The organism is Nonomuraea sp. NPDC049400 (assembly GCF_044466425.1).
In the GTDB taxonomy this organism is placed as follows: domain Bacteria; phylum Actinomycetota; class Actinomycetes; order Streptosporangiales; family Streptosporangiaceae; genus Nonomuraea.
This window is the reverse complement of record NZ_JBITMP010000032.1, coordinates 1-56,533: the sequence shown is the minus strand read 5'-3', so window position 1 is coordinate 56,533 and position 56,533 is coordinate 1. Positions and strand designations below refer to the sequence as shown.

Genomic DNA, 56,533 nt, shown 5'->3' with positions numbered 1-56,533 from the left:
GCCAGCAGGTCCTCCACCCCCTTGTCCTCCGCCATGTGTACGGCCTCCTCGACGAAGTCGGCGAGCCGCTCGATGCCCTCGTCGGCCAGCCGGTTGTCCTCGTCCAGGTATTCCGTGAGCCGCAGCCCCTCCTTGTGGGAGTAGGCCGGCATGGGCCGGGCGCCCCTGTGGGCGTCGACGACCAGTAAATGGACGGTGTTCGAGCCGATGTCCAGCACGCCGAGTCGCATGGGAAAACGCTACCGGTCTGCGGCTTTGACAGCGAAGCGGAGTCCACGGTGTCCGGGTGGGCGTGGTGGGGCTCGGCGGGACCGGGCGGTGTGGTCGGTGTCAGCGGGCGGGGCGGCCGGCTGGGGCGGCCGGGTGATCGTGGACAGGGCTCAGGGGCTACCCTTCCTTGGTGTTGTGACATGTTTGGGGGATCCTTGAGCGCTTGCTGTGGCCCGAGCAGAGACGGTGCCGCCGCGGAGCCGTACCGGCAGCCTGCCGGGGTCGACGTGCGGCGGGCGGTGCCGCGCGGGATGGTGCGCATACCGGGCGGGACGTTCCTCATGGGCGGCGACGACCCGGACGGGCGGCCCGAGGACGGCGAGGGGCCGGTGCGGGAGGTGCGGCTGGAGCCGTTCATGATCGATCCGGCGTGCGTGACGAATGCCCAGTTCGCCACGTTCGTCAAGGAGACCGGATATGTCACGGAGGCGGAGCGGATCGGCTGGTCGTTCGTGTTCCGCCAGTTCGCCGCGCGCGGGGTGATGGACGCCACCGTGCCGGGCGCGCCCTGGTGGGTGGGGGTCGAGGGCGCCACGTGGCGCTCGCCGGAGGGTCCGGAGTCGTCGGCAGGCGACCGGCAGAACCATCCCGTCGTGCACGTGTCCTGGAACGACGCCACCGCGTACGCCACGTGGGCGGGCAAGCGGCTGCCCACGGAGGCGGAGTGGGAGATGGCGGCCCGCGGCGGCCTGGAGCGCAAGCGCTACCCGTGGGGCGACGAGCTGGCGCCCAAGGGGCGGCAGCGGTGCAACATCTGGCAGGGCGCCTTCCCGGCCGCGCCGAGCAAGGGGACGGTGCCGGTGAAATCGTTCCAGCCCAACGGGTACGGCCTCTACAACGTCTCCGGCAACGTGTGGGAGTGGACGGCCGACTGGTGGGGCACGGAGTGGGAGCCGTTCGCCGACAACCCGGCCGGTCCCGCCAAGGGCACGGCGAAGGTGATCCGCGGCGGCTCGTACATGTGCCACGACTCCTACTGCAACCGCTACCGCGTGGCCGCGCGCACCTCCAACACGCCTGACTCCGCCACCGGGCACACGGGTTTCCGCTGTGCGGCCCTAGTCTGATCGCATGTCACGAACCCTGCGACTGTTGATCACCGGCGGCGGCACCGGTGGTCACACCTATCCGGCTCTGACCACGCTGGCGGCCGTTCAGCGACGTCAGGTGCCGCACGACGTGCTCTGGGTGGGCACGGCCAACGGCCTGGAGGCGCGGATCACGGCCGAGCACGGCATCCCGTTCAAGGCGATCACGACGGGAAAGCTGCGGCGCCGCCCGAATCTCAAGGAGCTGGGCACCAACATCGCCGACGTGTTCCGCATCCCGATCGGGGTGCTGCAGGCGGTGGGGCACGCGGCCCGCTACCTGCCCGATGTGGTGCTGTCGACCGGAGGGTACGTGGCGGTGCCCATCGGGGTGGCGGCCAAGCTGATCCGCCGCCCTTTGGTGATGCACGAGCAGACGACCGTGGTCGGCCTGGCCAACCGGATCCTGGCCAGGCTGGCGACCAGGATCGCGCTGTCGCACGAGTCGTCGCTGGAATACTTGCCGGCCTCCGCGCGCTCGAAGGCCGTGGTGACGGGCAACCCGATCAGGCCGGAGCTGCTGCAGGGCAACAGGGCGGCGGCGTATGACCTGTTCGGGCTGACGTTCGAGGTGCCGCTGATCTACGTGACGGGCGGCGCGCAGGGCAGCAAGCAGATCAACACCTTGATCGCGGAGGTTCTCCCGCGACTGCTGGCGCACGCGCAGATCGTGCACCAGTGCGGGCCCGCGTGGATCGACCAGATGCGGGCCGTGGAGCTGCCTGCCGACCTGGCCGAGCGCTACCATCCGGTGCCCTATGTCGGCGGGGAGCTGGCCGACCTGTTCGCCGCGGCCGACGTGGTGATCGCCCGCAGCGGGGCCGGGACGGTGTCCGAGCTGACGGCCGTCGGCAAGCCCGCCGTGCTCATTCCGCTGATCCCGACCGGTGGTGACGAGCAGCGCAAGAACGCCGCGTACCTGGCCTCGGCGGGGGCGGCGCGGGCCCTGCTGGAGCCGCGTCCGTCTGCCGAGCAGCTGCTGTCCGAGCTGATGCCGCTGCTCGCCGACCCGGAGCTGCGCCAGACGATGGGCCAGGCGGCGGCCAAGCTGGGCCGCGTGGACGCGGCCGACGCGCTGTGCGACCTCCTTCTGGAGACCGCCCGCCCCGCCTGACGCGCCCTGGGCTTCGCGCGGCGCTCATCGGAATCTTCACGTGTGTGCGCGGATTGCGGTCGCACGAGAGGAGCAATGAAGGGGTGTTTGGGTAGTTATACTGGAGTATCTCCCTAAATATCCAGATTCCTCCCGGGTTGGCGCGGCAGACGCGCGCCAGGACCCGGGCTCCGCAGGATCGTGCTCAACCCTGAAGGAGACCTTGGTGACGAGGTGAAGGGCAGGGGGTGGGGATGGGCGAACGGCGTGCGCCAGGTCTGCGGATCAGGGGGGCGGACCACGTTTCCGAGAAGCGGGGACGGCTCCTGGCGCTGGCCGGTGACGATCTGCGTGGCATCGAGCTCCTGCGGTTCGCGATCCAGCAGGCAGTCGCCGAACTGGCCGGCCTGGGCGGGATGGTGCACCTTGGCAGCCCCGGCTTCGGCGGCGGACTGCGCCTGGCGGTGACCAGCGGGCTCCCTCCGGCCTTCACCCAGGCGTGGGAGCGCGTCGACGGCAACGGCCCGCTCGCCCCGGCGCGCGCCTTCCGGGAAGGTGCGTTCGTACAGGCCTCTCTGGCGAGCATCGGCCACGGGATGCCCGAACATGGCGCGATGGCCAACGGGCCGCCCGACGGGGCCGAAGCCGGATCCTGGCCGGTCGGCACGGCGATCGCGGCCGTCCCGCTGCTCGGCCGCGGCGGACCGGTCGGGGCACTGTCGGTCGTGACGGTCTCCTCGCGCAAGCCGTCGGCGGGGCAACGGGCCTTTCTCGACACCCTGGGCCGGTGGGCCGGCGAGCGTCTGGGCAGGTCCACGGCACCGCCGCCCGATCCGGCTCTCACGGAGTGGGAGGAACAGCCCACAGGCCCGCAGGACCTGCAGGCGGTCGGCACGTGGGACTGGGACATCCGGACCGGTGACATCGTCTGGAACGACGCGATGCCCACGGTGCTCGGTCTCGATCCGGACACCGTCGACGGCCGGATCGACACCTGGATGGGCACCATCCACCCCGACGATCTGCCCTGGGTGCTGTCCGACATGGATGAGGCGATCTACACCGGGAGGATGCACAGCACCGAGTACCGGGTGTGCCGCCAGGACGGGACGATCGGCTGGGTACGGGTCCGCGGCCAACTGGTGCTCGACGACAACGGCGAACCGGCACGCATGGTCGGCACTCTGTGGGACGTCTCCAGAACCCATGACGTCCTCGAGACGATCATCGCGCCGCAGACGCGTAACGCCGAGAGCGCTTCCGCGGAGCGGGCCTCCCATATCAGGCGGCTGGCCGGTGCGCTGGCCGAGGCGGTCACCGTACGCGACGTCGTGGCCGCCTCCGCCGATCACATCCTGCCGTCGTTCGGCGCCTCGGGGCTGATGCTCTCCTTCCTGGAGGGCGACCACCTGCGGCCGGTCGGGTTCACCGGGTACCCCAAGGAGTTCATCGACCGGATAGCCCGCATGCCGGCCTCCTGGGGGCTCCCGATGACAGGGGTCCTCCGGGAGCGCACCCCGATGTTCATCAGCTCGTCCGAGGAGTACATCGAGCGCTACCCCGCGACGGCCGACATCCCGGCGGCGGGCGGCAAGCAGGCGTGGGCCATCCTCCCGCTGGTCGCCTCGGGACGCCCGGTGGGCAGCTGCGTCGTCTCCTTCACCGACCGGCACCAGTTCACCGGCGTGGAGCGCAACCTGCTCACCACGCTCAGCGGGCTGATCGCCCAGGCCATGGAACGCGCGCGCCTGTACGACAGGGAGCACACGCGGGCCCGGGAGCTGCAGCGCGAGCTGCTCCCCCGCGAGCTGCCCACTCTGCCCGCGGTCACGCCCGCGGCGCGCTATCTTCCCGCGAGCAAGGACATGGAGGTCGGCGGCGACTGGTACGACATCATCTCGCTGTCGGCGGACCGGGTCGCCATCGTCATCGGCGACGTCATGGGGCACGGCGTGGCCGAGGCGGTCACCATGGCCCGCCTGCGCACCGCGGTGCGCACCCTGGCCGACCTGGAGCTGTCCCCCGACGAGCTGCTCTCCCACCTCAACGACCTGGTCAGCGAGCTCGGCGACGACTTCTACGCCACCTGCCTTTACCTGGTCTACGACGCCACCAACCGCTCCTGCGCCCTGGCCCGCGCCGGCCATCCCCCGCCCGCCGTGGTCCACCCCGACCGCACCGTCCACTTCCCCGACGCCGACCCCAACTCTCCCCTCGGCGCCGCCACCCCGCCCTTCGACACCGTGGAGATGGAACTGCCCGAAGGCAGCCTGCTGGTGCTCTACACCGACGGACTGGTCGAATCCTCCACCATGGACATCGACCAGGGCATGGCCGAGCTCGCCAGGGCGCTGCGCGGCACGATCTCCGGAGCTGTGGCCGGACACCGGGATCACGCCGCCCAGCCGGACGCGACGGGGCTCCACTGCGCCGAATGCCTCGAATCCCTGTGCGACCACCTCACCGCCACCCTGCTGCCCAGCAGGCAGCGGACGACCGACGACGCCGCGCTGCTGGTCGTCCGCACCCACGCGCTGCCGAGCGAGGACATGGCCTGCTGGCCGCTGCCCGATCACCCCCGGGCCGCGGGCGAGGCCCGCGAGCACGTCCGCGCCCAGTTGCGCGCGTGGGACCTGGACGACCTGTCGATGACCACCGAGCTGCTGGCCAGTGAACTGGTCGGCAACGTCGTCCGCCACGCCAAGGGCCCCATCCACCTGCGCCTCCTGCGCAGCAACGTGCTCACCTGCGAAGTCTCCGACGGCAGCCCCACCACACCCCGCATCCGCCGCGCCGCCGACACCGACGAGGGCGGGCGCGGGCTGCAGTTGGTCGCCGCGATCTCCCGTCGCTGGGGCACCCGCTTCACCGCCAACGGCAAATGCATCTGGACCGAACAGCCCTTGATGCCCGAATCAACCACCCTGCTCCCCGAGCAGGTCGGCCTGGATCTGTACGACCTGCTGGACGACGAGTGAGGCGCTACGAAGGGTCGAGGTGGCGGAAGGCCTCGTGGGCGGAGTGGACGCTGCGCCTCAGCGCCTGCTCGAGCCGGTCCGCGTCCTCCGCCAGGCGCTGCAGCTCCGGCACCGCGAACCCGTCGGCCCCCGTCTCTGCCACCAGCTCCTCGTACTGGTGCACCCGTCCCCGCAGCTCCTCGATCTGGTGATGCGCCAGGTAGGCCCGCTCGGCGTCGGCCACGTTGGAGGCGTAACGTTCCAGCGCCTCCACGCGGGCCAGCACGGCCTCCTCGCTGCAGTCGAGCGCCCGCGCGAGGGGCTCGGCCACGGCCTCCACCTCGGGCGTGACCCCCTTCGACACGGTCTCCCTGTGCTTGGCACGCAGCGCGGAGAGCTTGGCCAGCAGCCGGGCGATCTCCCACTCCTGCGCGGGCAGCATCACGGCGTTGCGTACGTCGTCGAGCAGGCCCTCGGCGTTGACCCGGGACTCGGTGACGGCGGCGATGGCGCGCTGGGCGCGGGCGAGCAGGCGGGCGGAGGACTCGTCGAGGTCGTCGGTGAGCACGTAGCGCCCCTCGTACCAGCGCAGCTGCTCGTAGACCTCGCGCTCGTACTCCTCCTGCTCGTCCCCCGGCAGGTCGGCGCGGACGAACAGCGCGATGATCATGGGGATCCCGAGCAGCACGAACAACATTCCGATGCCTCGGCCCAGCAATCCGACGGCGGCCAGCCCTCCGACGAACACCACCGGTCCGATGACCGCCATCATGCGGTAGTGCTTGCTCGACATGGCCCGCTTCGGCTCGGGGGCCCAGCCCTGGCGCATCTTGGCCAGCACCTGGCGGCTCTCCCTGAGCAACTGCGCGTCGTCCGGCGGCACCCCGGGGTCAATCACCACATCCGCCACGAATCCGGATCCTAAGGGAAGTCACCCCCTAAGGTGGCGAAAAGCTTCATGCGCGGAGCTGACGCTGTCGCGTAGCGCCTGCTCCAGGCGATCGGCGTCGTCGGACAGTTTGCTCAGCTCGGGCACGGCCGACCCGTCGGCGCCCGACTCGGCGAGGAGCTCCTCGTAGCGGGGCAGCTTGGCGCTGAGGCGCTCGATCTGGTGGCGGGCGCGGTAGGCGCGTTCGGCGTCGGCGACGTGGCCGGCGTAGCGTTCCAGCGCCTCGACGCGGGCCAGCACCGCCTGCTGGCTGCTGTCGAGCGCCTGGGCGAGTGGTTCGGCCACGGCGGCGACCTCGGGGGTGACGCCTTCAGAGACGACCTCCTGGTGCTCGGCCCGCAGCTCCGACAGCTTGGCCAGGAGCCGGGCGATCTCCCATTCCTGGGCGGGCAGCATCACGGCGTTGCGCACGCCGTCGAGCAGGCCCTCCGCGTTGACGCGGGAGTGCATGACCTGGTCGATGGCCGTCTGGGCGCGGGTCATGAGGGTCCTGGCGGGCTCGTCGAGCTGCTCGCGGAGGACGTAGCGGCCCTCGTGCCTGCGTGAGCCGTCGTAGACGTCGCGCTCCAGCGCGTGCGTGCGCTCCACCTCGGCGTCGGGCATGGGCCTGAGCAGGACGCTGACGATCAGGAGGGCCGCGCCCGTCATGATCACGACGAAGGGGGTGTAGCGTTCGGCGACGAAGAGGGCCAGGCCGTAGACGGCCGCCACCGCGGCCGTCACAGTGACGGCGAGCCGGGTCACGAGGCCGGCGAGGGGGCGGTGGCGTCTGTGCGCGGGCACCCAGCCGGCGTGGATGCGCACGAGGAGCTTGCGGTTGTCACGTAAGAGGGCCGCGACATCGTCGGGCACCGCCGGATCGACTATCACCTTCGCATGACGTCCGGGCACGTTTTCGATCCTATGAGCCGTTCTGTCCAAGCGTCAGCCTTCGAGATAGCGGAACGCCTCGTGGGCGGACTGGACGCTGCGCCGTAACGTGCGTTCCAGCACGTCGGCGTCCTCGGCCAGCCGCTCGATCTCGGGCACGGCGAGCGAGTCGGCGCCCGACTCCGCCAGCAGTTCCTCGTAGCGCGGCAGCCGGGCGCGCAGTTCCTCGATCTGGCTGCGGGCGTGGTAGGCGCGCTCGGCGTCGGCGACGTGGGCGGCGTAACGTTCCAGCGCCTCCACCCGGGCGACCACGGCGGCCTCGCTGTTGACCAGCGCGCGCTCGAGCGGCTCGATCACCGCGGCGACCTCGGGCGCGATGCCCCTGGCCAGCAGCTCCCGGTGCTCCAGGCGCAGCGCCGAGAGCTTGGCGAGCAGGCGGGCGATCTCCCACTCCTGCGCCGGCAGCATCAGGGCGTTGCGGGCGTCGTCGAGCAGGCCCTCGGCGTTGACGTGGGAGCGCAGCACGGACCCGATGGCGCGCTGCGCCCTGACCAGGACAGTCCTGGCCTCCTGGTCGAAGTCCTCCGGGAGCAGGTAGCGGCCGTCGTACCAGCGGGCCCGCTCGTACACGCCGCGCTCGTGCGGCCGATTGTCCTCCGGCGCCTCGCTCATGGAGGCGATCTTGACGAGGACGATGAAGACGTACGTGCCGAGCAGCACGAAACCGGCCGGCCTGATCGGCGAGGCGAGCAGGACGGCCATGAGGGCGATCACGACGGGGGTGGTGGCCAGGAGCAGCGCGCTGGAGGGGCTTTTGCGCTTCGGCGGCGGCACCTCGGCGGGAGGCACCCATCCGGCTCTGAGTCTGGACAGCAGCGGGGCGTTGGCACGCAGCAGTCCGGCAACTTCCGGAGGTACTCCGGGATCGACGACCACACCCACGCTCTGTCCTGGCACCCTGGCGCCCCCAACGCTCGCGATGTTCGGATATTACGTAACAATCCGCCGACATGTCAGCCTCGGAAAGGTCATGCCGAGGAACCACGGAGCGCGCTCAGGCGGCACTTTCACGACGGCAGGCCCGTCAACCAGGCCCGTCACAATGGCCTCCACCAGCACCGCAGCGGCCGCCGCCGCCCCTTGGACGCGCGAGGCGCGCTCGCCGGCGCGCAACATGATCGTAGCCACCGGGATAACCGGGCTAGCGACGAAGCCGGTGAACGCTCAGCGCCGCCGCCACGCAGGCGACCGGGATCGCGGGCAGGACGTACCGGTGGTCGAAGTCGAGTGCCGCCACCGGCGCGACGAGCAGGAACATCGCGAACGACCACGGCAGCAGCACCGGGCGGCGGCGCGCCACCGCCCCCACCCCGCCCGCCAGCAGCAGAGCGCCGAAGAGCGTGCCGTGCAGGAACCACGGGTACGGGTAGGCGGCCAGGACCGAGGCGAAGGGCTCGACGGAGCGCATGCCCCGGATGTCCGGGTCGTACGCGTTGCGCACCTGGTCGATGAGGGCGTGGCCCGAAGGGAGCGGCCACGCGCCGCGCGGGAAGGTCGTGGACGGGGCCATTCGCTTCGGGTGGGCGACGGGCTCCCAGGTGAAGGCGAGCGAGGTGTCGCGAACGACCTCGCCCAGGTAGTCCAGGGGCTGGGCGGCGATGGCCTTGAGCGCGAACGACCTGGCCAGGTCGTTGTGGGCGAACCGGTCGCCGGGCAGGCGGTTGAGCGACGCCCGGGGATCCCAGACGTACTCGGAGGCGGCGTCCAGGACTGTGCCGTTCGGGCAGAGCGCGGCCTCCTCCGGGGGCGGCTTGATGATCGAGCAGTCGGCGAAGGTCATGGTACGGGCCCACAGGGCGACGCCGTCGGAGCCGCTCAGCGCGAACCTGCCGTGGTGCTGGGCGTACCAGCCGGCGTAGGCGAGCAGCGGCAGCGTGCCCGCCACCGCCAGAGCCAGGGCCTGCCGCCACCACCTGCGCCGCGACAGCAGGTAGAGGGCGGCCAGGCCGATCAGCGGCACGGTGGCGGTGCGGGTAAGGCCGGCGAGCGCGAGCAGCACCCCCGCCAGGGCGGCCGCCCGCGTGGACGGCTCGTCCCGCCGCATCAGCAGGAGCAGCGCGGCCATGAGGAGGAAGACGACCTGCGAGTCCGACAGCACGGCGTGCTCCAGGCGGACGAACGCCGGGTCGAACAGCACCGGCGCCGCCGCCAGCGCCGCGCCCCAGCCCGGCAGCGACCGGCGGCGCAGCAGCAGATAGATCATCAAGCCGGTGGCCAGCCCCATCGCGTGCTGCACCCCCGCGACCAGCTCCACGCTGTGGAAGGGCCGCAGCGCCCACAGGAACCACGAATAGCCCGCAGGATGGAACGCACCCTGCGGCCTCATGTGCACGGCCGTGTCCAGGTAGGTGAACGAGTCGTACCAGTACAGCCGCGCCGTGTCGTACCCCAGCATGACCAGCACGCGCAGCGTGGCGGCGAGCACGAGCACGCAGCCGAACAACCCATGGGCGCGCACGAAATCCCCGAGATCCCGGAAGGAGCCGGGCGGATCCCGGCTTCAGGGCGGCCAGTCCAGCGCGCTACCTATAACCTGAGCGTCACCAATTCTGGTTATGCGCGCGTTATGCCGATCGGAGCAGACTGGCGGCATTTAAGATCTTTTTTGGGGGCGCAGTGCGCGTTTTGGTCGCCGAGGACGAGCGGATGCTCGCCGACTCGATCGCCGAGGGGTTACGCGGGGAGGCACTGGCCGTCGACGTCGCCTATGACGGGGACGCGGCGCTCGAACGGCTCGGGGTGCACGACTACGACGTGCTGATCCTCGACCGGGACCTGCCGCTGGTGCACGGGGACGAGGTGTGCCGGACCGTGGTCGAACGGGGCTGGCTGGTGCGGGTGCTCATGCTGACCGCCGCGGGCGACGTGCGGTCCCGGGTGGCCGGGCTCTCGCTGGGTGCCGACGACTACCTGCCCAAGCCGTTCGCGTTCGAGGAGCTGGTGGCCCGGGTGCACGCGCTCGGGCGGCGGGCCAGGCGGGCCGACCCGCCGATGCTGGAGCGGGCGGGGGTGCGGCTGGACTGGGCGCACCGGCAGGTGTTCAGGGAGGGCAGGTACGTGCCGCTCGCCCGCAAGGAGTTCGGCCTGCTGGCCGAGCTGCTGCGGGCCCAGGGCGCGGTGGTCTCGGCGGAGACGCTGCTGGAGAAGGTGTGGGACGAGCACATCGACCCGTTCACGAACACGGTGCGCACGACGATGATGAAGCTGCGCAAGAAGCTCGGCGAGCCGCAGGTCATCGAGACCGTGCCGGGATCGGGGTACCGCATCCCATGAGCATGCGCCTGCGGTTCGCGCTGGCCTGCGCGGGCGTCTTCTTCGTGATCGCCGGGACCGCCATGGTCTCCGTCTACTTCGTTGTCCGAACAAGCCTGCAATATCGGGCGAGCGTGTTCACCCCCGACTCGATCACCCTGCCGCACGATCGATGGGGCTGGCTGTCGAGCCGGCGTTTCGAGGACGGATACGAGCTCGCCCGGAGCTTCGCACTCAAGGCACACCTCACCTACCAGGACAGTGTCCTCGGCAACCTGCGTAACGCCGGTTTGCTGGCCGTGCTCGGCGGCACGGGGCTCGCGTTCGGGGTCGGCTGGCGGACGGCAGGCATGGTGCTCCGCCCGCTCAGGGACGTCACCGGCACCGCCCGCCGCATCGCCCAGAACCACGACCTGAGCGAGCGCATCGGGTACAAGGGCTCGCGCGACGAGATCAAGGAGCTGACCGACAGCTACGACCTGATGCTCGGCCGCCTCGCGCGCTCGTTCGACGGGCAGCGCCGCTTCGTCGCCAACGCCTCGCACGAGCTGCGCACCCCGCTCACCATCAACAGGACGCTCGTGGACGTGGCCGTGCGGCGGCCGGACGCGACCGACGACGTCAAGCGGCTCGGCGAGTCGCTGCTGCTGGTCAACGCCCGCCACGAGCGCCTCATCGACGGACTGCTGGCATTGACCGAGGGCGAGCAGGCGGTGCTGGACCGGCGGCCGTTCGACCTGACGGACGTGGCCGAGCACGTGCTGGACCAGGCGGCGGCCGAGGCCGCCGAACGGGAGGTGACCATGCACCGGCTGCTCGACCCCGCTCCGACGGCGGGCGAGGCCGTGCTGGTGGAGCGGCTGGTGCAGAACCTGGTGGAGAACGCCATCAGGCACAACCACCCGAAGGGCGAGGTGTGGGTGACGACCCGGCGGCGGGCCGATCGGGTCGAGCTGGTCGTGGCCAACACGGGGCTGCAGGTGCCGCCGTACGAGATCGAGACGATCTTCGAGCCGTTCCGGCGGCTGCACGGCGACCGGCTGCGGTCCGACCGCGGTAGCGGTCTGGGGCTGTCGATCGTACGGGTGATCACCGAGGCGCACGACGGCACGGTCACGGCCACGCCCAGGGACGAGGGCGGGCTGACGATCACCGTCGAGCTGCCCGTCCACTCCGGGACCGCCTGACCGGTCAGTCCGGGCCCCGGATCTCACAGAGCGCCGGCCCGGTCAGTCCAGGCCCTGGATCTCCCAGAGCGCCGTCTCCGGGATGCCCGCTTTGACGAGCTGCTCCCACGTGCCGATCCGGTCGGCCGGGTCGGCGAGCATGGCCCGCAGGAGCGGCCGCAGTTCCGCGTGGTCGGCTCCGTCCTCCGCCCACATCGCCCCGAGCGCCCGGTGCATGGCGGGCGAGCGCACGGCCACCGTCCGCACCAGCTCGTCCAGGATCGCCAGGCGGTCCCGGTACGGCAGGAAGCGGCCCTCCCCCAGGGAGCGCACCAGCAGGTCGAGCAGCCGCCGGTGGCGGGGCGTGTGGCCGGTGGCGACCGCGACGACGACGTCGCCCATGCCGCCGCTCTCCGCCGCCCCGAGCACGACGTCCTCCTTGCCGTCCTCGACCACGCGCTGTGCCGACAGGGCGGTGACCAGCCCGGTCCAGCCTTCCTGCCCGAGCTGCCCCTTCCACAGGTGGCTGAGCGAGGACCACTGCTCCAGGTGGTCGGGGCCGGACAGGATCGACGAGACGCGGACCGGCTCCTCCGACGCGCAGACGATCAGCAGGGTCAGGTTGGCGGAGTAGGCGGCCAGGCGGCGGGTCAGCGTGTGGCGTACCGGCCTGAACCCGGTGAAGTGGCGGCGCGGCCGCTCGTGCAGCGACCGGCGCAGCAGCCCGGCCAGCAGCTCCACGCAGCGTGCACGGACGGCGGAGGGAACCTCGTCCAGCAGCTCCATGGTGAACCCGACGGTCGCCCCACGCTCGGCCAGGCATGAGTGGGACGTGACCGCGTACAGCAGGTCGTCGTCCACGGCCTGGACCAGCGCGAGCGGCTCGTCCCCGGCCAGGCGGCGCCTCCTGTCGAGGTCGCGCAGCGCGTACATGGCCAGCCAGGCCACCAGGAACTCCGCGAACGTGGCGTGCAGGAAGGCGTAACCGTTCCTGGGGCCGTTCCTGCGTACGAAGAAGAACCGCTCGGTGGCCTTGCGCGCCCAGTCGATCCGGCCCTCCTCGTCCGGCTCGTCCTCGCCGCCCTGGCACAGGGCGGGCAGGTCCCGCTCGAGCGCCTCATCGGTGATGACCTGGCGGCCGCGGGCGAGCATGGAAAGCGCGACCGCGCCGAGCAGGACCAGCTCCTGGTCGATGGCCACCCGCCGGACGCCGCCGGTCTCGCGTTCGGTGTAGTCCCGCAGCAGCACCTCGTACAGGCGGGCGCGGCCGAGCGGGCCGTGGTCGTGCTGCAGCGCGTTGCCGCCCGCGTCGTAGAGGGCGAGCAGCAGCAGGAGCAGCGGCTGCCTGGCCATCTCGCCGTGGACCAGCGCCGCTTCGGCGGGCAGGGGCTTCAGGTCGCGGCGGGCGAGCCGGGCGCGGTTGGCCTGGTCCCAGATCTTCAGCCACTGCCGCACCTGGTCGTCGTCGAACGGCTGGAGCTGCAGCCCCAGCAGCCCCTCTGGGAGCCTGATCCGGTCGGCGACCACGGTGCGGCTGGTCACGATCACGGCCACCGGGCGGCCCTGCTCCGCCTCCCTGTCCTGGAACTCCTGCACCTGTTCGAGGTAGTCGTAGCGGTTGACGCCGCCCTGCACCAGCTCGTCGAAGCCGTCGAGGAGGATCACCGGCATGGCCCCGTCCGCGGCCGCCACCAGGTCGGCGTACGCCACCTCCTCCCCCAGCACGGTCGCGAGGGCCTGCTCGATCTGCTCGGTGACGCCCGCCCGCGCGGCCCAGTTGGTGTCTGGGCTGCCCAGCTCCACCCTGATGGGCAGGAACTCCGACCTGGCCAGCCGCGCGGCGAGCACCTCGGTCAGCTTGGTCTTGCCCGAGCCCGGCTCGCCCAGCACGAGCAGCGGCGCCTGGGTGGCGCGCAGCGAGGTCAGGTGGCCGACCAGGAACGCCTCGGTGTCGGTGAGCAGCCGCCGGTCGTCCCACCAGCTCAGCAGCGCGGGCGCGGCCTCGCGGGTCAGCTCGGCGACCCGGAAGCGGGGGCTGAGGTAGCCCTCGCCGAGCAGCGGGAGCGAGACGTCCTCGGGGAGCTTGCCGGCCGGCAGCAGCGGCCGGTCGAGCAGGTTGGCGGCCATCCTGGCCAGGTGGATCATGGGGCGGTCGCCGACCCGCGGCGGGGCCAGCTCGGCCAGCAGCCAGGCCACCCGCGACAGCGCCGTGGCGGGCGGCGGCTGCTCCGTGACGAGGCTGCGCACCCCGAACTCGTGGCTGTCGAGCGCCAGCGACCGGTAGTCCTCGTCGTAGATGCGCAGCGCGTGCGCGGGCGGGCCCTCGGCGAGCATGCGGGGCAGCAGGAGCTGGTCGTCGACCGGCAGCTCGTCCCAGACGGCCAGGCCGCCCACGTATCCGGCCATGGCCTCGGACATGCGCAGGTAGGCACGTTCCACGGCCAGCCGGGTCTCGGCGTACGGCACGTGCGGCTCGGGCGTGGGCAGCCGCTCCAGCAGCAGGCTCGCCACCAGCCTGGCGAACCGCTCGGGCGTCGGCACCCCATGGGAGATCTTGTCGCCGCGGTCCAGCTTGTCGAGCGTGAACGGCAGCTTCGCCTCGCCGAGCGCCTCGAAGTACGCGGAGACGACGATCACTGCGTGCGCGGCGGCCAGCCGCTGCGTGCGGGTGAACCGGTCGACGCCGCTCTTCAGCTCGGGCATGCGGCGTACGACGTCCTTGCCGTACAGGACGACGCTGTTGCGCATGTCGGCCAGGCCGGTGACCAGCTGCCCCGCGCCGGCCAGCGCCCAGCCGGTGCGCGCCGCCGCCGAGGCGAACCCGATCACCTTGACGAGCCTGGCGTCCTTGCAGCCGAGGATCCTCAGGGCGTCGGCGTAGCTCGGGGACTCGATCATGTGCCTTCTCCCGGGGACTGGGATGTCCCATCATGCGCCGTACGGACGGGTTTTTCGGCGGAAGTTACCGGCCCGTCATGTTCGCTTCACGGCCTCCTCGATCTCCGGCAGCGCGGCCGGGTCCTCGATGGTGGACGGCGTGTCGTACGGGTTGCCGTCGGCGATGTCCCGCATCGTGGCGCGCAGGATCTTGCCCGATCGCGTCTTCGGCAGGCGGGCCACCACGACGGCGCGGCGGAAGGCGGCGACGGGACCGATGCGCTCGCGCACAAGGGCGGTCAGCTCGCGCTCCAGCTCTGCCGGGTCGCGTTCCGCCCCTGCCTTGAGCACCACGAACCCCACGGGGAGCTGGCCCTTCAGCTCGTCGGCCACGCCGATCACGGCGCACTCGGCCACGTCGGGGTGTTCGGCGATGACCTCCTCCATCGAGCCGGTCGACAGGCGGTGGCCGGCGACGTTGATCACGTCGTCGATGCGGCCCATGACGTAGAGGTAGCCGTCGGCGTCCACGTGGCCGCCGTCGCCCGTGAGGTAGTGGCCCGGGTAGCGCTCCAGGTAGGAGCGGGTGAAGCGGGCCTCGTCGCGGTAGAGCGTGGGCAGGGCGCCGGGCGGCAGCGGCAGCTTGACGGTGACGGCGCCGTCCACGCCGGGCGGGCACTCGTTGCCGTCGGGGTCGAGGATGCGTACGTCCCAGCCGGGGACGGGCTTGGTGGGCGAGCCGGGTTTGAGCGGCAGTGGTTCGATGCCGACGCAGTTGGCGGCGATGGGCCAGCCGGTCTCGGTCTGCCACCAGTGGTCGATGACGGGGATGCCGAGCAGGTCGGAGGCCCAGTGGTAGGTGTCGGGGTCGAGGCGCTCGCCGGCCAGGAAGAGGTAGCGGAGGCCGGACAAATCATGCTTTTTCGCAAAAAGTCCGGATGGGTCCTCTTTTTTGATGGCCCGGATCGCGGTCGGCGCGGTGAACAGCGTCCGGACCCCGTGCGTGGCCACCACCCGCCAGAACGCGCCCGGGTCGGGGGTGCCGACCGGTTTGCCCTCGTACAGCACGGTCGTGCAGCCGGCCAGCAGCGGCGCGTACACGATGTAGGAGTGGCCGACCACCCAGCCCACGTCGGAGGCGGCCCAGTAGACCTCGCCGGGGGCGGCGCCGTACACGTGGGACATGCTCCAGTGCAGCGCGACGGCGTGGCCGCCGTTGTCGCGCACGACGCCCTTGGGCACGCCGGTGGTGCCAGAGGTGTAGAGGATGTAGAGCGGGTCGGTGGCGGCCACGCTCACGCACGCGGCGGGCTCGGCCCCGCCTGCCGCCTGCGCCCAGTCGAGATCGCGCCCCTCCTGGAGCTTGGCCGGGCACTGGGGCCGCTGGAGGATCACGCAGCGGTCGGGCCGGTGCACGGCCTGCTCAAGCGCGGCGTCCAGCAGCGGCTTGTACTCCACCACTCTGTTCGGCTCGATCCCGCAGGACGCCGAGAGCACCACCTTGGGCCGGGCATGGTCGATCCGCACGGCCAGCTCCCTGGCCGCGAACCCGCCGAACACCACCGAGTGCACCGCCCCGATCCGGGCGCAGGCCAGCATCGCGACCACGGCCTCCGGCACCATGGGCATGTAGATCACCACGGTGTCGCCCTTTTCCACGCCGAGATCCCTGAGCATCCCCGCGGTCCGGGCCACCTGCTCGCGCAGCTCGGCGTAGCTGAGGGTCGCCGTGGCGCCGGTGACGGGACTGTCGTAGATCAGCGCCGCCTGGTCGCCGCGACCGGCCTCGACGTGCCGGTCCACCGCGTTGTGACAGGTGTTGAGCCACCCGTCGGGGAACCATCGGCCGCCCGCGGTGACGGTGGCGGGAACTGTGTCCCAGTCGATGCCACGTGCCGCTTCCGCCCAGAACGCGCCGGGGTCTTCGATGCTCCGCCGGTAAGCCTCGTCATAACCGCCCACTTTTCGATCAGACCAGCCCCCGCCCCCATCACGCAAGATATCCGGGTGACCGATGACATGATCCTTACCGTCGTCATGGGGTCGCGGGCGTACGGGCTCGAGACGGACGCCTCCGACACCGACCGGCGGGGCGTCTTCGTGGCGCCGACGGCCGCGTTCTGGCGGCTGGAGAAACCGGCGACGCACCGGGACGGACCGCTGCCCGAGCAGTTCTCGTGGGAGGTCGAGCGTTTCTGCGTCCTCGCCCTCGAGGCGAACCCCACAGTGCTGGAGTGCCTGTGGTCCCCCCTGGTAGAGGTGATCACGCCTGCCGGGCAGCGGCTGCGCGACCTGCGCAGGGCGTTCCTGTCGGAGCGGGCGCGGCAGACGTTCGCCGGGTACGCCGAGTCGCAGTTCCGCCGCCTCGACCCGGCCGCGCCCAAGTGGAAGCAAGCCATGCACATGGTGCGCCTGCTGCTCAGCGGCCTGCACCTGGTCCGGCACGGGGAGCCCCTGGTCCAGGTCGGACCACACCGGGAACGGCTCCTGGCGATCCGGCGCGGCGAGGTGCCGTGGGCGGAGGTGGACGCCTGGCGGGCCGAGCTGTCCGCCGAGGTGGCCGCGACCCCGGGGGTGCTGCCCGAGCGGCCGGACCGGGAGCGGGTTGAGGAATTCCTGATCGGCGTGCGGAAGGAGCATCTGTGAACCTGCCTGAATGGCTGGCGGAGATCCCCGGCGAGCAGCCGTACCCGCTGGCGTTCGCGACGGTGAGCGGCGCGCACCTGTACGGGTTCCCCTCGGTGGACTCGGACGTGGACCTGCGGGGTGTGCACGTGCTGCCGGTCGAGGAGGTGGCGGGGCTGCGGCACGGGCCTGAGACGCTGGAGCGGATGTGGACGCGCGACGGCGTGGAGGTGGACCTGGTCACGCACGACCTGGCCAAGTTCTGCCGGTTGCTGCTGAGCCGCAACGGCTACGTGCTCGAGCAGCTGCTGTCGCCGCTGGTCGTGACGTCGTCGCCGGCGCACGAGGAGCTGGTGGCACTCGCCCCCGGCTGCCTGACGCGGCATCACGCCCACCACTACCTGGGGTTCGCGCGTACGCAGTGGCGGCTGTTCGCGAAGAGCGGGGAGCTCAAGCCGCTGCTCTACACCTTCCGCGTGCTGGCCACCGGGACCCACCTCATGCGCACCGGCGAGCTGGAGGCCGATCTGACGCGCCTGTACGAGTACGGGCCCGCGTACCTGCCCGAGTTGGTCGCCGCCAAGCGGGAGGCCGAGCACGGTCCGGCGCCTTCCGCGCCCGGGCTGGAGGCGGACGTGGAGCGGATGACAGGAGAACTGGAGCGGGCCCAGGGCGGCTCGGCGCTGCCCGAGCGCGCGACCGCCGCGGACGCGCTGCACGATCTGGTGGTGCGGGCCCGGTCACGGGGCGTTTCCTGGTGAGGGCGCCCGTTGCGAGGTGCTCCGTCGCGTGCGTGAGGTTGGCAGAATCGGTGGCGTGACATTGGTGGGCAGGACGGACGCGCTGGGAGCCCTCGATGAGGTCCTGCTGGCTGGTTCGGGATGCGTGGTCGTGGAGGGGCCCGCCGGGATCGGCAAGAGCCGGCTGCTGGAGGAGGCGGCGGGGCGGGCTCGGGCGCGCGGGACCGCCGTGGCGCGGGGGCGCGCCACGGAGCTCGACCGGGTCGCACCCCTGTCCACGCTGCTCCGCCCGCTGACTGTGCCGCTCGAATACCCGGGGACGCCCGCGCCATCGCGGCCCTCTCCTGGGCGCGACGGCGGCTCGACGGCCGCCGGGTTTGGAGTCGTGCTCGGCGGCGGTGGCGGGCGGCCGGTGGGTGACGGGTTCCGGATGATCGAGCGGATCGGCGAGGCGATCGAGCGTTTCACCCGTTCCCGGGCTCTGGCTATCGTCCTTGACGACGTGCAGTGGGCGGACGAGCTGACCTGCCTGGCGCTGCGGCAGCTCGTGTCGGGGCTGGCCGGGTCGCCCGTGGTGTGGCTGCTGGGCCGGCGGCCGCTGCCCGAGCAGGAGGCGGTGGACCGGCTCATCGCGGAGGGCGCGTCGCGCCTGTCCCTGCCACCGCTCACGCCCGGGGAGGCGGCCGAGCTGAGCGGGCGGTTGCTCGGGGCGTCGCCCGGTCCGTCCGTGCTGGAGCTGGCGCGGGCCGGCGGCGGGAACCCGTTCCTGCTGGAGGAGGTGCTGACAGGGCTGCGGGGTGAGGGTCGGGTCGTCGTGGCGGACGGCGTGGCGGAGGTCAGCGGGGCCGAGCTGCCGGTGGGGTTCGTGGCGGCCGTGGAGCGGCGGCTGCGTGAGCTGTCCTCCGCGGCTCGGCGGCTGCTGGCGGTGGCCTCGGTGCTGCGGCGCCCGTTCTCGGTGCACGAGGCGGCGGGGGTGCTCGGGCTGGCGCCCGGGGCGGTGCTCGGGCAGGTCTCGGAGGCCGTGCGGGCGGGGGCGCTCGTCGGGGAGGGTGATCGGCTGGCGTTCCGGCACGACCTCATCAGGGAGGCGGTGTACGGCGGGCTCGGAGCGGCGGTCAGGACGGCGCTGCACCGGGAGGCGGCGGCCGTGCTGAGGGCGGAGGGACGGCCGCCCGCGGAGCTGGCCGAGCATCTGCGGCACGGGGCGCGCGTGGGCGATGAGGCGGCGATCCGGGAGTTGCGCGCCGCCGCGCAGGAGATGACGGCCACCGCCCCTTCGGCCGCCGCCGACCTGATGCTGCGCGCCCTGGAGCTGGCGGGCTCCCACGACGCAGGGACGGCCTTCGCCACCACCGCCGACGGTCACGACACCGGGGCGAGCAGCGCCACCACACCCGCCACCGTGCAGAGCACCGGAGCGGGCGGTCCGGGAGGTGTCGTGGGCGATGGGCGGGATGGCGGGCTGGTGGCCGGGGTGGTGCGGTTGCTGGCGTCGGCGGGGCGGCTGGCCGAGGCGCGGGAGATCGCCGACGCGCGTGGCGGCCGCCATCAGGCAGGCCCGCGTTCGGCGGGTGAGGAGGCCGCGATCGTGCTCGGGCTGGCCGAGGCGCTCAAGCACGCCGGGGACGACCAGGGCGTTCTCCGGTGCACCGGACGCGTGCTCGACCGGCCGGGCGTGCCGGTGCGGGAGCGGGCGCGGCTGCTGGCCGTACGAGCCCATGCCCTGATGATGACGGGCGAGATCGACGCGGCCGACGCCGCGGCGGTGGGGGCGGTCGCGGCGGGCGAGGTGTTCGCGCAGGTGGTCGGGCTGCAGGCGCGCTCCACCGTGGCGCTGTTCCGCGGGGACCTGGGCGGCGCGTTGCGGCATGCCGAGCGGTCCGTGGAGTTGGCCGACGCGGCGGGCGGTGAGGCGGCGCACCGGCATCCGCGGTTGTGGCTGGGGGCGGCGATGGCGGCGCTGGATCGGTTCGAGGAGGCGGAGGGCGTTTACGCGGTGGTCGAGCGGGAGGCCGGACGGCAGGGGACCGCGTGGGCGTTGCCGTTGCTGCACCGGTTCAGGGCGGAGCTGCTGCTGGCCTGGGGGCGGCTGGACGACACGGCGGCGGAGGCCGAGGCGGGTTTGCGGGTGGCCGAGCAGCTCTCGGCGATGGCGCTGGCTCCGGCCCTGCTCGGCGTGCTCGGCCACGTGGCGCTGCTCCGGGACGAGCCGGACGCGGCACGGGGATACCTCGACCGGGGGCTCGAGCTGGCCGGGGACGGGCCGGGGCTGGTGGCCGAGGAGCTGCGGTGGCGGCGCGAGCTCTTGGACGACGCCACGACGGGAGCCCGCACGCGACCCCTGACCCGGTCCGGCGGGGACTCCTCATACACGGCGCTGGCGTACCTGATCGTGCAGGAGCCGTGGACGGCGGCGCGGTGGCGGGACGATCCGCGGGTGGTCGCGTGCGTGCGGGACCTCGCCCGGCGTAACCCCGGCGTGGGGTCGCTGGCGGCCGGGCTCGCGCACGCCGAGGGCAGGCTGGACGAGGCGATCGAGCTCTACCGGAGCGCTCCCCGGCCGCTCGGGCTGGCGGCGGCGCTGGAGGAGGCCGGTCGGCGGGAGGAGGCGCTCGAGGTGTACCGGGCGTGCGGCGCCGTCAGGGGGACCGGGCGGCTGCGGGACGGGCGGGGGCCCGACCGGGGCTGGGAGGCGCTGAGCCCGTCGGAGCTGCGCGTCGTACGGCTGATCGCCCAGGGCATGACGAACAGGGAGGCCGCGGCCGCCCTGTTCCTGTCGCCGCACACCATCGACAGCCACCTCCGCCACGCCTTCGCCAAGCTCGGCGTGAACAGCCGGGTGGAGCTCACCCGCCAGGTCCTGGCCCACGAGCCCGGCGGGTGACGGATCTCAGCCCGAGAGCCTGGGCAGCAGGGCCTCCGCGTCCGCCTGGGTGACCTGGATGCCGAGGCGGTCCCGCAGGGCCGACAGCAACTCCCCGGCGGTGGACACCGGCAGGTCCTCGATGCGGATGCGGGCGTCCGCCGTGGTCCGCTGGGCGAGCACGTGCCGGGTGAACGGCGAGTGCGGGCTGTTGGCCACGTAGAAGTTGGCCACCTCGAAGTCGCTCGGATAGTGCGGCTCGTCCGGGCGGAACGCGTACAGCTCGGACGAACCGGCGTGCAGCACCCAGAAGTCCCCGTCCCTGCCGAGCCGCCACTCCCACGAGCCCGACCGCGCGGTCGCCCCGTCCGCGAACACGATCGGCTCCACCAGCCCCTCCCCGCCGAAGCCCACGTCGGCCAGCCACGTGCGGCCGTCCGCCTCGACCGTGAGCGTGGCGTGCGAGCGCGGCAGGTGGTAGCGGCCCAGCCGGATCCTGGCCAGGTGCCGGGTCAGGGTGAAGCCGAGGCGTTCGAGCGCGGCGGCGAACAGCAGGTTGTGCTCGTGGCAGTAGCCGCCGCGCCCGCCCGTGACCAGTTTGTCCTGCAGGCTGCCCAGGTCGAGGGCGACGCCCCGGCCGAGGAGCGCGTCGAAGTTCTCGAAGGGGATGGAACGGACGTGCGCCAGGTGGACCTGGCGCAGCGTCTCGTATGTCGGCTCGAACGGGCCGCCGCACCCGATCCTGGCCAGGTACGCGTCTAAGTCGAGTTTCTCAATGTCCCACGTCATGAGATCGATCTTGGCGCGTGCGACGGCCCGCGCGCATCACGTGTTCACGGGATTCGCCGACAGGACGAGCCTGATGGCGAAGTTGCGGTAACCGGCCCGTTCGAACGCCCTGGCCATCGGCACGTTGCCGGCGTCGGTGTCCGCCGCGATCCGCTGGACGCCGCGCTCGGCGTGGCAGCGGGTGATCTCGGCGAGCAGGTCGTCGACGTACCCGTGGCCGCGGTGCTCGGGCACCACGCCGAGGTAGCCGACCACCGGGCCGCCGCTGTTGGCCGACGGCAGGGCGACCCCGACGAGGTCCCCGCTCTTGTCGTACGCCAGCCGCCACCACGACCGGTCCCCCGGCATGGACTTGTAGTCGTGCACGTCCTGGCGGGCCTGCGCCACGGGGTCCATGGTGTCCAGGGCCTGCCGCGTGTGGAAGTCGAGCGTCCCGGCCGCCACCCGCAGGAACGCCGCCACGAACACCTCGTCGTCCTCCTCGCCGCGGAACACGAGCCGGTCCGACGGCTCCGGAACGGGCCCGTCCGCCCATTCGTAGCGGAGCCGCTCCAGCTCCTCGGTCAGCCCGGCGCGGCCCGCGGCCTCCCAGCGCCAGGCGACGGCCGCCGCCGCCTTCGGATCGTCGCGCCAGCCGTTGCCGACGAACACGTGGTACTCGGGCGCCTGCCCGTACGCGTCGTGGGCGTGGCGCAGCAGCTCGGCGGCCAGTCCCACGCGGTCGTCCACCGAGGGATGGACGTAGACGCAGTCGAGCGCGAGCGGCTTGTCGCCGTCGGGGAAGCCCCACCAGACGGCGCGGGCCAGGATCTCGCCGTCGTCGGCGACGGCGAGCCAGATGCGGTCGAAGCGGTAGTTGCCGCTCTCCAGGAACGAGAGCAGCCGGTCAGGATGCGCCCAGCTGATGGACTCGTCGACGACACAGCCGAGCAGGCGGTCTAGATCTTCCTCGACCGCAGTGCGGAAAAGCACGATTCCTCCGAGAAGCAGAAGCGGATGGCGCAGTAGGCGCCCGAAGCCATGCCGAACATCTCAGCGCCTCCTTTCTCCCGACTTTTCGGCGTCCGGTGGCACTCTAACGGAAATATCGCGACAGGATGGGCTCGTGAGGTCCTACAACGACACGCTGCCCCTGCAACCTCCGGTCCGGCTGCCCGAGGAGGCCACGCTCGCGGCGGCCGTACGCGCCGCGCCCCTGGCCGAGGAGCTGAAGCCGGAAGGCTCGGACGCGGAGGTGCTGGCCTCCTGGGCGGACCACTGCCGCGAACGGCTGGCCACCGACGAGGGGCTGCTGCTGGAGCTCATCAGGATGTTCCTGTCGCGCGAGCCGCACCCGGGCCAGGCGCCCGCGGAGCTGACCGCTCTCGGCCTGGTACGGCAGGCGGAGCCGTACACGTTGAGCTGGCTCGGTTTGTGGGCGGCACGGCTGGTCATCGGGGAGACCACCGGGCAGGACGTCCCCGTCATGGGGTCGCTCGCGGACGCCGGCGCAGCGGCACTGCTGCACGGCCTGCGCTCCTACCCGGAGGCGGAACGCGGCGAGGAGCTGGCGGGCTGGCTCAAGAACCGGGACACGGAGGCGGCGGCGGCCGAGATCGCCTCGGTGCTCGGCACGGTGAGCCCGCTGAGCCGGGCGGTCGGCGTGGAGCTGCTGTCCTCGGACTTCGGGGAGCCAGGCCGCCTGGCGCTGTCGGGGCTGCTGGAAGAGCCCAAGCTCGGGGCGGTGATCGCCGCCAGGACGGGACGCGAGGACCGCCAGCCCGCGCCGGGCGAGATCGCGTGGGTGCTGGTGGACATGGCGGCGGCGCTGCTGGAGTTCGGGGGCGAGACGGGAGAGGTGATCGAGTCGATCGCCATGGGGATGGACGCGGAGGAGCAGGCGGGCACGATCGCGATCCTGGCGTTCGGCGACCATCCCTGGACGGGGCAGGTGCTGCGGGTGTTCATCGACCACCATCCCGACGAACGCGTCGCCGCCGCGGCCCGCAAGGCCCTGCGCCGGCTGCACGGGCTGGCGGACGTACGCGCCTAGAGGTTCTGTAGAGTCGGGTCGGTGACGACGCATTCGATCTTCCCGCAGGCCGGCATCCTGGGTGACGCGTTCGCCTGCGAGTGCGGCGTCGTGCTGGCCGGGCGGATGACGGCCGAGCTGCACGCCGCCGAGAACGGGCTGTGCTCGGTCTGCCTCGGATCCGCCCAGGAGGAGGTGGCGCCCGGGCTGACGCGCGGCTGCACGGCCTGCGCGGCCACCGGGCGCCGCAAGGAGCAGATCACCTGGCAGCTCGCGTACGCCGAGGCCGAGCAGCTCATCACCATGGCCATCGTGCGCGGGATCGTGGCCGGGTTCGAGGGGCCGTTCCACCTGTCGGAGATCGCCGACGCGGTGCGGTCCGGGCTGGGGCTGCCCGCGGGGCGGCTGCCGGTCGGGCCGCGGGTCCGCGACCTGCTGCTGGAGCTGCAGGCCGCGGGCGAGATCACCATGCTGTCAGCGCCCGACGAGATGATCGGCGCCGACATGGTCCTCTACCGCGACCCGCAGTGGCAGCGGGCCCGCACACTCGGCCTGTGACCCGCCCGCCGCGGCGGCGCGCCCGCGCTGTCGGGGGGTCGGGCGGGCGGCTGGTGACCAGCTCGCGGTGAAGGCTCGTCAGGCGCGGCAGAGGATCTCGCCGTGCAGGATGGATATCCAACCGTCCTCGGCCTGCGCCCACTTCAGCCAGCCCTCCGAGATCCGCCGCAGGTCCGCCTCCGTGGCCGCCCCGCTCGCCAGGGCCTGCTCGGCCATGGCCGAGCGCAGGATCCGCTCCGCCCACATCCCGCCCCACCAGGCCCGGTCGTCGGGCGTGGCGAAGCACCAGGTCGAGGAGGTGGCCGTCACGTCGGTGAAGCCCGCCGCCCTGGCCCACGACAGCAGCCGCCGCCCCGCGTCCGGCTCGCCGCCGTTCCCCCGCGCGACCTTCTGGTAGAGCGCCAGCCATTCGTCCAGCTCCGGCAGCAGCGGATACCACGTGAACGCGGAGTAGTCGCTGTCGCGCACCGCCACGTACCCCGTCGGCTTGGTCACCCTGCGCATCTCCCGCAGCGCCAGCACCGGGTCGCCCACGTGCTGCAGCACCTGGTGCGCGTGCACCACGCAGAATGTGTCATCGGGGAAGTCCAGCGCGTGCACGTCCGCGACGGCGAAGTCCACATTGTCCACTCCCCTGGCGCTCAGCTCGGCCCTGGCCAGGCCGAGCGCCTCCTCGGTCACCTCCGATGCCGTCAGGTGCCCGACCAGCCCCGCCAGGTCGGCGGTGATCGTGCCCGGCCCGCTGCCCACGTCCAGCACCTTCATGTGCGGCTTGAGGTGGGGCAGCAGGTACGCGGCCGAGTTCTCCGCCGTGCGCCAGCGGTGCGAGCGCAACACCGACTCATGGTGGCCATGCGTGTAGACGGCATCCATCGCCAAACTCCTTCGTTCCGCTCCGATGCGGAACACCTTAGCGCTTGTCTCATTATCCAAGAAGAAATGTCTTGGATAATGAGACGCGATGGGACCGTAAACTTGTTGCGAAACGTTCGCAATCTCCAGAGAGGCGTTGGTCGTGGGAGAGGTCCGGCCGATCGTGCACGTGGGCGACCCGGTGCTACATAACCCGTGCGAGCCGGTCACCCGGTTCGACGGCGAGTTGAAGGCGCTGGTGGACGACATGTTCGCGAGCATGTACGCGGCGGACGGCGTGGGCCTGGCCGCCAACCAGATCGGCGTGCCGCTGCGCGTGTTCATCTACGACTGCCCGGACGCGGACGGACAGCACCACAAGGGCGTGGTCGTCAACCCCACGCTGGAGCTTCCGGAGGTGGGCGAGCGCCGCCTCGACCCGGGCGACGAGGGCTGCCTGTCGGTGCCCGGCCAGTACGCGCCGCTCCCCCGAGCCGACCACGCCACCGTGCACGGCTTCGACGCCGACGGGGAGCCCGTCTCCGTCACAGGCACGGGGCTGCTGGCCCGCTGCCTCCAGCACGAGACCGACCACCTCGACGGCCACCTGTACATCGACCGCCTTCCGGCCAAGCGCCGCAAGCAGGTGCTGGCCGCGTACAAGGAGGCCCATTCCGCTATCGCGGACAAAACACCGCTATAGTGGAGGAATGGAAGGCGAAGGGGTCCTGTCCAGCGGCCTGTCGATGGCCGAGCTGGGGCTGCGGATCCGCACGGAGCGGCGGGCCCGCGGGCTGACCGTCGAGCGGCTGGCCGCGCTGAGCGGCATCAGCCGGAGCATGGTCTCGGAGGTCGAGCGGGGCGCCAAGACGCCGACCGTGCTGGTGCTCGACCGGCTGGCCACGGCGCTCGGCACGTCGATCGCCCGGCTGCTCGACGAGCCGGCGCACGCGGCGATGCGGGTGCTGCGCCACGCCGAGCAGCGCGTGCTGCGAGACCCGTCGGGCTGGGAGCGGCGGGTGCTGTCACCGGTGCTGGCGGACGTGGAGTTCGAGTTCATGCGGACGACCATCGGGCCCGGCGTGGACGCGGGCGAGTTCGCGCCGCACGCGCCGGGGTCGCGGGAGTATCTCGCGGTCGAGCAGGGCAGCCTGCGGCTCACGATCAACGGCAGGCCGCATGAGCTGGGGACCGGCGACTCGGTCTACTACCCGGGCGACTGCCGCCACGCCTTCGCCAACGACGGCGTCACCGACTGCGTCTACTACCTCGCGATGGAGCTGGGCGGCGCCGGGCAGCACGAACCCTGGAAGGAATCGCACGATGGCTGACCTCCACCCGTCCGCCACCACGGCCCACGAGCTGCGCAGAGCCGCAGAGATCACGGCCGAGCACCTGGCGGGACTCGGCGACCGGCCCGTGTGGCAGCCCGTGCCGGACGCCGCACGCGCCTGGCTGAGCGGCCAGGACCTGCCCGAGCACGGGCGGGCGCTCGGCGAGCTGCTCGAGGACGCCCGCAGGCATGTGCTGCCGTACCCGATGGGCAACGGCCACCCCCGCTTCTTCGGCTGGGTGAACTCCCCGCCCAACCCCGCGGGCGTGCTCGTCGAGCCGCTGGCCGCCGCCCTGAACCCGAGCTGCGCCGGGGGCGACCACGCGGGCCCGCACCTGGAGCGCACGGTGGTGCGCTGGCTGGCCGGGCTGGTCGGCTTCCCGCACCCGCCCGGCGGCGGGCTGCTGACCAGCGGCGCGTCCATGGCCACCGTGATCTGCCTGGCCACCGCGCGCCAACGGGCGGCGCTGGCCGACGGCTGGGACGCCCGCGAGGAGGGCCTGTCCGGGCGGCCGCCCATGGTCATGTACGTCACCGAGGAGGGCCACAGCTGCCTGCACAAGGCCGCCCAGCTCCTCGGCCTCGGAACGCGGCAGGTCCGCACGGTCCCGGTGGACGGCGCGTACCGGATGGACGTGGGCGCCCTCCGCACCATGATCGAAGAGGACCTCCGGAGCGGCCTGCGGCCGTTCTGCGTGGCGGGCAGCGCGGGCACCGTCAACTCCGGCGCGGTTGACCCGCTCGACGAGATCGCCGGCGTGGCGGCCGAGCACGGGCTCTGGTTCCACGTGGACGGCGCGTACGGCGCGCTCGGCGTGCTGGCCGACGGCGCGGCGCCGCACTACGCGGGCCTGGACCGGGCCGACTCGCTGGCCCTGGACCCGCACAAGTGGCTGGGCGTCCCGGTGGGCTGCGGCTGCGCGCTGCTGCGCGACCCTGGGGCGGCGCGGGCCGCGTTCAGCCTGGTGCCGTCGTACCTGATCGACGACAACGCGGACGATCTGGGGTGGTTCTCCGAGTACGGACCCGAGCAGACCCGCCCGTTCCGCGCACTGAAGACCTGGGCCACGCTGTCGCACCTGGGCCGCTCCGGCGTCACCCGGCTGGTGAACCACACGGCGGGGCTGGCCCGCACGCTCGCCGCCATGATCGAGGAGGCGGACGACTTCGAGCTGCTCGTCCCGGTCACCACCTCGATCACCGCCTTCCGGTACACCCCCGGCTCGGATGCCGTCAACCGGGCGATCCCGGGCGCGGTGCAGGCGCGCGGCAACGCGTTCATCACCGGCACCCGGCTGGGCGGCCGCGACGCGCTGCGGGCGTGCTTCCTGCACCCGGACACCACCGAGCACGATCTGGTCGTCCTGCTCGACGAGATCCGCCTGGCGGCCAAGACCCTCTAGCCGAACGCAGAGACACGACGTGAATCGCGTGCCTGCTCGGGTAGGGGGTCGGCCCGACCGATCGAGCAGGAGGCTCCCATGGCGAAGACCGTGGCCGATGTGATGACGTCCCACCCCGCGACGGTTGAGGCCGACCAGCCGGTGTCCGCCGCGGCGGAGCTGATGCGCGACAACGACGCGGGCGCCGTGATCGTCAACGACAACGGGCGCATGCAGGGCATCATCACCGACCGCGACATCACCGTGCGGGTGGTCGCCGCGGGCAAGCCGCCCCAGACGCCGGTACGCGAGGCGTGCAGCCCGTACGTCGAGGCCATCGATCCGGACACCACCATCGACCAGGCGGTCGGGCTCATGCGTTCGCACGCCGTGCGGCGCCTTCCGGTGGTCGAGGACGGCCGCGCGGTCGGCATCGTCAGCCTCGGCGACCTGGCCCTCGAGCGCGACCCCAACTCTGCGCTCGCTGACATTTCGGCCGCGGAGGGCAACCAGTAACGTTTGCCGCGTGGTCACAGTCGACGATGTACGGCAGTTCGCGCGCACGCTCCCGCGCTCCTCGGAGCACCTCATCCGGGACCGGGTGAAGTTCCGGGTAGGCAAGATCGTCTACGTGGCGTTCTCGCGGGACGAGACGCTGATGGGCTTCGGGTTCCCCAAGGAGGAGCGCGCGGCGCTGGTTGCGGCCGAGCCGGACAAGTTCCTCATGCCGGGGGAGTCCGACATGCGCTTCAACTGGGTCGTGGGGCGCGTGGCCGCCCTCGACGTGGCCGAGATGCGGGAGCTGGTGCTGGAGGCCTGGCGGATGTGCGTGCCGAAGAAGGTGCGCCTGGAGCAGGAGGCCCTTCAGTCCGGCCGGACGCCTTCTTAGTCCAGTGGAGCGCTAGGCCGTCCGAGTCGTCACAGCACGCCAGCCGAAGGAGACAGCGCCGATCAGCAGCACCACCCCGGACAGCACGCCGCTGACGAACGGTACCCAAGCGACGGCGGCCGTCAAGGCCAGAACCAGACCGCCGGCGCCGAGCAGGGTGAGAGCCACCCCAGGCACGGCGATCCCCCAGTCCTTCCAGACCGGCGCCAATGCGATGAAATGCACGCCCACCACCAATGCCACCCACGCCACGTTGGCCTGCTCGGGACTTCCCCAAGCGGCCAGCACCCGAAGCCCGCCGAAGAGCAGGATCGCCTCGGCGGCGACGACGATCAGGTAGCCGCGGCTGAACATGTTCCGCTGCGGTCCCGCGGCGGACCGCTCCCTCCTGGCGGTGGCGAACCACATGCCGATGACGCTCGCGGCCGCCAGGCAGGCGGCTGCCCGCAGAAGGTTCACTGCCACGGCGTTCAGCGGGGCCTGCGCGTTGACGACGACGAAAGTCGCGCCGAAGATCGCGCCAATCAGTAATCCAGTCATTCGTTGCATGACGTCATTGAACTTCGCCCGGGATTTCGCCTGCATGGGGGCTAGGGCGAGATCGTGGTGGGCTTGGCACTACCTCACCGTGCCGCGCAGGTAGGCGAGCACCGCCAGCACCCGCCGGTTGTCGTCAGCGGTTTCAGGCAGCTCGAGCTTGGCGAACAAGCTGGCCACGTGCTTGCCGACGGCCGCCTCCGTGATCGACAGGGCGCGTGCGACGGCGCTGTTGGAGCGCCCCTCGGCGATCAGGGCGAGCACCTCGCGTTCGCGGCCGCTCAGCCTGTGCGTCGGCTCGCCGACCTCCCTGGCCGTCGCCCAGGTCCGCTCGAACAGGTCGATGAGAGTGGTGAGGAGACTCTGCTGCCTGATCACCAGAGTGCCCGGCGCGTAGGTGAAGGGGGTCATCCGCAGGAACGCCACAGCACGATCGAAGATGAGCACCTGTTGAATCGGCTCGTCGACGACCCGGTGCAAGTCACCCGAGGCATGCAACTGCCTGGTCCGGGCCGCCTTGCGCGGGTCGTCCAGCACGCTCGCGTGCACGATCGTGCGCATCGTCATGCCACGCTCCAGGGCATCGAGCACCCTGCGTCTGCTCTTCTGCTCCTGGGAGCCCTTCTCCGTCGAGCCCAAAGGCTGCATGGCGCGCAGCTCGCCGGCCGCGGGGACGACCTGCGCGATCTGCTCCCGGACGAGCGCATCGTCATCCACCCGCTCGACGTCGACGGGGATTCCTCGTAGTTCGCCCACCACCGCTTCCAGACGATGGACAAGCTGGGCCAACGATGCGCTGTCGTCCATAGGTCTCCCTGTACGGCGTGAGGGCGTCTAGGACAGGCCCCGGTACAGCTCGCCCGTCAGCTTGGTGATGCGCTTGACCGAGGCGCCCCACGTGCCGCCCGCCGGGTGCGCCGTCAGCACCGCCACGATGTACCGCTCGTTCTTGCCCACCAGCCCCGTCGTGTGCAGCACCGGGCGGCCGTAGTCGGGCACGCCCGTGCCGGCGGCGCGCTGGGAGATCCACGAGATGGGCGCCCCGACGGCCCTGGCGTCGGAGCAGCGCGTGGGCGGGGTCGTGCCGAAGCCCGACCAGCCCTGCTTGACCGCCCATGGCCGCGGCACCGCGTCGGGGATGCCGAACGTCTGGTCGAAGCCGTCGGTCCCGCACGGCGTGGCGCGCCGCAGGTGACCCAGGATCGTGTCCCTGACCTTGGCGTCGGCCGTGTCGAGCAGGTAGCGGTAGGTCCGCACGATGTCGTACGCGCTCAGCGAGGTGTAACCCCAGAACCCGGGCTTCGAGGCGGGCGGCGGCGCGGTGTCGGACAGGCCGAGCTTGCGCGCCATGCGCACGATGATCTGCCCCTTGCCGGCGCGGTCCCAGAACGTCGAGGCCGCGCCGTCGTCGCTGGAGCGCAGCATGACCTTCAGGAGCCCGGCGTCGGCGGCGGGCACGCTCTTGCGCCGCTCCAGGTAGTCGATCGCGATGAGGATCTTGACGACCGAGGCCGAGCGGAACTTCCGATGCGCGTTGCGCGTGGCCGTGAACTTGCCCGCCTGCCGGTCGAACACCAGCCACGACGCCGTGGTGCCCGCGGGCACCGTCGGGGCGGCGTGGGCGGGCGAGGCCAGCCCGACGACGAAGGGGACGGCCGCCGCGGCGGCGGCCAGGGGCTTCATTCGCACTCGCTATACCTACCAGCCCTTGACGCTCCAACGGAAACGGGTATAAAAGCAGAAGAAACCAACCCGAAACGGCGGTGAATCAACATCATGTACGCCGAGGAGCGGCAGCAGGAGATCCTGCGCAGGGCGCGGTCCGCGGGCCGCGTCGACGTGGTGACGCTGGCCGCCGAGCTCGACGTGACCACCGAGACGATCCGCCGCGACCTCACCTCGCTGGAGCGGGCGGGCGTGCTGCGCCGGGTGCACGGGGGCGCGATCCCCGTGGAGCGCCTGGGGTTCGAGCCCGCGCTGGCCGCCCGCGACGAGGTGATGACCGCCGAGAAGGAGCGCATCGCGAAGGCCGCGCTGGCCGAGCTGCCCGAGGACGGTTCCGTGATCATCGACGCGGGCACCACCACGGGCCGCCTCGTCAAGGTGCTGCCCGCCGACCGCGAGCTCACCGTGGTGGTGAACTCGCCGCCGCTGGCCACCGCGCTGGCCGCCCGCGCCAACCTGCACGTGATCATGCTGGGCGGCCGGGTCCGCGGCAAGACCCTGGCCACGGTCGACGACTGGGCGCTGCGCCCGCTCGCCGGCCTCAACGTGGACGTGGCCTTCATGGCGACCAACGGCTGCTCGCTCACCAGGGGCCTGACCACGCCCGACCCGGCGGAGGCGGCGATCAAGCAGGCCATGGTGCGGGCCGCGCAGCGCAGCGTGCTGCTGGCCGACCACACGAAGTTCACGAACACATACCTGGCCAGGTTCGCCGACCTGGGCGAGATCGATGTGGTGATCTCCGACACCGGGCTCGACGCCGCCCTGGCCGCCGATCTCGCGGCGGCGGGCCCCGAGGTGATCAGGGCATGATCCTCACCCTGACGCTCAACCCGAGCCTCGACCGCACCATCGAGATCGCCGCGCTCGACCGGGGCGCGGTCATCCGCGCCGCCGCAGCCCGCCTGGACCCGGGCGGCAAGGGCGTGAACGTCTCACGCGCGCTGCTGGCCAACGCCGTGGCGAGCCGGGCGGTGGTGCCGTTCGGCGGGGACGAGGGCAGGCAGCTCGTACGCCTCCTCGCGGCGGAGGGGCTCGACATGGTCACCGTCCCGGTGGCCGGCCCGACCAGGTCGAACGTCACGCTGGCCGAGCCCGACGGCACGGTCACCAAGATCAACGAACCGGGCACGGCGCTGTCGGCCGGGGAGCTCGACACGATCGCCGACGCCGTGCTCGATGCCGCCCACGAGGCCGACTGGGTGGTCGCCTCGGGCAGCCTGCCGCCCGAGGTCCCCGCCGACGTCTACGCCCGGCTGTGCCGCAGGTTCGCGGGGGCGGGCATCCACGTGGCGGTCGACACCAGCGGCCCGGCGCTCGCCTGCGCGCTCGGCGCCGCGCCCGCGCTGGTCAAGCCGAACCTCGAGGAGCTCTCCGGCGCCACCGGCATGCCCATCCGCCGTCTCGGCGACGTGGTGAAAGCCGCGGGCAAGCTGCGGGCCGCGGGCGCGCGTGCCGTGCTGGCCAGCCTGGGCGCCGACGGCGCCGTACTCGTCGAGGACCAGGGCATCTGGTACGGCGAGGCGCCCGTCACCGAGCCGCGCAGCTCCGTCGGCGCCGGCGACGCCATGCTGGCCGGATTCCTCGCCGGCGGCGGGCACGGCCCGGACGCACTGGCGCGGGCGCTGGCCTGGGGCGCCGCGGCGGTCCGGATGCCCGGCAGCCGCATGCCGGGCCCCGCCGACATCGCCGCCGCCGGCATCGACCCCGCCGCCGTCACCGTCCACCCGCCGGACCCGTCCCGCCCTCTCACCCCGCACCACGGCTGATCAACTGCTCATCCCCCCGAAGGAGCAAGTCCCATGGCCGACAGTTACACTCCCCCGGTCACCGGAACCGGTGTCAAGGCCACCATCCAGCGCATCGGCGGCCACCTGGCCGGCATGATCATGCCGAACATCGGCGCGTTCATCGCCTGGGGCCTGATCACCGCGCTCTTCATTCCGACCGGCTGGCTGCCCAACGAGACGCTCGCGAAGATGGTCAGCCCGATCATCTCGACCCTGCTGCCGGTCCTCATCGCCTACACCGGCGGCCGGATGGTGCACGGGCAGCGCGGCGCGGTCGTGGGCGCGGTGGCGGTGATGGGCGTCGTGGTGGGCACGGACGCGCCGATGTTCCTCGGCGCGATGATCATCGGCCCGCTCACCGCCCTGATCCTGAAATATGTGGACAAGTTCACGGAGCAGCGGACCAAGGCCGGGTTCGAGATGCTCGTGGACAACTTCTCCGCCGGCATCGTGGGCGGCGCGATGGCCGTGGTCGGGATGCTCGGCATCGGCCCGGTCGTCCAGGCGGTCACCACGGCCGCCGGCCATGCCGTGAGCTGGCTGATCGGCCACAACCTGCTCCCCGTGGCCTCCGTGCTGATCGAGCCCGCCAAGGTGCTGTTCCTGAACAACGCCATCAACCACGGCGTGCTCGGCCCGCTCGGCGTCGCCCAGGCGGCTGAGACGGGCAAGTCGATCCTGTTCATGCTGGAGTCGAATCCGGGTCCCGGCCTCGGGCTGCTGCTGGCCTACCTGCTGTTCGGCCCGCGCGAGCTGCGCCCGAGCACGCCCGCCGCCATGATCATCCACTTCTTCGGCGGGATCCACGAGATCTACTTCCCGTACGTGCTCATGAAGCCCCGCCTCATCCTGGCCGTCATCGCGGGCGGCGCGGCCGGGGTGTTCACGTTCATGGTCACCGGAGCCGGTCTGGTGGCCACGCCGTCGCCCGGCAGCATCTTCGCCTACGTCGCGGTCACCCCGAAGGGCGGCTGGCTCGGCTCCAGCCTGGGGATCCTCGTGGCCACGGGCGCGTCGTTCGCCGTCGCCGCGATCCTGCTCGGCTTCGGCAGGGGCGAGAAGAAGGACGAGCCCGAGGGCTCGCAGGAAGCCGTCACCGAACCCGCCGCTGAACCCGCCAACAGGGAGGCCTGAGCCATGGCAGGCATCGACAGCAGGGACATTCGCAAGATCATCGTGGCCTGCGACGCGGGCATGGGCAGCAGCGTGATGCTCGCCTCCACGCTGCGCAAGCAGCTCAAGGAGACCGGCGTCAGCGTCGAGCACACGCCCGTGAACTCCATCCCCGACGACGCCGACGTGGTCCTGTGCCACGCCGGGCTGGCCGCCCGCGCCAGGGCCGCCGCCCCCGGGAAGGTGCTGGTCTCGTTCCAGATCTTCCTCGGCGACCCGGCCGTGACCAGGCTGGTGAACACGATCAAGAACGGCGGCACGGTCGATGCGTGACGGCCTGCTCGACCCGCGGGCCGTGCTGCTGCACGAGAGCGCCCCCGACCGCGCCGCGGCCATCCGCCGGTGCGGGCGGGCGCTGGTCGAGGTGGGGGCGGTCGCGGAGCCGTACGTCGAGGCGATGCTCGAGCGGGAGCGGACGATCTCCACGTACGTCGGCGAGGGCGTGGCCATCCCGCACGGGACGAACGCCGCCAAGGAGGACGTCAAGCGCGACGCCATCTGCGTGGTCCGCTTCCCCAGCGGGGTCGACTGGGACGGCGAGCAGGTCACGCTCTGCGTCGGCATCGCGGCCAAGGACGACGGCCACGTGCCGCTGCTCGCGGCGCTGGCCGAGATCCTGCTCGACCCCGACCGCGCCAGGACGCTGCGCGAAGCCACAGAAGTCTCACAAGTGATGAAGGAGCTCACAGCGTGAAGGTCGCCAGATTCCACGCTCCCGGCGACATCAGGATCGAGGACGCGCCCGAGCCCGTCGCCGGGCCCGGCGAGCTGAAGATCCGGGTACGCAACTGCTCGACGTGCGGCACGGACGCCAAGATCCTCAAGTTCGGGCACCACCACATCAGGCCGCCCCGGGTGATGGGCCACGAGATCGCCGGCGAGGTCGTGGACACGGGCGCCCGGGTGCAGGTGATCGCCGCGATCCCGTGCGGCACGTGCGCCGAATGCCGGCGGGGCCGCCTGACGGTCTGCCCCAACCAGGAGTCGATGGGCTACCACTACGACGGCGGCTTCGCCGAGTACATGGTGATCCCCGCCAAGGTGCTGGCCGTGAACGGCGTCAACGCGATCCCGCCCGGCGTCGGCTTCGCCGAGGCGTCGGTGGCCGAGCCCCTCGCGTGCGTGCTGAACGGCCAGTCGCTGGCGCGCGTGGGCGCGGGCGACGACGTGGTGGTGATGGGCGCGGGGCCGATCGGCTGCCTGCACGTACGCCTGGCGCGGGCGCGCGGCGCCGCCCGGGTCTTCCTGGTGGACGTCAACCCGCAGCGCCTGGCGATGGCGGCCGAGCTGGTGCGCCCGGACGCGGCGATCGACGCCGACCCGGTCGAACAGGTGCTCAAGCTGACCGGCGGGCGCGGCGCCGACGTGGTGATCACCGCGGCGGCCTCGGGCGCGGCGCAGGAGCAGGCGGTGCGGATGGCGGCCAGGCAGGGGCGGATCAGCTTCTTCGGCGGCCTGCCCAAGGACGACCCGCTCGTCACGATCGACTCCAACCTCGTGCACTACCGCGAGCTGACCATCGTCGGCGCGAACGGCTCCAGCCCCGCCCACAACGCCGAGGCGCTGCGGCTCGTAGCCTCGGGGGACGTGGTGGTGTCCGACCTCATCACCCACCGGCTGCCGCTGCCCCGGGTGCTCGACGGGATCGACCTCGTCAGCCGGGGCGCAGCGATCAAGGTCACCATTGAGCCCTAGGAGGTTCGGCATGGCACAGCGAACGGTGGTCGTGGCCTCTGCCAGCGGCCTGCACGCGCGCCCGGCCAAGCTGTTCGTGCAGGCGGCGGCGCGGCTGGGGGTGCCGGTGACGGTGCGGCTCGGGGAGAAGGCGGTGCCGGCGAAGAGCATGCTGGGGGTGCTGTCTCTGGGGGCCGCACGCGGCACGGAGGTGACGCTCGAGGCGGACGGGCCGGGGGCGGAGGAGGCGCTGGACTCGCTCGCGGCGCTGCTCTCGCGCGACCTGGACGCGGAAGAGGCCCTCGATGCCTGACCCGACCCCGCCCGGCAGCGGTCCCTGGACGGAGGCCGGCGGGCGCCTGACCGGCCTCGGGGTCAGCCGCGGGCGGGCGGCGGGGCCGATGGTCCGGATGGCCGCCCCTCCGACGCTCCCCCCGCCGCGCCCGGTCACCGACCCCGCCGCCGAGGCGTCCACCGTCGCCAAGGCCCTGGCCGCGGTCGCCGCCGACCTCACTCAGCGCGCCACCGCCGCCAGACGCGCCCACAGCACGGACACCACCGGCACAGGCACCACCGGCACAGGCACCACCGGCACAGGCACCACCGGCACAGGCACCACCGGCACAGGCGCCTCCGCCACGGGCGCCCCTGGCTCGGCGGCGGGCGACGAGGCGGCGGAGATCCTTGAGGCGCTGGCCATGATCGCCGACGACCCCACGCTCCTGGAGGACGCCGAGAGCCGGGCGCGCGACGGCATGGACGCCGCACACGCCTTGGACGCGGCCTTCACCCAGCATCGGGAGGCCCTGGCCGCGCTCGGCGGCTACCTGGCCGAGCGGGCCGCCGACCTCGACGACCTCAAGCACCGGGCCGTGGCGTTCGCGCTCGGCCTCCCCATGCCGGGGCTCCCCTCCCCCGGCCACCCGTACGTGCTGGTGGCCGAGGACCTCTCTCCCGCCGACACCGCGGGCCTCGGCCCGGACGTGCTGGCGATGGTCACCGAGCGGGGCGGGCCGACGAGCCACACCGCGATCCTGGCCCGCGGCCGGGGCCTGCCCGCGGTCGTGGCCTGCGCGGGGATCACGGACGTTCCCGACGGCACGATCGTCGGCGTTGACGGCGGCACGGGCGAGATCGCCGTCGGCCTCACCGAGGAACAGGCGGCCGAGGTCAGGGAGGGCGACCGGGCGGAGCGGGCCAGGCTCGCGACCGGCCACGGCCCGGGCAGGACCAGGGACGGCCACCCGGTCAAGTTGCTGCTCAACATCGGCTCCGCCGAGGACCTGCGGCCGGGCGCGGAGGGCGTCGGGCTGTTCAGGACGGAGTTCCTGTTCCTCGACCGTACGACGGCGCCGTCGTTCGAGGAGCAGGTGGCCGCGTACGCGGAGGTGTTCGCCCAGGCGGAGACCGTGATCGTGCGGACGCTCGACGCGGGCACCGACAAACCGCTGCCCTTCCTAGGGCTGCCCGGCGAGCCGAACCCGGCCCTCGGGGTGCGCGGCCTGCGCGTGGACCGCCTGCTCCCGGACGTGCTGGACACCCAGCTCGACGCCATCGCCGAGGCGGCCCGCAAGACGGGCGCCGAGGCGTGGGTGATGGCGCCCATGGTCACCACGACGGCGGAGGCGTCCGGGTTCGCGCGGCGCGCCCGCGCCCGGGGCATCGCCAGGGTGGGCGCCATGATCGAGGTCCCGGCGGCGGCGCTGCGGGCCGGGCGGCTGCTGCGGGAGGTGGACTTCCTCAGCATCGGCACCAACGACCTGGCCCAGTACACCTTCGCCGCCGACCGCCAGCACTCCGCCCTCGCCGACCTGCTCGACCCGCGCCAGCCCGCGCTGCTCGAGCTGATCGCCATGTGCGCCGAGGCCGGGCGGGAGGCGGGCAAGCCGGTCGGGGTGTGCGGGGAGGCGGCCGGCGACCCGCTGCTCGCACCCCTGCTGGTGGGGCTCGGCGTGACGAGCCTGTCCATGGCCCCGGTGTGCGTACCGTCCGTACGCGAGGCGCTGGCGGCCCTCACGCTGGCCGACTGCCGGGAACGCGCCATGGCGGCCCTCGCCTGACCACCCGCTGACTCGGACCCCGACCACCTACGGCCGCCCACCTCCCCCGCCCCGCCAAAGGCCTCAACCACATGCGGCGGCACGCGTCACTGGGGCGGTCAGCCGGCGGGTTCCGGGGCGGTGGCGCGGAACCCGAGGCCGCCGCCCTCGACGTCCACCGTGACCTTGCCGCCCTCCGTGACCTCGCCGGTCAGCAGCATCGTGGACAGCCGGTTGTCCACCTCCCGCTGCACAGTACGGCGCAGCGGCCGGGCGCCGAACTCGGGCTGGTGGCCGCGCTCCGCCAGCCAGTCCTTGGCCGCGTCGGTGACCTCCAGCGAGACGGCCTGGCCGCGCAGGCGCTGCCGGGTGCGCTCCAGCAGCAGGTCCACGATCTGGCGCAGCTGGTCCCTTTCCAGCCGCTTGAAGATGATCGTCTCGTCGATGCGGTTGAGCAGCTCCGGCCGGAGCGTGTGCCGCAGCACGTCCATGAGCCGGTTCTCGAGCTGCTTGACGTCGCCGGACCACTCCAGGATGAGCTGGGCGCCGATGTTGCTCGTCATGATCACGATCGTGTTGGTGAAGTCGACCGTGCGCCCCTGGCCGTCGGTGAGGCGGCCGTCGTCGAGCAGCTGCAGCAGGATGTTCATGACATCCGGGTGGGCCTTCTCGATCTCGTCCAGCAGGATCACGCCGTGCGGGCGGCGGCGCACGGCCTCGGTGAGCTGGCCCGCCTCCTCGTACCCGACATATCCGGGCGGCGCGCCGATGAGGCGCGAGACCGTGTGCCGCTCCTGGAACTCGCTCATGTCGATGCGGACCATGTGCTCCTCGCCGCCGAACAGCGCCGCGGCGAGCGCCCTGCCGAGCTCCGTCTTGCCGACGCCGGTCGGGCCGAGGAACAGGAAGCTGCCGATCGGGCGGTTCGGGTCCTTCAGCCCCGCCCTGGCCCTGCGTACGGCCTCCGCGATGGCGGTGACGGCCTCGTCCTGGCCGATCACGCGCTCGTGCAGGTGCTCCTCCAGGCGCATCAGGCGCTCGCGCTCCTGCTGGGTGAGCTGGGTGACCGGAATGCCGGTACGGCGGGAGACGACCTCGGCGATGTCCTCCACCGTGACCAGGGGCACCGAGTCCGTCCCCTGCCTGGCCCGCTCGACCTCCGGCCTGATCTTGTCGATCTGCGTCGTGAGGTCCTTGGCGCGGTCGAAGTTGTCGGCGGAGACGGCCTGGTCCTTGTCGCGGCGCAGCGCGTCAAGCCGTTCCTCCAGCTCGCGGACGTCCGCGCCGGGCGTGCGCGAGCGCAGGCGCACCCGGGCGCCGGCCTGGTCGATGAGGTCGATGGCCTTGTCGGGCAGGAACCGGTCGGCGATGTAGCGGTCGGACAGGGTCGCCGCCGCGTCAAGTGCCTCGTCGGTGATGCGCACCTGGTGGTGCGCCTCGTAGGTGTCCCGCAGCCCGGCCAGGATCTCGATCGTCTGCTCCAGGGTCGGCTCGGCGACCAGGATGGGCTGGAAGCGGCGCTCGAGCGCGGCGTCCTTCTCGATGTTCTTGCGGTATTCGTCGATCGTGGTGGCCGCGATGATGTGCAGCTCGCCGCGGGCCAGGGCAGGCTTGAGGATGTTGGCCGCGTCCATGGCGCCCTCGGCGGCGCCCGCGCCGACCAGGTTGTGCACCTCGTCGATGAAGACGATGACCTCATCGGAGTGCGCGCGCACCTCGTCGATGACCTTCTTGATGCGCTCCTCGAACTCGCCCCGGTACTTCGTCCCTGCCACCATCCCGGTCAGGTCGAGGCCGACGACGCGCCGGTCCTTCAGCGGGTCGGGGACGCTGCCGTTCACGATGCGCTGGGCGATGCCCTCGACGATCGCGGTCTTGCCGACGCCCGGCTCGCCGATCAGGCACGGGTTGTTCTTGGTACGGCGCGACAGCACCTCGATGGCCTGCTCGATCTCGTCCTCGCGGCCGACGACCGGGTCGATCTCGCCCTGCCTGGCCTCTTCCGTGATGTCCCTGCCGTACTCGTCGAGCGTCGGCGTGCCGCTCGCCCGGCGGCGCGCCGCGCCGCGCGCCATGTGCGGGCCGGCCATCATGGCGTCCTGCAGCTCGTTCGCGGAGACGCCCTGCTCCTGCAGGATGCGGGCGGCGCCGGCGTCGGGGTTGGCGGCGAGGGCGAGCAGCAGGTGCTCGGGCCCGATGTACGACGACCGCAGGGCGCGCGAGATCCGCTGGGCGTCCAGGATGGCCCGCTTGGCGGCCGGCGAGAGGGTCGTGGGCGGCTCGCCCGGCTCGCCGGGCCCGGCCATTTCGTCGATGCGGTCGCGCAGCCGGCCCGGGTCCACTCCGGCCGTGCGGAAGATCGTCTGGATCGAGTCGTCGTCGATCAGCGCGTCGAGAATGTCCAGGACGTCCAGGTCGGGCGCGCCGCGCTCCCCCGCCGCGTCCATGGCCCGGCGCAGGGCCTCCCTGGCCGAGGCGGACAACAACCGGCCCACGTCCACCCGGTGCACGCTGGGCCGGGCCGGCGGCCAGGCCTCCATGCCGCCGAACACCCGGCCCGTGAGCTCCTCGAACCCTCTGAACGGGTCCCCGCCGAAGAATGACATCGAACGTCCCCCCTCATTTCAGGGGACCCCTACCGCGGAGACCGGAGGCCATACCCCAGCGGCCGGCAAAGCGTCTTGAATTCCCTGTAGTTCCCTGAAGGAGTCAGGCGACTCGGGCGGGCGTGGCCTGGTTTGGCCGCCTCCGTGCTCGGTGAGTGCGAGTACGGGGGTGGCTTGGGCGTGGTGGAAGCCGGTCCGGTGGCGGGAATTCCTGACATGCCCTGTCCGGGACGGTGTGCACCGTCCCGGCTGGGGTGCATGGCCCGCCGGACGCTGTCCACCGCGGGTGGGCGGTGGGGCGGGCACCGTGCGCCGGTCGGGCACACGGCTGGAGGTCATCGACGTGGTCGCCGCGTTCTTCACGTGTTTTGTGGTGCGTGGCGGTCGTTTCGGGGTGGGACGGTTCTTGGATCTGTCCCGTGCTGCCGGGCGGGGGTGCAGGTCGGTTAGGGTGCGGCGGGCGCGCCGCGCCGCCTTGGTGAGCCTGCGGGCCGAGCGGGCGCGGGCCACGTTGCCCTCGACCGCCCGCGGGATGGTGCGGGCGCCGGTGGCGCGGTGGGTACGGGTGGCGTGCTGGCCAAGCAGGCCGCGCGCGACGATCCGCTCGGCCGCCGCCCAGTCCCGCTCACAGGAAAGACCGCAGGTGGGGCAGTAGGTCCACGTCCAGCCCCGCTCGGTGAGCCGGTCGGGGGCCGGGCAGTGCCGCAGCAGCGACGTGCCGTCACCGCAGCGGGGACAGTATTTCGAGGTGCCACGGGCGGGGACGGTGACCACGGCGATGGTGTGCTTGGCCGCCAGATGCCGGATCGCCTCGACGATCTGCCCGCGCACCTGCCCCGACAGGCGCGCGTTCGCCCGTCCCCGGCGCCCGCGCGCTTCCAGAGTGGCCAGGTCCTCCAGATAAATCACCGTTGCCCCGGCGGCGACGGCCTGATCGACCGCCCAGCGTGCCGCCGACCAGGCCAGCGCCTTGTTCAGGTTGCGGATGCGCGCACACACGCGCTCATGCTCGACCCCGAGGACCTCACAAGCCGTGCTCAGCTCGGCGAACCTGGGATCGGCGGCAGTGATCCCGGCCAGGAGCTTCTCCTGGTGCCGGCGCTTGGCGGCCAGGTGCTCGCGCTCGGCCCGCAACCGGTGCAGCTTGGCGGAGACACCGCTGGCGTCGTAGACGAGCGGCCGCCCATCACAGAGCACCCGGCCCTCGGCCAGCCGTCCGGCCACACCAGTGAGGAGCGTGTTGACGCCCCAGTCGAACCCGCATCCAATCCTATGGCCGGTGGCGGGCGCGACCGCGATCAGGGTCTGAAACGGCAGATCGACGCGCACCCGGCCGTGTTTCACGCGCAGGGTAGGGGTGCACAGCGTCGCCTGCGGCGGCACCGTCGGCGGCAGGGTGAGCGGCAGCACGTGCCAGGCCCAGTCAGTGCGCGAGGCCGGAGAGGCGATGAGCGGAAGCCGTACCCGCAGGCGGGCGCTGCGGGGGCCGGTGCGCTCCAGGGTGACGAGTTGCCGGTCGGCCGCGGCCAGCACGATCTGCGCCGCAACCTTCGCAGGCTCTGCTTCCACCTCGGACAGGTCGGCAGGCAACGCGCCATGCTCATCCCGGTAGGCACGGATTTGCCGGGTCCGGTTACGGATCTCCGCCGCGCCCACCCCGTCCGGCAGCAGCGCACGCAGCGCCTGCCATTCAGCGCCGGTCCGGGCACTCGGGTCGGCCGGCCAGGAGGTCACGATCGCCGCCACCAGCTTGCGGCGGTGCAGCGCCAGCCGCAACGCGCGCGCGGCCTGCTCCTGCGCGCATCGCAGCACCCGGTCGCACACGTACACGCCCGGCTTCGGGCCTATGCCCCAGCCCAGCCTGCGCACGGCCATCCATCCCTTCGACGGCAACGGCCGCCCGTCCAGCCCCACCCCGGACGCCAGGGCGTCCAGATCCGTCCCATTCCACCGGACCGCGACCAGGCGGGCGGTCAGATCCCGCGCCAGGTCGGCCAGCCAGCCGACCCGCCACGCCAGCAACGGCTGAGGGACAATCTCGCCGGACCTTTCCACCATCCCGGTATGGGCGGTGCAGGGGGCGGTCGCGGTCAGTGTGCTCATGCACCGCCCCCTGCCCGGAGGCGGAATCGATGCATACGCCGCACAAGCTGCACTCCGGCCACCTCCGTCTCCCGTACGATACGTGACCGTCACGCTACCAACAGTTTGCATCATGGGATAGAATGTTTGAGCGATTAGACTCCGCCGGATACCGTTCGCTCGCCCCCAGCTCACGGCGGGTGAATGCCCACACCCGCACTCAAACCACACAACAAGGACCGCTCCTGGGCCGCGCGACTCCACGCCGCGGATAAACCCTCCGGCTGCCGCTCCTCAGCGGACCCAGTAAGGGATCATGTCAGAAGCCGAGGTATTCATAGCGAATATGAGGAACAGTTCAGCCCTCAGGCCACGGACGTCTGCGTAACAAGGTCGCCTATAGGCGTTTCGCCGGAGACGAGTTCCAGGGTCCGCCGAGCCGTACCGGGGGCCCCGAGCAGGGCCACGATGACGGCGGCCACGTCGTCGCGCGGCACCGACCCCGGCGGGACCTCGGGAGCCAGCCGGACCAGGCCCGTGCCGGGCTCGTCGGTCAGCCGGCCCGGCCGCAGGATCGTCCAGTCGAGGTCGCGGGCGCGCAGGTCCTCCTCGGCCTCGGTCTTGGCCTTGATGTACGCGGCCCACACCTCGTCGCCGCCCCTCGGCGGCTTGCCCGCGCCCATGGAAGAGATCTGGATGAACCTCCGCACACCGGCCCGTTCCGCCGCGTCGGCCAGCAGCGCGGACGCGGCCCGGTCCACGGTGTCCTTGCGGGCCGCGCCGCTGCCCGGCCCGGCGCCCGCCGCGAACACCACGGCGTCCGCGCCCTCGACGATCTCCGTCACCTCGTCAGCGGTCGCCTTCTCCAAGTCGCACACGACGGCCTGGGCTCCGGCGGCCTCGACGTCGGCGACATGGGCGGGATTGCGTACGATGCCGACCGCGCCCGGCTTGAGGCGTTCCGCCAGCCTGAGCGCGATTTTCCCGTGCCCACCCGCGATGATGATCCGCATGTCGCCCATGGTGTCATGGACCCATGAGCGACTTCCCTGAGGCCCCGACCCCCGCGTTCCTCTTCGACCTGGACGGCACCCTGATCGACAGCGTCTACCAGCATGTGATCGCGTGGCGGCAGGCGCTGGCCAGTATGGGGATCGACCTGTCGGTGTGGCGGATCCACCGGCGCATCGGCATGAGCGGCGGCCTGTTCGTCAGCGCGCTGCTGCGCGAGACCGGGCTGAAGCTGACGCAGGAGCAGATCGAGGAGTTGCAGACCACGCACATGGAGGCGTACGAGCAGCAGGTCCACTCCGTGCGGCCGCTGCCGGGCGCGTCCGAGCTGCTGTCGGAGCTGACCTCGCGCGGCGTGCCGTGGGCCATCGCCACCAGCGGGTACGCCCGCACGGCGCGGCTGGCGCTGGGCATGCTGGGGCTGCCGGACGACACGCCGATGATCACACGGGACATGGTGCGCAGGGCGAAGCCGGACCCCGATCTGTTCCTCGCGGGTGCGGCACTGGTGCAGGTGGACCCCGCGCATGCCATGGTGGTGGGCGACAGCGTCTGGGACCTGCTCGCCGCCCGCCGCGCCGGTGCGCTGGGCATCGGGCTGCAGTCCGGTGGGTACGGCAGGGACGAGCTCGAACGTGCCGGGGCGTTCAGGGTCTACGCCGATCCCGCTGACATGCTGGACAGGCTGGACGAGCTGGGCGTACGGCAGAGCGACTGAGGCTGGAATATCCCGTGGAACCACTGGGCTTGATCATGCGTATCCCCCACAAAGGAGCTTGAGATGGACTTGGCAGACATCGGCGTCACCGGCCTGGCCACCATGGGGCGCAACCTGGCCCGGAACCTGGCCAGGCACGGATACGCCGTGGCCGTGCACAACCGGACATACGGCCGCACCCAGCAGCTGGTCAAGGAGTTCGGCGGCGAGGGCACGTTCGTGCCGTCCGAAGACCTGGCCGCCTTCGTGGCGTCGCTGAAGCGGCCGCGCCGGGCGATCATCATGGTGAAGGCGGGGGCCGGCACCGACGCGGTGATCGACCAGCTCGCCGAGCTGATGGAGCCGGGCGACATGATCGTCGACGGCGGCAACGCGCACTTCGAGGACACCCGGCGGCGCGAGGCGGCGCTGCGCGAGCGCGGCCTGCACTTCGTCGGCACCGGCATCTCGGGCGGCGAGGAGGGCGCGCTGAACGGGCCCAGCATCATGCCCGGCGGCTCCAAGGAGTCGTGGGAGGCGCTCGGCCCGATCCTCCAGGACATTTCGGCCAAGGTGGACGGGGTGCCGTGCTCGGTGCACGTCGGCCCGGACGGTGCCGGACATTTCGTGAAGATGGTCCACAACGGCATCGAATATTCGGACATGCAGCTCATCGCCGAGTCCTACGACCTGCTGCGCCAGGCCCTCGGGGCGACGCCGGCCGAGCTCGCGCAGGTGTTCCGGGAGTGGAACCGGGGTGACCTGGACTCCTACCTGATCGAGATCACCGCTGAGGTGCTCGACCAGGTGGACGCCGAGACGGGCAAGCCGTTCGTGGACGTCGTGGTCGACCAGGCCGAGCAGAAGGGCACCGGCCGGTGGACCGTGCAGAGCGCGCTCGACCTGGGCGTGCCGGTGACGGGCATCGCCGAGGCGACCTTCGCCCGCGCCCTGTCCGGCCACCCTGAGCAGCGCGCCGCCGCCGCGTCCCTGCAGGGGCCCAGCCTTTCCGGGGTCGGGGGGCGCGAGCTGGTGGAGGACGTGCGGCAGGCCCTCTACGCGTCCAAGATCGTCGCGTACGCGCAGGGCTTCGACCAGATGGCCGCCGCCTCGCGCGAGTACGGCTGGGACCTGGACCTCGGCGCCATGGCCACGATCTGGCGCGGCGGCTGCATCATCCGCGCCAAGTTCCTGGACCGGATCCGGGCCGCGTACGACGCCAACCCGCAGCTGCCGACGCTGCTGGCGGACCCGACCTTCGCGGCCGCCCTGGACGCGGCGCAGGAGGCGTGGCGGCGCGTGGTGACGACCGCGATCCAGATCGGCGTGCCCACGCCCGGCTTCTCCTCGGCCCTGGCCTACTACGACGGCCTGCGCCGCGACCGCCTCCCGGCGGCGCTCGTGCAGGGGCTGCGCGACTACTTCGGCGCGCACACCTACCAGCGGGTGGACAAGGAGGGGGCCTTCCACACGGACTGGTCCGGCGACCGCACGGAACACCCGGCGTAACCGGCCACACGGGCTGGGTGCCGTCGCCGGACCCCGCGACAGTGCCCAGCCCCGCCGGCACACGTCGCGCGGCGCGCCCCCGGTCGCGCTCGCTTTCGCCGGAAAGCCCTTCACCTGCATGTCACGTCACGGCAGGATCTTCCGGTACGAGACGACGGGGGTGGACATGCCAGGCATCGAGACGGCAGTGGCGAGCGCGGGTAAGGCGATCGCCGAGCGGGCACTCCGTGAGTGGCTCGCGATCAGAGCCGCCGACCGGGACCGCAAGGCCGACCTCACCGAGCTGATCCGGGTCAGCTTCCGCGACCGGGTGGTCAGGCGCAAACTTGAACACCAGATCACCGGGGTGGCGCTCGCCGTGGAGGATCGGCTCGGCGATCTGCTGGAACACGAGTTCCGCGGGCTCGACGCCGACGCCCGCTCGGCCGTTCTGCTGGAGGTGGTCGACGCGTTGCGCGCGGCTGACCTGAGTGACACGGCGCTGCTGGCCGCCGATGCCGACCCCACCGCCCTGGCCGAGCGGATCACGGCGGCGATGCCGGCGCCGAAGCTCGGTGAGGCCGAGGACCGGCTGTTCGCGGTCCTGCTGGCCGAGTGCGTGGAGTGCCTGGTCGGCATGGTACGGGAGTTGCCGCAGTTTCTGCCGCGGGCCGCCGCGGAAAACCTGACCCGGCTGAGCGGGCTGGCCGAGTCCATGGAGCGGTTACTGGCCCGGCTGCCGGTACGTTCGCTGGAGGCGCCGGAAGGCAGCCAGGACGACGCCGCCTTCGAGCACCGATACCTCTCGTTCGTCAGCCGGACGCTGGATGAGGTGGAGCTCTTCGGCGTGCGGGTGGAGACCTTCCGGCCGCGCACCTCGCTCAGCGTCGCCTACATCAGCCTCAGCGTCTCCACCGGTGAGGACCGGCCGAGGCGGCGGCTGGATCCGCTGGAGTTCGCCTCGCTCAGGGACCACGCCGAGCGGGAGGACAGCACACACCGCATCGAGTCGGCACTCGGCCGCTCGCGGCTGACCCTGCTACGGGGAGACGCGGGCTCAGGGAAGAGCACCCTGCTGCGCTGGCTCGCGGTGACGGCCGCGCGCGGTGGTTTCACGGGCGATCTGGCCGACTGGAACGGCTGCGTGCCCTTCGTCATCAAGCTGCGCAGCCATTCCGAGGGCAGGTTCCCGTCGCCGGAGTCCTTCCTGAACGACGTGGCCCAGGAGGTCGCAGGCCAGATGCCGCGCGGCTGGGTCGAACGGGTCCTGGCATCCGGGCGCGGCCTGCTGCTGGTGGACGGCGTGGACGAACTCCTCGTGAGGCACCGCCCCGCCGTAAGGCAGTGGCTGACCCGCCTGCTCGCCCTGTACCCGGTGCTGCGTGTGGTGGTCACCTCCCGGCCCACGGCGGCGGAGGCCACCTGGCTGGCGGATGAGGGGTTCGCCTCGGTGCTGCTGGAGCCGATGGCGCCTGAGGACCTGCGCGAGCTGGTACGGCAGTGGCACGTGGCCATGCGCGAGTGTCCGAGCCTGCCGTGCGAGGCCGATGAACTGGAGGAGTACGAGGGCGCGCTGCTGGCCCGCCTGGAGAGCAACCCGCACCTGCGCGTGCTGGCGTCCACCCCGCTGCTGGCCGCGATGTTGTGCGCGCTCAATCTCGACCGGCGCCGGCATTTGCCCCGCAGCCGGATGGGGCTGTATGAGGCGGTGCTGACGCTTTTGCTGGAGCGGCGGGACGCCGAGCGGGGCATCGAGGACGAGGTGACGCTCGACCCCGAGCAGAAGGTCTGGATCTTGCGGGATCTGGCCTGGCGGCTGGTGTCGCTGGGACGTTCGGAGCTGTCCAAGGCCACCGCGCGCAAGCGGATCGAACAGAAGCTGCGGGCGATGACGCGGATGCCGTACACGGCTGAGGTGGTGCTGGAACACCTCCTCAGAAGAAGCGGTGTGTTGCGCGAGCCGGTTCCTGGACGCGTGGACTTCGCGCACCGCACGGTGCAGGAATACCTGGCCGCAGGACAGCTTGTGGACGACGAGGACGTCGAGACCGCCGTCGAGCGGGCGCACCTGGATCAGTGGCGTGAGGTCGTGGTGATGACCGCCGGCCATGCGACCGGCGGGCTGCGCAGGGAGCTGCTGGCACGGCTGCTGGATCTGGCTGACCGGCGCGGGCAGCACGCTCGCCGGCTGCGGCTGCTGGTTGCCTCGTGTCTGGAGACCATCCAGGAGATCCCGCTCGATCTGCGGGATCGGGTGGAGGCGTGCCTGGAGTCCGTCATCCCGCCCGAGGACGAGGAGGAGGCCCGGCTGCTGGCGGCCGTCGGGGAGGAGGTGCTGAACCGGCTGCCCGACGACCTGTCGCACCTGCCGGACGAGCAGGCCGCCATGGTGGTCCGCACTGCGTGGCTGGTCAACGGGACCGGGGCCCTGGACAAGCTCACCCGCCATGCCGCGGATGAGCGTCCGCTCGTCCAAAGGCAGCTTCTGGCGGGCTGGAAGTACTTCGACGCGGTGCGGTACGCCGAGCAGGTCCTGGGCGATGCGCCACTACGCGATCGGGTTCACCTCGACAGCCCCCGCCTCCTGCGCGGCCTGCCGCACCTGCGGCGGGTACGGCGCCTGGACATCAGCCCCGCATGCCCGGTGTACGACCTTTCCTTCCTCCGCGGCAAGTCCGAGCTGCGCCGTCTGGAGATCTATCACGCCGCGTTCCCGCACCTGACGGAGGTTGGGGAACTGGACAACCTGGAGAGGCTGGCGGTCCACTTCCATGAGCCCAGGCTCCTGGACGTCACCCCGTTGAAGCGTCTGCGCCGGTTGACGGAGCTCCGGCTGAGTGGCGTGCTGTCAGCGGATGGGCTCGACTATCTCGACGAGATCGCGAGACTGACCGAGCTGTCGCTGATCTTCTCGGAATGGCCTGACGACCTTGTGGACCTCGGCCCGCTGAGCCGGCAGGACAACGTGGGAATGCTGATGCTCATGGGTGTGGGCCAGCCGATCACCCCCGCGACGCTGTCTCCTGTTGTCCGCAATTTAAGCCTGATCAACGTGGACGGCGTCGTAGGCGGGCTCGCCGCGATCGCGGACCGGCTTCCCGGCCTGTCACGCCTGTGTGTCATCCGGGTCCCGGGTACGTTCGACCTGGCCGAACTCTCGCCATTGACCCTGCGCACGCTCCAGTTGGAGTACCTCACGGACCTCACCGGCTTCGACGCCCTCGCTCGCCAGCGGGAGCTGCGTTTCCTGCATCTCAGCGGACTCTCGATCTCGGAGCTCACGCCTCTTGCCGGACTGCCGGACGTGAAAATCCTGACCGTCACCGATTGCCCCCGCGTCACCGACCTGAGCCCGCTGGCCGACATGCCTGCCCTTGAAGACGTACGTCTCCACAACACTGGCCACCGCCTCGATCTGGGCCCTTTCGCGCACCGTCAGCGTCTCACCATCCACGTCTCCGTGGGCCAGGAGGTGCTGAACGAACACCTGCTCCACCCGACGACCCGCGTCCGGCGCCATCCCGCTTGACGGCTCTCGACGCGACCGATGATGTCGAGCAGTCGTTCGGCGGGCGATGTCGCCCCGAGCCACGCCGCAAGCTCCACCGGCTCAGACAGAGCAGTCGGCGCATACCGCTGCGCGTTGGGCCCGGTGGACCGGTTCTCATGGAGTTCTCAGGTGAACTTTGTAGCGGTTTGAGCTGAGTTTTATGAACATGGGGGCATGGAGCGCGTGCCGCAGGAGGCTGGTGCGGCCGAGGCTCAGGGAGCCGTGGCCGGGAGGGCTCGGCGGTTTGTCGTCGGTGGCGGCGTGCTTGTCGTCGTGGCGGTGCTGGCGTACTGGCTGGGAGGCAGCGGCGGGAACGGCGAAGGAGCCGCGCCCAGACCGAGCGCGACGCCGACGCCCAGCGCGACGCTCACGGTGGCCGAGGTCTTCAAGCGGGTCGGGCCGTCGGTGGTGGTCATCCAGGCCGGGAAGTCGCTCGGAACCGGGGTGATCGCGGCCGAGGACGGCACGATTCTGACCGCGCATCACGTCGTCAAAGGCACGAAGGACGTCACCGTGACGTTCGCTGACGGCACCAAGGCGAAGGCCGTCGTCGTGTCGTCGAATCCCAAGCGCGACGTCGCGACCCTCAAGCCCGCGAAGCTGCCGGAGATCGTCGTCCCGGCGACGCTCGGCGGCGCCGTGGCCGTGGGCGCGCCCGTCGTGGCGATCGGCAATCCGCTGGGCCTGACCTACAGCGTCTCCACCGGCGTCGTGTCGGGCCTGAACCGGACCGCCGACCGGACCGACGAGGACGGCGATCTGGGCGGGCTCATCCAGTTCGACGCCTCCGTGAACCCGGGCAGCTCCGGCGGTCCCCTCCTGGACGCTCGCGGCCTGGTCATCGGGATCGTGGTCTCGATCGCCGACCCGGGAGGCGACGAGGCGTTCGCCGGCATCGCGTTCGCGGTGCCGATCGGCGCGGCCCTGGGTGGCGACGAAGGCGACGGCCCGCCGGGCGACGGGCTCCGGATCTGACCGACGAAAAGGAAGAGCATGACCTCGACCAAGTCCCCCCAGCCGGCCCACCCGCTCGAACACGTGCTGTTCGAGGTCAAACGCACGATCGTCGGGCAGGACGTTCTGCTGGAGCGGATGGCCGTGGCGCTGATCGCCGACGGCCACCTGCTGGTGGAGGGCGTGCCGGGCCTGGCCAAGACGCTCGCGGTGCGGTCGCTGGCCGCCGCGATCGCCGGGACTTTCCAGCGCGTCCAGTTCACCCCCGACCTGGTGCCCGCCGACCTGGTGGGCACGCGGGTATACCACCAGCACTCCGGGGAGTTCAAGACCGAGCTCGGCCCGGTGTTCACGAACCTGCTGCTGGCCGACGAGATCAACCGCGCCCCCGCCAAGGTGCAGAGCGCCCTGCTGGAGGTGATGCAGGAGCATCAGGTGACGATCGGCCGTGAGACGTTCCGGGTGCCCGAGCCGTTCCTGGTCATGGCGACGGAGAACCCGATCGAGTCGGAGGGCACCTACCCGCTGCCCGAAGCGCAGGTCGACCGGTTCATGATGAAGGTGGTCGTCGACTATCCGACGCAGGCCGAGGAGCAGGCGATCGTCGACCGGGCGCTGCGCCCGCCCGAGCCGCCGCAGCCGATGGTGACGGCCGAGGACCTGGTCGCGATGCGGGCCCGCGCTCAGCAGGTGTACGTCGATCCGTCGATCGTCGACTACGCGGTACGGCTGGTCGGCGTGACGCGTTCCCCCGCGACGGCGGGGCTCGGCGAGCTGGAACGGTACGTCACCTACGGGGCGAGCCCGCGGGCGTCCATCGCGCTCGTCACGGGCGCCCGGGCGCTGGCGTTCCTGCGCGGCCGCGACTACGTCCTCCCGCACGACCTGTCCGAGCTCGCGCTCGACGTGCTGCGCCACCGCCTCGTGCTGTCGTATGAGGCCCTCGCGGACGACGTCGACGCCGACACGATCATCACCAGGGTGCTCGGGGCCGTCCGGGCGCCCGACGTCGTCCTGCAGAACCGCTGAGCTGCCATGGCCACCGCCCCCGAAAGGCTCCTGCTCCGCCTGGAGTGGAAGGTCGTCCGCAGGCTGGACGGCCGGCTCCAAGGCATGCACCGTACGGCGCACCGCGGCTCCGGGATCGACTTCAACGGGTTGCGCGCCTACGGCGACGGCGACGACGCCCGGCACATCGACTGGAACGTGACCGCACGGCTGGACGAGCCGCACCTGCGCGTGTTCACCGAGGACCGCGAGCTGACGGTGTGGCTGGTGCTCGACCGGTCGGCGTCGATGCTGGCGGGCCGGCCGGGGCGCGGCAAGCACGACGTGCTCGCCGAGCTCGCGCTCGTCCTGGCCCGGCTGTTCGGCCGGGGCGGCAACCGCGTCGGCGCCCTGCTGTTCGACACCGGGATGCTGCGCGTCGTGCCGCCCGGCACCTCCCGGCGGCACGCGCTGCGGATCGGCGCCGAGCTGGAACGCACCGCCGGGGCCCACGGCGGCGCCACCACCGACCTGGCGGAGATGCTCGACGCGGCCGGACGGCTCGCACGCCGCCGCGCACTCATCGTCGTGCTGTCGGACTTCATCGGCGAGGGCGACTGGGAGCGCTCGCTCCAGCGCCTGGCCCGGCGGCACGAGGTCGTCGCCCTGCGGATCGTGGACACGGCCGACGACGTGCTGCCCGAAGCCGGACTGATCGTCGTCGAGGACGCCGAGACCGGCGAGCAGCTCGTCGTCGACTCCGCCGACCCGCTGCTCCGGGTCCGCTTCCGCGAGGCCGTCGACGCCCGCGACGCCCGGCTCACGGCGGGCATGCGCCGGGCCGGGGTACCCGTCCACCGCATCGACACCGACCGCGATCTGGCCGAGGCGCTCGTCGAGGTCGTCGCCCGGACCAAGGACCGATCGCCATGAGGTCGTCGAAGGAGGCCTCGTGACCCTGTACTCGCCGCTCTTACTGGTCATCGGACTGCTCGTCACGGCGGCGCTCGCCTGGGCGGCAATCGTCTCGGCGCGCCGCCGGACGGCCGCCCTCGCCGCGGCCGGCGTCGCCGTGCCGGGCGGCCGCCGGGCCTACCTCGGAGTCGGCCTGACGATCGCCGGCGTCGCCGTGCTCGCGATCGCCACCGCCGGGCCGGCGGCCATGGTGCCGGTCCCGCGGACCGCGGGCACCGTCATCCTCGCCATCGACGTCTCCAACAGCATGGGCGCCGACGACGTCGCGCCCAACCGGCTGGCGGCCGCGCAGCGGGCAGCCCGCGCGTTCGTGGCGGCGCAGCCCGACAGCGTCGACATCGGAGTCGTCGCGTTCGAACGGGGCGCGCTCACCACCGCACGACCCGACGCCGACCACTCCACCGCGCTCAAGGCCATCGACCGGCTGAAGCTCACCGGCGGCACTTCGCTGGGGACGGCCATCACGGCCTCGCTGACGGCGATCACCGGCAAGCAGGTGGCCATCGGCCGCGACGGCACCGCGCCCGACATCGGCTACTGGCCGTCGGCGACGATCGTGATGTTCTCCGACGGCCAGAACCAAGGCGCCGACGTCGAACAAGCCGCCGCCGTGGCCCAGAAGGCGGGCGTCCACATCCACACCGTCGGGGTCGGCACCACAGCCGGCACGACGGTCAAGGTCGACGGCTACCACCTGCAGACCTCGCTCGAACAGGACACCCTCACCTTGATCGCGCAGACCACCGGCGGCGCCTACCACCCCGCCTCCGACACTGCGCGGCTCGACGGGATCGCCGACACGATCGATCTGCGGCTCACCGTCTCCGACGAGCCGCTGCCCCTCGCCGGCGCCCTGATCGGGCTCGCCCTCGCGCTGCTCACCGCGGGAGCGGCGCTCACCGTGCTCCGGTCTGGACGGGTGATCTGAATGACGTTCTCATGGCCGTGGGCACTGCTGTCAGTCCTGGTCATCCCGCTGGTCTTCGCCATCCGCTGGTGGGCGCGGCGCCGCCGCCGGCGCTCCGCCGTGCGCGTCACCTCGATCGCGCTCGTACGCAGCGCCCTGCCCGGCCGTACGCGCTGGACCCGGAAGATCCCCCCGGCGCTGTTCGTGGCCGGGCTCGCGCTGCTCGCGGTCGGGGCCGCCAGGCCGCAGGCGTCCGTGCCGGTGCCGCAGACGTCGGCGACGATCCTGCTCGCGCTCGACACCTCCGGCTCCATGTGCTCCACGGACGTCGACCCCAACCGCATCACCGCCGCGAAGAAGGCCGCCGCGGAGTTCATCGAGTCGCAACGGGGCGGGCCGCGCATCGGCCTGGTCACCTTCGCGGGCACCGCGGGCCTGCTCGTCCCTCCCACCGACGACACCGACTCGCTGATCGAGGCGCTGGACGGCCTCACCGTGTCCCGCGGCACCGCGATCGGGCAGGCCATGCTCACCTCGATCGACGCGATCGCCGAGGCCGACCCGTCGGTCGCCCCCACCGGCGCGAACCCCGGCAACGGCAGCGGCGACGGCTACGCCGGCGCCGCGATCGTCGTGCTCACCGACGGCGCCAACACCCAGGGCGTCGACCCGCAGACCGCCGCCCAGGAAGCGGCCCTGCGCCGCGTCCGCGTCTTCACCATCGGCTTCGGCACCACCAACCCGGCCCCGATGGTCTGCGACAACTCCCAGTTCGACGGCCGCGGCTTCGGCGGCTGGGGCGGCGGCCGCGGCGGATTCGACAGCGGCCGCAACATCCGCATGATCGACGAGCCCGCACTCAAACAGATAGCCCAGACCACCGGCGGCTCCTACCACCGCGCCGAGAACGCCGACCAGCTCCAAAGCGCGCTCAACGCCCTCCCCGGCAGCTTCACCGTCATCCGCCAACGGGTCGACACAGCCGCCGCCTTCGCCGCCGGCGGCGCGCTCCTCGTCACCGCGGCCCTGTCCCTCTCCCTTTGGTGGAACCGCCCCCGGACCCCGACCCGCTGACGGCATCGGCAGCCGAAACCCCTCCCGTTGCTGCCGGCTCGCGGCCTTGGCCGAGAAGCTCGTGCGGGTGGGGGCCTATCCGCTCCGGCCTGAGCCGTACGAGCGCGGAAGCCCCCTATGCGCCATCCCCAGTGGGGCGACACAACAAGCCCGCTGAAGCGCTAGTAAGGAGTTCGGTACCTGGAGTATGGTTTCTTGTATGGCGACCAAGAAGGTAACGGTGACGATTCCCGAGGAACTCCTTGACGAGATCCGCGCGGATGCGGCAGAGCGGGGGCTCTCGGCGTACGTCGCCGAGGCTTTGCGCTTCAAGCGTGACCGGGACCGGTTGCTGGAGTTGGTGAACTGGCTGGAGGAAGAATACGGTCCAGTCAGCGACGACGAGCGCGCGGCAGCAATAGAGGAGATGGACGAACTCGATGCCGAGCACGAGCGCCGTCGCGCCGCCGGAAAGCGCAACAACACCGGAGAGGCTGCGTGAGCAAGCGAAGCGGTGAGCGCAGGCAACCGCCGCTGCGAATCTTCGTGCTCGATTGCCAGGCCTTGTCCCTGGCCGTGCGGGGCGACCGGAAGATGATCGCCTGGCTCGACCTCGCGGCCCGAGGCCAGGCGGAGGTAGTGACGTCTCCCATGACGGTGGTCGAGGCGCACGACGGCAGAATTACCGACCAACGCTGGGACTGGGTCCTCTCCCGCCTCAACGTTCCCGATATCGGGAAGGATGAGGCCCGCCAGGCTCGCCGACTCCTGGCTGACGCCAAGCTACACGGCCACAAGTATGCAATCGACGCGGTCCTCGCCATCATCGCAGGGCGACAGAAGGGGCAGGTCACCGTCTTTACCTCCGACGTAGACGACCTGGAGAGGCTTGTCCCGGACACGATCGTCGTCAAGAAGGTGTGATCTCCTATACTCGTGCGCGCTCGCCTTTAGGAGAGTGGGGGGCCTGTACAGCTGGGATGCACCCTCTGAGCTCGGCAGACGCCTCGCGCGGCGTGCACCACCCCAAAGATCATTTCGCGCATGCCCCCACAAGCGGCACGCGCTCGGACGGTCCCGCGGCGGGCTGACAACCAGGCTGCACTTGCTCATCGAAGCTTGCGGGGCTGCCGCTGACGCCGCACCTGACCGCTGGCAACATTGGACTGCACCGCCCCTTCAGGCAGTGCTGGCCAAGCTCCGGCCGCGCCGACCAGCCGGCGGCCGTCGCCCTGTTGGGAACCCGACCCGGCCTCATAGCTCGTGGCAACGTCGCTCGTGCCGCGATTAATGCGTAGCGCGACGCGTGGGCGTCACGTGCTGGGATCAGTGGCGGTGGAGATGGCTTTCCGATACAGATTGGGCAGGCCACCCACGTCATCGAGGGCCTTGCGCAGGCGGGCCTGGGAATCGAGGAACCAGTCAATATAGGCTTCCCAGTCGCTGGTCTGTTCGATGTTTCCAGGGCTGTAGTCAGCGATCCGGCAAGCGATTCTGTCGGGCAGCGGTTCGTAAGTCAGGGGCCCACCGTAGGAAGTTTCGAGAGGAGCTTTGACGGCGAGCAGGGCAGCTAGCGCGCGCTCGTTGACGGTGGCCTCACCGCCGAGATAGAGCTCGCTGCGCAGCCCTTGTCTCGAGAAGGAGAGGGTGAAGTAGAAGCCGGTCACGCCTGCCGACAACTCGAACCAGTTCTGCGCCGGAGGCTTGCGTGCCCTGGTCCACCCTGGCTGTTGAGAGCGTGTCCGGTCGATAAAGCGCGCCCAGAACTGCTGGTAGGCGAGGCTGCGGCCGGTCGCGTTGGGCAAGCTTGCCTGTTTGACTTGCTTGCCCCAGTCATTGGGCTGCACAACGACTCGAAACATAGGGGCTGGCGGGGAGTCACCGACGCGGACCAGGCGGATCTCGACGCCGAAGAACCGTGTGTTCTTGTCGGTTCTAGTGTTGAGCCACTCCAGCGCTGCACGGTGCTCGTCACGGAACAATGTGGCCAGCCAAACCACGTTGGTGGGGGCAGTACCGCCGGCATACGTCAGAAGTTGCCCTAGGTGAGTGTGATCGGTCGGCGTGAGCTGGTTCTCAACGATGACCCTCTCATTGGTAGCCTCATCCACGCCGATTAAGTCGAGCAGGAATCCTCCCACCGGGTGCTCAGCAACCTCCAGCACCAGATCCATCCCCAGCTCGTCACCGAGAACGTCAGCGCTCTCCAGCAGCCAGGGCGTGAAGTCGCGTGCCTCGTGGCGCCACACCTCGCGTGGGTCTACCGGCGTTAGCCGACTCAAGTCTGGTCGACCGCTCCAGAGCACCTTCTCGCTATCGGTCATGGTCGAAGCGTAACCTCGCGACTCTACTTTGTGACTGCCGTACGGCGCGCGAGAATGTGCCGTGAGGCCTCAAAATCGCCGTCCCTCCCGCCGTAAACCCGACATTGGCAGCCCGGACTAGAGTTGTCCGCCGCGTGCAGCGCCTCAATCGCCGTGATGACGTTGGCCGTGTAACTTGAGCGAACGTAAGCCATGCGAGGCATCTCACCTCGGCGTTGGTCGGGCGGGCCCAATGATCTTAGCCTGGATTCACCGCTGAGGATCTGACAAAAGAATCGTGAAATAGGGCGAGGTGCCCTTTGACCTGGGATGATGGGAGTTCTCTACGCTTCCAGCA

At 71.6% G+C, this 56,533-nt stretch carries 50 protein-coding genes (1 of these 50 cut by a window edge); 33 read left to right on the top strand and 17 right to left on the bottom strand.

All coding sequences use genetic code 11. The annotated features are described in order from the left end of the window. Positions 1-230 carry the beginning of a Ppx/GppA family phosphatase gene (locus tag ACIBVN_RS38400; RefSeq protein WP_397145111.1) on the bottom strand. It extends 733 nt beyond the left edge of the window, so the window shows 230 of its 963 coding nt (coding positions 1-230); its start codon is at positions 228-230; the stop codon falls past the left edge of the window. 291 nt (positions 231-521) lie between these two features. Between ACIBVN_RS38400 and ACIBVN_RS38395 the strand changes: the two genes are divergently transcribed. The 3 genes from ACIBVN_RS38395 (at position 522) to ACIBVN_RS38385 (ending at position 5,429) form a co-directional block, all read left to right on the top strand. Then, a complete protein-coding gene (locus tag ACIBVN_RS38395) occupies positions 522-1,337 on the top strand; it encodes a formylglycine-generating enzyme family protein (protein WP_397145241.1) in 816 nt (271 codons plus the stop codon). Positions 1,338-1,341: 4 nt separating this feature from the next. Beyond that, complete coding sequence (locus ACIBVN_RS38390) at positions 1,342-2,472, top strand: UDP-N-acetylglucosamine--N-acetylmuramyl-(pentapeptide) pyrophosphoryl-undecaprenol N-acetylglucosamine transferase (protein ID WP_397145109.1); 1,131 nt, start codon at positions 1,342-1,344, stop codon at positions 2,470-2,472. 233 nt (positions 2,473-2,705) lie between these two features. Then, positions 2,706-5,429 (top strand): SpoIIE family protein phosphatase, encoded by a 2,724-nt coding sequence (locus tag ACIBVN_RS38385; protein ID WP_397145107.1) that lies wholly within the window; start codon positions 2,706-2,708, stop codon positions 5,427-5,429. Between the two features lie 4 nt (positions 5,430-5,433). Here the strand turns inward: ACIBVN_RS38385 and ACIBVN_RS38380 are convergent, their stop codons facing one another. From ACIBVN_RS38380 to ACIBVN_RS38365, 4 genes are all read right to left on the bottom strand, one after another. Continuing rightward, the gene (locus tag ACIBVN_RS38380; RefSeq protein WP_397145105.1) at positions 5,434-6,318 is read right to left on the bottom strand and encodes a hypothetical protein; all 885 of its coding nucleotides are present in this window, start codon (positions 6,316-6,318) and stop codon (positions 5,434-5,436) included. Positions 6,319-6,339: 21 nt separating this feature from the next. Next, positions 6,340-7,248, bottom strand: a complete 909-nt coding sequence (locus ACIBVN_RS38375) for a hypothetical protein (RefSeq protein WP_397145103.1) — start codon at positions 7,246-7,248, stop codon at positions 6,340-6,342. A 33-nt stretch (positions 7,249-7,281) separates the two neighbouring features. Continuing rightward, positions 7,282-8,169 carry a hypothetical protein gene (locus ACIBVN_RS38370; protein ID WP_397145101.1) on the bottom strand — a complete coding sequence of 296 codons (888 nt, stop codon included), beginning with the start codon at positions 8,167-8,169 and terminating at the stop codon, positions 7,282-7,284. Positions 8,170-8,428: 259 nt separating this feature from the next. Further along, complete coding sequence (locus ACIBVN_RS38365) at positions 8,429-9,745, bottom strand: glycosyltransferase family 39 protein (protein WP_397145099.1); 1,317 nt, start codon at positions 9,743-9,745, stop codon at positions 8,429-8,431. Positions 9,746-9,903: 158 nt separating this feature from the next. Here ACIBVN_RS38365 and ACIBVN_RS38360 point away from each other — a divergent pair, with 158 nt between their 5' ends. After that, a complete protein-coding gene (locus ACIBVN_RS38360) occupies positions 9,904-10,560 on the top strand; it encodes a response regulator transcription factor (RefSeq protein WP_397145097.1) in 657 nt (218 codons plus the stop codon). After that, positions 10,557-11,726, top strand: coding sequence for a sensor histidine kinase (locus ACIBVN_RS38355; RefSeq protein ID WP_397145095.1), 1,170 nt, complete (start codon positions 10,557-10,559; stop codon positions 11,724-11,726). The genes ACIBVN_RS38360 and ACIBVN_RS38355 overlap by 4 nt, the downstream gene beginning before the upstream one ends. A 42-nt stretch (positions 11,727-11,768) precedes the next feature. Here ACIBVN_RS38355 and ACIBVN_RS38350 read toward each other — a convergent pair whose 3' ends face one another. Together ACIBVN_RS38350 and ACIBVN_RS38345 are read right to left on the bottom strand one after the other, a co-directional pair. After that, positions 11,769-14,603, bottom strand: a complete 2,835-nt coding sequence (locus ACIBVN_RS38350; protein WP_397145093.1) for an NACHT domain-containing protein — start codon at positions 14,601-14,603, stop codon at positions 11,769-11,771. Positions 14,604-14,678: 75 nt separating this feature from the next. Beyond that, the gene (locus ACIBVN_RS38345; protein ID WP_397145091.1) at positions 14,679-16,544 is read right to left on the bottom strand and encodes a propionyl-CoA synthetase; all 1,866 of its coding nucleotides are present in this window, start codon (positions 16,542-16,544) and stop codon (positions 14,679-14,681) included. Positions 16,545-16,589: 45 nt separating this feature from the next. On the opposite strand from ACIBVN_RS38345, the gene ACIBVN_RS38340 reads away from it, so the two are divergent. Genes ACIBVN_RS38340 through ACIBVN_RS38330 form a run of 3 tightly spaced genes read left to right on the top strand, consistent with a single transcriptional unit; the run spans position 16,590 to position 20,831 of the window. After that, positions 16,590-17,228 (top strand): DNA polymerase beta superfamily protein, encoded by a 639-nt coding sequence (locus tag ACIBVN_RS38340; RefSeq protein ID WP_397145089.1) that lies wholly within the window; start codon positions 16,590-16,592, stop codon positions 17,226-17,228. Further along, positions 17,225-17,968: a DNA polymerase beta superfamily protein gene (locus ACIBVN_RS38335; RefSeq protein ID WP_397145087.1), complete on the top strand. Its 744-nt coding sequence runs from the start codon at positions 17,225-17,227 to the stop codon at positions 17,966-17,968. Before ACIBVN_RS38340 ends, ACIBVN_RS38335 begins: the two co-directional genes overlap by 4 nt. A 55-nt stretch (positions 17,969-18,023) precedes the next feature. After that, the gene (locus ACIBVN_RS38330) at positions 18,024-20,831 is read left to right on the top strand and encodes an AAA family ATPase (RefSeq protein ID WP_397145085.1); all 2,808 of its coding nucleotides are present in this window, start codon (positions 18,024-18,026) and stop codon (positions 20,829-20,831) included. 6 nt (positions 20,832-20,837) lie between these two features. On the opposite strand, the gene ACIBVN_RS38325 is transcribed toward ACIBVN_RS38330, so the two are convergent. Together ACIBVN_RS38325 and ACIBVN_RS38320 are read right to left on the bottom strand one after the other, a co-directional pair. Continuing rightward, positions 20,838-21,599, bottom strand: a complete 762-nt coding sequence (locus tag ACIBVN_RS38325; RefSeq protein ID WP_397145084.1) for an arylamine N-acetyltransferase — start codon at positions 21,597-21,599, stop codon at positions 20,838-20,840. 36 nt (positions 21,600-21,635) lie between these two features. After that, a complete protein-coding gene (locus ACIBVN_RS38320) occupies positions 21,636-22,571 on the bottom strand; it encodes a GNAT family N-acetyltransferase (RefSeq protein ID WP_397145082.1) in 936 nt (311 codons plus the stop codon). Between the two features lie 133 nt (positions 22,572-22,704). Here ACIBVN_RS38320 and ACIBVN_RS38315 point away from each other — a divergent pair, with 133 nt between their 5' ends. Both ACIBVN_RS38315 and ACIBVN_RS38310 read left to right on the top strand, forming a co-directional pair. Then, a complete protein-coding gene (locus ACIBVN_RS38315; RefSeq protein ID WP_397145080.1) occupies positions 22,705-23,631 on the top strand; it encodes a hypothetical protein in 927 nt (308 codons plus the stop codon). A 21-nt stretch (positions 23,632-23,652) separates the two neighbouring features. Next, a complete protein-coding gene (locus tag ACIBVN_RS38310; RefSeq protein ID WP_397145078.1) occupies positions 23,653-24,168 on the top strand; it encodes a hypothetical protein in 516 nt (171 codons plus the stop codon). Between the two features lie 78 nt (positions 24,169-24,246). Here the strand turns inward: ACIBVN_RS38310 and ACIBVN_RS38305 are convergent, their stop codons facing one another. Further along, entirely contained in the window at positions 24,247-25,041 is a 795-nt protein-coding gene (locus ACIBVN_RS38305) for a class I SAM-dependent methyltransferase (RefSeq protein WP_397145076.1), read from the bottom strand. A gap of 142 nt (positions 25,042-25,183) precedes the next feature. Here ACIBVN_RS38305 and def point away from each other — a divergent pair, with 142 nt between their 5' ends. The 5 genes from def to ACIBVN_RS38280 all read left to right on the top strand — a co-directional run bounded on the left by def (position 25,184) and on the right by ACIBVN_RS38280 (position 28,624). After that, a complete protein-coding gene (gene def, locus ACIBVN_RS38300; protein ID WP_397145074.1) occupies positions 25,184-25,723 on the top strand; it encodes a peptide deformylase in 540 nt (179 codons plus the stop codon). Between the two features lie 7 nt (positions 25,724-25,730). Continuing rightward, positions 25,731-26,351 (top strand): helix-turn-helix domain-containing protein, encoded by a 621-nt coding sequence (locus tag ACIBVN_RS38295; protein ID WP_397145072.1) that lies wholly within the window; start codon positions 25,731-25,733, stop codon positions 26,349-26,351. Continuing rightward, a complete protein-coding gene (locus tag ACIBVN_RS38290; protein ID WP_397145070.1) occupies positions 26,344-27,756 on the top strand; it encodes a pyridoxal phosphate-dependent decarboxylase family protein in 1,413 nt (470 codons plus the stop codon). The genes ACIBVN_RS38295 and ACIBVN_RS38290 overlap by 8 nt, the downstream gene beginning before the upstream one ends. Positions 27,757-27,834: 78 nt before the next feature. After that, positions 27,835-28,251 carry a CBS domain-containing protein gene (locus tag ACIBVN_RS38285; RefSeq protein WP_397145068.1) on the top strand — a complete coding sequence of 139 codons (417 nt, stop codon included), beginning with the start codon at positions 27,835-27,837 and terminating at the stop codon, positions 28,249-28,251. Between the two features lie 10 nt (positions 28,252-28,261). After that, a complete protein-coding gene (locus ACIBVN_RS38280) occupies positions 28,262-28,624 on the top strand; it encodes an MmcQ/YjbR family DNA-binding protein (RefSeq protein ID WP_397145066.1) in 363 nt (120 codons plus the stop codon). A gap of 12 nt (positions 28,625-28,636) precedes the next feature. Here the strand turns inward: ACIBVN_RS38280 and ACIBVN_RS38275 are convergent, their stop codons facing one another. From ACIBVN_RS38275 to ACIBVN_RS38265, 3 genes are read right to left on the bottom strand one after another with little or no spacing between them, the layout of a single operon-like run. Further along, positions 28,637-29,209, bottom strand: a complete 573-nt coding sequence (locus tag ACIBVN_RS38275; protein ID WP_397145064.1) for a hypothetical protein — start codon at positions 29,207-29,209, stop codon at positions 28,637-28,639. Between the two features lie 33 nt (positions 29,210-29,242). Beyond that, the gene (locus tag ACIBVN_RS38270; protein WP_397145062.1) at positions 29,243-29,968 is read right to left on the bottom strand and encodes a LuxR C-terminal-related transcriptional regulator; all 726 of its coding nucleotides are present in this window, start codon (positions 29,966-29,968) and stop codon (positions 29,243-29,245) included. Between the two features lie 27 nt (positions 29,969-29,995). Beyond that, positions 29,996-30,844, bottom strand: coding sequence for a hypothetical protein (locus ACIBVN_RS38265; protein ID WP_397145239.1), 849 nt, complete (start codon positions 30,842-30,844; stop codon positions 29,996-29,998). A 93-nt stretch (positions 30,845-30,937) separates the two neighbouring features. On the opposite strand from ACIBVN_RS38265, the gene ACIBVN_RS38260 reads away from it, so the two are divergent. From ACIBVN_RS38260 to ptsP, 8 genes are read left to right on the top strand one after another with little or no spacing between them, the layout of a single operon-like run. Then, a complete protein-coding gene (locus ACIBVN_RS38260) occupies positions 30,938-31,699 on the top strand; it encodes a DeoR/GlpR family DNA-binding transcription regulator (RefSeq protein WP_397145060.1) in 762 nt (253 codons plus the stop codon). Continuing rightward, positions 31,696-32,655 carry a 1-phosphofructokinase gene (gene pfkB / locus ACIBVN_RS38255; RefSeq protein ID WP_397145058.1) on the top strand — a complete coding sequence of 320 codons (960 nt, stop codon included), beginning with the start codon at positions 31,696-31,698 and terminating at the stop codon, positions 32,653-32,655. Before ACIBVN_RS38260 ends, pfkB begins: the two co-directional genes overlap by 4 nt. A gap of 33 nt (positions 32,656-32,688) precedes the next feature. After that, positions 32,689-33,810, top strand: a complete 1,122-nt coding sequence (gene mtlA, locus ACIBVN_RS38250) for a mannitol-specific PTS transporter subunit IIC (RefSeq protein ID WP_397145056.1) — start codon at positions 32,689-32,691, stop codon at positions 33,808-33,810. A 3-nt stretch (positions 33,811-33,813) separates the two neighbouring features. After that, a complete protein-coding gene (locus ACIBVN_RS38245; protein ID WP_397145054.1) occupies positions 33,814-34,122 on the top strand; it encodes a PTS lactose transporter subunit IIB in 309 nt (102 codons plus the stop codon). Next, a complete protein-coding gene (locus ACIBVN_RS38240) occupies positions 34,115-34,543 on the top strand; it encodes a PTS sugar transporter subunit IIA (protein WP_397145052.1) in 429 nt (142 codons plus the stop codon). The genes ACIBVN_RS38245 and ACIBVN_RS38240 overlap by 8 nt, the downstream gene beginning before the upstream one ends. Further along, positions 34,540-35,544, top strand: a complete 1,005-nt coding sequence (locus ACIBVN_RS38235) for a zinc-dependent dehydrogenase (RefSeq protein WP_397145050.1) — start codon at positions 34,540-34,542, stop codon at positions 35,542-35,544. The genes ACIBVN_RS38240 and ACIBVN_RS38235 overlap by 4 nt, the downstream gene beginning before the upstream one ends. Before the next feature lie 10 nt (positions 35,545-35,554). Then, positions 35,555-35,836 (top strand): HPr family phosphocarrier protein, encoded by a 282-nt coding sequence (locus ACIBVN_RS38230; protein WP_397145048.1) that lies wholly within the window; start codon positions 35,555-35,557, stop codon positions 35,834-35,836. Continuing rightward, positions 35,829-37,583 carry a phosphoenolpyruvate--protein phosphotransferase gene (gene ptsP, locus ACIBVN_RS38225; RefSeq protein WP_397145046.1) on the top strand — a complete coding sequence of 585 codons (1,755 nt, stop codon included), beginning with the start codon at positions 35,829-35,831 and terminating at the stop codon, positions 37,581-37,583. The genes ACIBVN_RS38230 and ptsP overlap by 8 nt, the downstream gene beginning before the upstream one ends. Before the next feature lie 98 nt (positions 37,584-37,681). Here ptsP and ACIBVN_RS38220 read toward each other — a convergent pair whose 3' ends face one another. The 3 genes from ACIBVN_RS38220 to ACIBVN_RS38210 form a co-directional block, all read right to left on the bottom strand. Beyond that, positions 37,682-40,168: an ATP-dependent Clp protease ATP-binding subunit gene (locus ACIBVN_RS38220; protein ID WP_397145044.1), complete on the bottom strand. Its 2,487-nt coding sequence runs from the start codon at positions 40,166-40,168 to the stop codon at positions 37,682-37,684. A gap of 18 nt (positions 40,169-40,186) precedes the next feature. Further along, the gene (locus ACIBVN_RS38215) at positions 40,187-42,271 is read right to left on the bottom strand and encodes a zinc ribbon domain-containing protein (RefSeq protein WP_397145042.1); all 2,085 of its coding nucleotides are present in this window, start codon (positions 42,269-42,271) and stop codon (positions 40,187-40,189) included. A 344-nt stretch (positions 42,272-42,615) separates the two neighbouring features. Further along, on the bottom strand, positions 42,616-43,263 hold the full coding sequence (locus ACIBVN_RS38210; RefSeq protein WP_397145040.1) for an SDR family oxidoreductase: 648 nt from the start codon (positions 43,261-43,263) through the stop codon (positions 42,616-42,618). Between the two features lie 23 nt (positions 43,264-43,286). On the opposite strand from ACIBVN_RS38210, the gene ACIBVN_RS38205 reads away from it, so the two are divergent. From ACIBVN_RS38205 to ACIBVN_RS38160, 10 genes are all read left to right on the top strand, one after another. Next, positions 43,287-43,979, top strand: coding sequence for an HAD family hydrolase (locus ACIBVN_RS38205; protein ID WP_397145038.1), 693 nt, complete (start codon positions 43,287-43,289; stop codon positions 43,977-43,979). 63 nt (positions 43,980-44,042) lie between these two features. Then, positions 44,043-45,467: an NADP-dependent phosphogluconate dehydrogenase gene (gndA, locus tag ACIBVN_RS38200; protein WP_397145036.1), complete on the top strand. Its 1,425-nt coding sequence runs from the start codon at positions 44,043-44,045 to the stop codon at positions 45,465-45,467. A 118-nt stretch (positions 45,468-45,585) separates the two neighbouring features. Beyond that, entirely contained in the window at positions 45,586-48,975 is a 3,390-nt protein-coding gene (locus tag ACIBVN_RS38195) for an NACHT domain-containing protein (RefSeq protein WP_397145034.1), read from the top strand. Between the two features lie 195 nt (positions 48,976-49,170). Beyond that, the gene (locus ACIBVN_RS38190; protein ID WP_397145032.1) at positions 49,171-49,971 is read left to right on the top strand and encodes a S1C family serine protease; all 801 of its coding nucleotides are present in this window, start codon (positions 49,171-49,173) and stop codon (positions 49,969-49,971) included. A gap of 18 nt (positions 49,972-49,989) precedes the next feature. Beyond that, the gene (locus ACIBVN_RS38185) at positions 49,990-50,979 is read left to right on the top strand and encodes an AAA family ATPase (protein ID WP_397145030.1); all 990 of its coding nucleotides are present in this window, start codon (positions 49,990-49,992) and stop codon (positions 50,977-50,979) included. A 6-nt stretch (positions 50,980-50,985) separates the two neighbouring features. Next, positions 50,986-51,870 carry a DUF58 domain-containing protein gene (locus tag ACIBVN_RS38180; RefSeq protein ID WP_397145028.1) on the top strand — a complete coding sequence of 295 codons (885 nt, stop codon included), beginning with the start codon at positions 50,986-50,988 and terminating at the stop codon, positions 51,868-51,870. A gap of 19 nt (positions 51,871-51,889) precedes the next feature. Continuing rightward, positions 51,890-52,840 carry a VWA domain-containing protein gene (locus ACIBVN_RS38175; protein ID WP_397145026.1) on the top strand — a complete coding sequence of 317 codons (951 nt, stop codon included), beginning with the start codon at positions 51,890-51,892 and terminating at the stop codon, positions 52,838-52,840. Then, positions 52,841-53,893 carry a VWA domain-containing protein gene (locus ACIBVN_RS38170; RefSeq protein WP_397145024.1) on the top strand — a complete coding sequence of 351 codons (1,053 nt, stop codon included), beginning with the start codon at positions 52,841-52,843 and terminating at the stop codon, positions 53,891-53,893. A 199-nt stretch (positions 53,894-54,092) separates the two neighbouring features. Then, positions 54,093-54,374 carry a CopG family transcriptional regulator gene (locus tag ACIBVN_RS38165; protein WP_397145022.1) on the top strand — a complete coding sequence of 94 codons (282 nt, stop codon included), beginning with the start codon at positions 54,093-54,095 and terminating at the stop codon, positions 54,372-54,374. Beyond that, complete coding sequence (locus ACIBVN_RS38160) at positions 54,371-54,796, top strand: hypothetical protein (protein WP_397145020.1); 426 nt, start codon at positions 54,371-54,373, stop codon at positions 54,794-54,796. The genes ACIBVN_RS38165 and ACIBVN_RS38160 overlap by 4 nt, the downstream gene beginning before the upstream one ends. 389 nt (positions 54,797-55,185) lie before the next feature. On the opposite strand, the gene ACIBVN_RS38155 is transcribed toward ACIBVN_RS38160, so the two are convergent. Continuing rightward, entirely contained in the window at positions 55,186-56,196 is a 1,011-nt protein-coding gene (locus ACIBVN_RS38155; RefSeq protein ID WP_397145018.1) for a DUF4268 domain-containing protein, read from the bottom strand. Positions 56,197-56,533: the final 337 nt, after the last annotated feature.

What these genes read in the sequence shown, in the direction of transcription:
- pfkB (WP_397145058.1), top strand. Translation starts at nt 31,696, where the DNA reads ATGATCCTCACCCTGACGCTCAACCCGAGCCTCGACCGCACCATCGAG.
- ACIBVN_RS38285 (WP_397145068.1), top strand. Translation starts at nt 27,835, where the DNA reads ATGGCGAAGACCGTGGCCGATGTGATGACGTCCCACCCCGCGACGGTT.
- ACIBVN_RS38180 (WP_397145028.1), top strand. Translation starts at nt 50,986, where the DNA reads ATGGCCACCGCCCCCGAAAGGCTCCTGCTCCGCCTGGAGTGGAAGGTC.
- ACIBVN_RS38270 (WP_397145062.1), bottom strand. Translation starts at nt 29,968, where the DNA reads ATGGACGACAGCGCATCGTTGGCCCAGCTTGTCCATCGTCTGGAAGCG.
- ACIBVN_RS38265 (WP_397145239.1), bottom strand. Translation starts at nt 30,844, where the DNA reads ATGAAGCCCCTGGCCGCCGCCGCGGCGGCCGTCCCCTTCGTCGTCGGG.
- ACIBVN_RS38350 (WP_397145093.1), bottom strand. Translation starts at nt 14,603, where the DNA reads ATGATCGAGTCCCCGAGCTACGCCGACGCCCTGAGGATCCTCGGCTGC.
- ACIBVN_RS38395 (WP_397145241.1), top strand. Translation starts at nt 522, where the DNA reads ATGGTGCGCATACCGGGCGGGACGTTCCTCATGGGCGGCGACGACCCG.
- ACIBVN_RS38220 (WP_397145044.1), bottom strand. Translation starts at nt 40,168, where the DNA reads ATGTCATTCTTCGGCGGGGACCCGTTCAGAGGGTTCGAGGAGCTCACG.
- ACIBVN_RS38185 (WP_397145030.1), top strand. Translation starts at nt 49,990, where the DNA reads ATGACCTCGACCAAGTCCCCCCAGCCGGCCCACCCGCTCGAACACGTG.
- ACIBVN_RS38325 (WP_397145084.1), bottom strand. Translation starts at nt 21,599, where the DNA reads ATGACGTGGGACATTGAGAAACTCGACTTAGACGCGTACCTGGCCAGG.
- ptsP (WP_397145046.1), top strand. Translation starts at nt 35,829, where the DNA reads ATGCCTGACCCGACCCCGCCCGGCAGCGGTCCCTGGACGGAGGCCGGC.
- ACIBVN_RS38245 (WP_397145054.1), top strand. Translation starts at nt 33,814, where the DNA reads ATGGCAGGCATCGACAGCAGGGACATTCGCAAGATCATCGTGGCCTGC.
- ACIBVN_RS38170 (WP_397145024.1), top strand. Translation starts at nt 52,841, where the DNA reads ATGACGTTCTCATGGCCGTGGGCACTGCTGTCAGTCCTGGTCATCCCG.
- ACIBVN_RS38165 (WP_397145022.1), top strand. Translation starts at nt 54,093, where the DNA reads ATGGCGACCAAGAAGGTAACGGTGACGATTCCCGAGGAACTCCTTGAC.
- ACIBVN_RS38240 (WP_397145052.1), top strand. Translation starts at nt 34,115, where the DNA reads ATGCGTGACGGCCTGCTCGACCCGCGGGCCGTGCTGCTGCACGAGAGC.
- ACIBVN_RS38305 (WP_397145076.1), bottom strand. Translation starts at nt 25,041, where the DNA reads ATGGATGCCGTCTACACGCATGGCCACCATGAGTCGGTGTTGCGCTCG.
- ACIBVN_RS38205 (WP_397145038.1), top strand. Translation starts at nt 43,287, where the DNA reads ATGAGCGACTTCCCTGAGGCCCCGACCCCCGCGTTCCTCTTCGACCTG.
- ACIBVN_RS38155 (WP_397145018.1), bottom strand. Translation starts at nt 56,196, where the DNA reads ATGACCGATAGCGAGAAGGTGCTCTGGAGCGGTCGACCAGACTTGAGT.
- ACIBVN_RS38230 (WP_397145048.1), top strand. Translation starts at nt 35,555, where the DNA reads ATGGCACAGCGAACGGTGGTCGTGGCCTCTGCCAGCGGCCTGCACGCG.
- ACIBVN_RS38385 (WP_397145107.1), top strand. Translation starts at nt 2,706, where the DNA reads ATGGGCGAACGGCGTGCGCCAGGTCTGCGGATCAGGGGGGCGGACCAC.
- ACIBVN_RS38390 (WP_397145109.1), top strand. Translation starts at nt 1,342, where the DNA reads ATGTCACGAACCCTGCGACTGTTGATCACCGGCGGCGGCACCGGTGGT.
- gndA (WP_397145036.1), top strand. Translation starts at nt 44,043, where the DNA reads ATGGACTTGGCAGACATCGGCGTCACCGGCCTGGCCACCATGGGGCGC.
- ACIBVN_RS38195 (WP_397145034.1), top strand. Translation starts at nt 45,586, where the DNA reads ATGTCACGTCACGGCAGGATCTTCCGGTACGAGACGACGGGGGTGGAC.
- ACIBVN_RS38295 (WP_397145072.1), top strand. Translation starts at nt 25,731, where the DNA reads ATGGAAGGCGAAGGGGTCCTGTCCAGCGGCCTGTCGATGGCCGAGCTG.
- ACIBVN_RS38190 (WP_397145032.1), top strand. Translation starts at nt 49,171, where the DNA reads ATGGAGCGCGTGCCGCAGGAGGCTGGTGCGGCCGAGGCTCAGGGAGCC.
- ACIBVN_RS38210 (WP_397145040.1), bottom strand. Translation starts at nt 43,263, where the DNA reads ATGCGGATCATCATCGCGGGTGGGCACGGGAAAATCGCGCTCAGGCTG.
- ACIBVN_RS38215 (WP_397145042.1), bottom strand. Translation starts at nt 42,271, where the DNA reads ATGAGCACACTGACCGCGACCGCCCCCTGCACCGCCCATACCGGGATG.
- ACIBVN_RS38260 (WP_397145060.1), top strand. Translation starts at nt 30,938, where the DNA reads ATGTACGCCGAGGAGCGGCAGCAGGAGATCCTGCGCAGGGCGCGGTCC.
- mtlA (WP_397145056.1), top strand. Translation starts at nt 32,689, where the DNA reads ATGGCCGACAGTTACACTCCCCCGGTCACCGGAACCGGTGTCAAGGCC.
- ACIBVN_RS38290 (WP_397145070.1), top strand. Translation starts at nt 26,344, where the DNA reads ATGGCTGACCTCCACCCGTCCGCCACCACGGCCCACGAGCTGCGCAGA.
- ACIBVN_RS38275 (WP_397145064.1), bottom strand. Translation starts at nt 29,209, where the DNA reads ATGCAGGCGAAATCCCGGGCGAAGTTCAATGACGTCATGCAACGAATG.
- ACIBVN_RS38355 (WP_397145095.1), top strand. Translation starts at nt 10,557, where the DNA reads ATGAGCATGCGCCTGCGGTTCGCGCTGGCCTGCGCGGGCGTCTTCTTC.